This window comes from Pedobacter jeongneungensis (assembly GCF_000633455.1).
Classification (GTDB): Bacteria; Bacteroidota; Bacteroidia; order Sphingobacteriales; family Sphingobacteriaceae; genus Pedobacter; species Pedobacter jeongneungensis_A.
Window position 1 is genome coordinate 1 of the sequence record NZ_AYMG01000004.1, and the last position, 57,671, is coordinate 57,671.

Here is a 57,671-nt window from a genome sequence, read left to right on the forward strand (position 1 = left end):
TACTATTGCCGAAATCCCCACTTCTTGTTACGATTGGCTAATTAAATATGCAGAACAGAAAAGCGAAAATAAGAAGTTTAAAATTGCAATCGATTTAATCTTCAAATAATTGAAGAAGGCCTCTTAAAAGTGCTTAAAAGCCTTGTAATCGCATTCTAAATAGCAATTATAGGATTTTTTTTTTGAAATTGCCTTAAGTGATCTATAAGTGATTTTAGAAGACAATGATTTCAAACGATTAGACAGGGTAAAGAGGTAATGTTAAAAATGTTTGACTATAGTTTATCCCTAAGGAGCAATACCGTTACTTTGCTGGTTAAATTAAATCGATCAATTTTAAATATAAATAAGTGAAGTCTTAAAAAAGTCGTGCATAAACAATAACTAATGTAGTCTGTTTAAACTAATAAAAGTTAAAGCACAACAATATGAAATACCTGAGGATTATACTTTATTGTTTTCTGATTTCCACTATACTGTGTCTATTTGGGGTATTCGTTTTACAAAAAACGAAGGTAATCGGTGCAGCTGATTCTGATTTTATTAACTTGCCTTATGGTATTGCAGTCGGTATTAATATCTGCCTTGCTATTAGCACTTTGCCAGTATTATTTAACCTTAATAATGCTATGAGATCCTGCCCACTAAGGAGTACCTCAAGCTTTTTTCTACTACCAACTATATTAATATTACTCTCACTACTGTTGATGTGGGACGAGCCATGGCCAGGAGTACTCTTTGCTCTTCCTTATTTATTGGTATTGATAATTTTCTTTATACGCTTTAGACGCGAACAGCATTAAAAGCAATATAATGATTAGGAATTATTTTGATTTTGATTAAATATGTTATGAATAAACAACTTTCTTTTTAGGTTTACGATGTAGATCCCAATGTCAAGTTACCAAATGATAATTGTTGTATATGACAGCACCAAAGTTTCCCCTTTCAACTGCACCTATTGCTATCCGATCCGCATACTTTATCTGTCCGTTCTTGTAAAGATGTTCTAAAATCTCGATCAGTTTACTTTCATCAAAGTACGCATCTGCGGAAATCTTCTGTAGCAACAGCTCCAGCAGTTGGCCTGCCATCTCGTAATTGTTGGTGCGAATTTTTGTCTCAACGATTTTTAAAAGTCGATAGGTATTTACATCTGCCTTCTCAAGCGAAATTGTCCTATTGAACAGGTCAAAGTCCGCTATTGTTAAATTTGCTAATAGTTTTGCAAAGTATACCATTTCAAATGCTTTTTCTTTGAGATGTCTATCATCCGAGACTTCCGCAATAGAGAGTATTTTTCCCCAGACATCTCTGATTTTTTCGTCCTTATCTAGAACATCCTCGATCTTCATCCTATCTATTAAAAATTCTAACTTCTGGATATCGGCTGATTTTATAATTGTGTTTAACAATGAGTCAGATTTTTCCAAATCAATCGCAAATGCAACCCAGATGTGTTCGACAACCTACGGACAATTGTAGCGTTCTCTATTTTTTCACCAATTTGCGCGTGATATGTGTGTAGAATAAATTATAGAGATTTGTATACAGCTGACCTGATAAAATCCAAATAGCTAATTTGAGGTACTTTAAAGTCTAAAGACCAATAAACTCTACGCTACCCGACTTTTCGGTGAGCCTTTGAGTGAATACATTTTTTTACCTTTTCATCCCAAAAAGGTTCGCCACCCTTGACTTTTACCTCTCTGATTGAGCAGGCTGCCATCGCATCATAAATATGTCCGCGACAAGAATTCATGATATCATTTACAAGATCACTATTGATCCAATCAAAAGATTCGTTATACCTAGCTTCCATAACAACCAGTGACTGGATTGCATTTTTGATTTGGCCATCGGCTTTTGTAACCTCATGCCGCACGCCCTCATAGATAAAAAACTTTGGTGGATGATCCGGAATAATTGCCATCACCTCTATGGAAACGGGCATTCTGAGCAGCTCTGTAGGGCATGGCTTATCCAGCCGCCAAGGGCTCTGCGGTTTTTCGGTTACCGAAACCGCTGTTAGCACCGATCTTTGAGGCCAGTATTTTGTGGCCGGCAGATATCGGTGTATAGCCTGTTAGCCTACTTTCAGGCAACACGGTCAATCAGACGGATGCTATTATGAAAATATATTTTGCTTTCATTTATCTATTTCATCGGCTTTATATGCCTGAAAAGTTAAAAGTTATTATTCCATACACCGATAAAAACAAGAATAGCAAATAAATATATCTCGTGAAAGAGATATATTATTTGTTGGTTTTATCATATATAGGACCAGCAAGAATTAAGTTTTTTAAAGCTTTTCCTAAATGGTATGGCCTGAATTAATTAGGGCTTCATTTTTTAATTAACTGGATGTACTTAGCATCACACTCTCCAATTTGCACATAATAATTCATAGAATTACCTGCATTTTGGATTGTAATTTGATTTTTTTGTAATAGGCCTTGAACTTCTGTTGGTAGAGTTATATCTGGATCAATTGGCTCACCTTCATCATTTAATGCGCCTTCGTTCTCACTCCACTCAATGTTTGTAAGTGTGAGATAGTAGCCGTCTTTAGCCTCGTTAAGCTCTATTTTAGCCTTATCTGTTAAGGTTCTTGTATTAGTAGTCAATTTGTAAACTAGTTGGTCTCTCTTGTAAAAAAGCACTAAGCTTATTTCACACGACGAATCGTCTTTTTGAATCACATACTTCCCTTCAATCGGAAATATGTTTTTCTTTATGGATGACGTTGTTTTAACTAAAGTATCAGTTTTTGCTAGTTTAGGCTTAGCATTAACTATCATGTCACTTTTCTTCCTGTCTGCAAGGTGTACTTTTTTCTCTTCATTGCAAGAGATAAGAATCAAAAAGCAAAAAAGAACCGGTGTTATTTTCATATGTCTAGGAAATTTAGGGTGTAAGGGTTTTGCGCTTACTGGGAGATTGAGGGGGCATAGTGAACCAGTTCCACGATAATTTTTAAATAATTTAGTTTTCCATTCTTCAAGTTACCATCTTAATGAACACGATAAATAAAAATAGTGTTCTAACTGTCACAGTCGTTCTAAATCAATGAGAGAGCAATTAACATTCCAAAAATGGTTTGCGAAAATTATTGTGGTTAGCTCAGTTAGGATGCCGCGAAGAAAAAAGATATAAGTATTAAGATTGGGTTAATTGTTTTTTTAGCGATTATGATTTAATATTTTGCCAGCCCCTGGCTAGAAAAAAACTGAAAAGGCGTGGTCTGATTGAAATGAAAGAAAGGTTTTCATATACCTATTTGAAGGCTGAAACTTGCCCACTGTTCAATTTTCCGCTCAATTTTTTTCAAAATCTGGCTTGCATATAAATAGATGCATTTCATCCGTTCTGTATTTCTCAATTTCAATGATGTATTTTTTTTTATCGGTGATTATATTATGTGGAGTCTGTCCAAAATCTATTTTCATTTTACTAACTAATTGCACTATTCTATCGTTTATTTTCCAGGTATAATGGTGGGTCTGAAAAAAGGAAAACTTTTTTTGTTTCTATTTCAGGGTTTCTAAATTCAACTGTAAGCTTTGCGAATTTTAGAAAAGGGCTGTAGAAATAACTTTCACTAACTCTCTGAAAGGTAATCATTATCTGGTTCCACTACCCTCAACACGACTTAAAGTAATCATTTAGTGACATTTACGTATTCCCTATAAGAGTAAAAAATCTTATTTTAGCACTAATCAACCTTTACTTTATGAAAAAGACCTATAATTGTGCCATTGTGGACGATGATTGGTCAGCTATACGTCTGCTCACCGATCACATTGGGGAATTCCCGAACCTAAACGTCACCAAAACATTTACAAAGCCTATCGAGGCACTCGCTGAACTCAGCATCGATCAAAATATTGACCTTATCTTTCTTGATATCGATATGCCGGGCCTCTCGGGTATACAGGTGGCCGAAAATCTTCGCGATATCTCCCCCAATATTATCTTCACTACCGCACACGACAGATACGCGCTTCAGGCATTTGATGTGAGGGCAAAAGACTTTCTGCTTAAACCAATAGAGCTTGAAACTTTTACAAAAGTAGTCAACAGGGTACTTAAAGAATGCTTTGTAAAAAAGCTGAGCAGATTCAGTTATGATGACCTTGCCTTTTTTCGTCCGGGAAGACGGGGAGTTGTCGACAGGATAGACTTATCGGCCATCACCCATTTCAAGGGCGCAGGAAACTATGTGGATATATTCACCAAAGATGAGCGTTTCACCATATACATGACCATACAGGAGATTTCAGATATCCTCACCGCGGATGATAAATTTTTCAGGGTCCATAAATCCTACCTGATAAACGGCTCCTACGTAACGCGTATAGTAGGGAACATCGTTTATCTGGGAAAGCACCCCATACCGATGACCAGTCCTTATAAGGCCAGGTTCTGCGACTTCGTCGGTGAGAAGATATGGGTGTCAAAGCGGGTTTGATCTTTTATTCGAAGGTAGCTTGCCATCTTGCACAGCGCCCGTCCCAACGGTAATAATGGTCAGACTCGTTTCTGTAGGATCAGTACTGGTTCCCTTTTTTTCTTCTCCGGAGCGGAAAACAAACACCGTTCTCTTGCTCAGTTTAGTGTGGCTATAATGTTTCATAAAAGAAACTTAGCCCTATAAAAAACCAAATTCGAACTTATTACGCAAGGCTTATGTCGACTTACGCAAAACCGATACTTAACTTAAAAAATAAACTAGGCAATTGGCTATTTCACCTTGGGGCATGGTGTGCTTACATGCTATACGAGTCTTTTTCCGTAGCCCTGGCGACGGGCACTTTCAGCAAACTCAGCTTTTACCTTCTACATTACGCCGTCAATATCCTGCTGTTCTATTTCCACGCTTTCGTAGTTCTTCCTGTTGCCGCATCAGCTAGAAGAAATATCATATGGAAGCTAACACTACTGACGATATTTGAAATAGCCCTTTTTCTTGCCTTTAAGTTTGGAACAGACCACTTTATAGCGCTGTTATATCCTCAGATGAGCAGAAATCAAATTATCCTGGATCAAAAATTCATTGCCGGGGGCATCTGGCGCAGCGTATATTTTATCCTCCTGGCATCAGGTTATTATTACCTGCGGTATTACATCAAGGAACGCGACAACATTGAACTTTTGAAAAAAAGGGCCTATGAGGAAGCATTAAAGGCTAAGGAAAGCCTTATTGAGCTCAACAATGCAAGAAATGCCTTTCTCAGGGCGCAGATCAATCCCCATTTCCTGTTCAATACACTAAACTTTATTTACAGCAGCATTCACAAAACAAACCCGTCTGCAGCAAAGACACTATCATTACTCGCAAAAATCATGCGATATGCCCTGGAGAGTGGTAACGGCCCCGGGCTAACCGTTCTGGAAGATGAACTCGGACCTGCTAAACTGCTGCTGGACCTGTGGAAAATCAGACAGGAAGATGAAAATACAGAAATTATACTTGACATCGATGATGAATCCAAAAGAGCGAAATTTGTTCCCCTGGTGATACTCACGCTCCTGGAAAACATGTTAAAACATGGAAACCTCAGCGATGCTCAACATCCCGGAATGCTGAAAATCAGGGTCAAGGCTTCTCAGATAATGGTGATGAGCAAAAACCTCATCAATACCGGGCTGAACGATTCAGGATACCACACTGGTCTACAAAACGTAAGGCAGCGGCTTTTTCTTACCTATGGCAAAGAAGCTGTCATGAGGCAATATGTAAAGGAGAATTATTTTATCGTTCAGATCACTTCGCCACTAAGATAAAACTAGAAGCGAGGCGCAGCGCAACAAAAAAGCCGCCGAAAAAATCTGGCGGCCAATTTCCCAAAACAGTAGTAACGAATTATTTATCGCTATTTTTTTTCTCCGTAACCTCAGCTCTGATTTCCTGAGCCAAAACTTTGAGGTCCTGCATTGCCTTGCGAACACGGGTTCCCGCAGCTGAATTACCGCCATCATAGAATTTTGTTACGTCTGCCTCTACCGAAGAGATTACTTCCTGTACTTTTTTGAATTTATCCATAATTTATTACTTATTTGGCTCGCGGGCCATATTAAAGTTGTTTCACGCTTACCATAAGCGCAGGTCAAAAATAATAATTTTTGCAGAAAGCAAGACTTTTACAAACAACATTTGCTTATTTCAAATTTTACCTAAATTGCTTACTATTATCAAATTCGTCCAGGAGCGTTTTCGAATCAAAAGAGTGCAGAGTGACCAGGGCCAAGCAGGAAGTAGAATATTTTTCAATCCGGTAATAGGCCTTACCTAATGCATCGAGAATACAATCCGAATGTACATCTATTCAAAAACGCCCCTCTACATAAACCAAAGACCAATGGCTAGAATAATTACAGGAACGCATTACGGAGCCTTAGTTAAGGGCGTCAAAATTTCGGATAAGAGTTGGATTAAAAACTTTTTTGGATTTTTGATAAAACCAAGCTTTAATGCCGGATCTTGATATTTTGTTGCTATCAGTTTTTTTTGTACATCTTTTCATTAGCCTGCTCTGCAGACAATTCTTTATCCCAGACAACCTTAGATTTATAACTGCTCTCCAAGGTCATGATATAATCTACCATCGGGGGAAGCCCCACAGAGCTGCGACGGGCTTCAAGACCACTAGCATCTTCCACAGGCCAGATGTTAACTATGCTGCCAATCCTAAAAGTCTGTGTGCCATATAGCTGCTTTTTTCCGCTACGAAGCTGTATACGGTCCTGCAAAGTTGCCAAATCACTTTTCGCTACATTTCCAAGTTGAGCCTGTTCGACCAGCAAGGGCAGGTATTTTCGCATGAATGCGGTATCAGCATGATCAATCACTAGAAACAAGGTATGGTTTTCCATACTGTTCAGATTATTGGGCCACCCGCACCTGTCGAGTAAAGATGCTACAAAAAGTTGATTCTGCTTATCTGACAATTGCATTTCAAGTGCCATTTCCTTTAACTTTGCCGCATTCTGAGAGGGCATCTCCTGACGGATCTTTGCCCTTATCTGCTGATCGTTATCCATGATACTTTTTAGCTGGGCCTTTAAAGCTACGCTGTCTGTACAAGGTATTTCCTGTGCATAGATGGCATGTAGTCCTATGATCACAAAACATAGGCAAATGGAAAATGTTTTTCTCATGGTAAAGTTTAAGTTCTGTATTTTAAATTGAGTGCTGATATATTGTCGTGAAATTAAAGTAGGTGAGTTAGTTAAATTTAAGTCCGGCTACTGAGCGCTGCGAGCTTTCTTGCCAAGTTACCTGAGAGCCACTGCTGCGATCTCTGCGGTAACATAGCATAGGATTACATATCCCGAATTGTTATATTCAAACTTTTCCCCTGGAGCAAAATCTACCGGCTCTTCTTTGAAAAAATCTACCATCATTTTAGGTGTCATTTCCTTCTGGGCAATCTCTGATAGGGTTTTAATTTTGGTGAAATCCTTTATTCCTGAGGTATGGGTAAGCAGGTGGTGTATGGTGATTGCCTTCCCTGCGGGATGATCTGCAATATATTTGGAAAGCTGGTGGTGACCAGTAATTTCCCCTGCTGCTCGAGCATGATAATCGCCACCGCAGTAAACTGCTTAGTCATCGAACCCAGCTCGAAGACGTTTTCAGCCTTGAGACCATTACCTACCTCCAGGTTTGCTTTACCAAAAGTTTTCTCATAGATTGTTTTCCCGCCATGGGCAACCATAAAAACTGTACCCGGACCATTCTGGTTAGAGAATTCTTTTAAGATGAGGCTGTCAATGCCGTGCTTAAGGTTTTGTGCCTTAAGCATCCCAAAGGAGAATAAAACAATAAACAACCCGCATAGCAAGCTTCGGTGGTATTTAAACATTATCATGTGATTTTTATATATCTCTTGGACGCAACTTTAAAAAGAATGGCTACAGCTAAAATGCTCTTCCGGAACACCACAATAACATTTATATTTAAAAACCAATAGTTTATTTTTTCAGCCCTGATTATTTATTAGCTTGTTTTTCAAATACTTTCCGCCACATTATCTGCCATATCTGTTGCAGCGGCCATTTTTAATGCAGCTTTACCTTTAATATTTCTCCATTCTCCTTTATCTCTACAAACTCCTCGATCCGGTCCTGGATATTTTTGCTATACTCTTTTTTCTGGTAATAATCAGTCTGCCCACCATAGTTGTTGTATCCGGTACCTGTATAGGCATTATATGAACCCTTCAGGGTATAATCAAGCATTCCCTGCAAAAAGTACCTTCCAGGCTTCATGTCGGGAAAGGTAAATTCACCATCGCTATTGGTAATCGCCTCGAGCCTGTAGCGGTATGCATCTTTGGAGAGATACACAAAGCGTCGTTTTCTGGTACTCTCCTTTTCCTTACGAAGCCTGTACCAGTCTTCAAAATAAGACGTTACCGGTAAAAGTACTACCGTCATGTTGTTGGCGAGTATTCTGGGCGAAAGCGGAACGCTATATCCAAGCGGGTGTTTCTGCCTGGTAAAGGCTACGCCTTTGATGACGGCGGTGCCTTTTGCGAGCATTTTTTTTGCCTGTAGAGAATCAAAAGCCACTTGTGGATATATCGCTTGGATCTTATCTTTTTTCTCTGGTTCTTTATACTGCGCTGCAGCATGAAGGCCAGCGTAGATGGTAAAAAGGAATGCAATAAAATATTTTGTAGTTTTCATCTTATCATTTTTAAGGATTGACAATTGTTTCATAAGGAAGGTTGAACGACCCCTCGCTCACTGTTACCGGCTCTCCCGCCATATTTCTTAAGGTTCCTGCAAAAGTACCTTTCATTCCCGTTTTACTGATTGATTCTATTTTCAGCGTAAAGAGATCGTTAGCAAAGGAAGTATTGTAGAGCAGCGTTCCATCAGATTTTTGCACAGCATACCGCGCAATCATTTTTGGTTCGGCAGGGGTAGCGTAGCTGCCTGTTGTAATATTGCCGCCAAGCCTCCAGATTTCAAAGTCCAGCGACGGTGGTACCGGTCCACCGGAGGTTGGAAAAGATGTTTCATAACCGCCGACAACGATATGTTCGAAGCGTCCGTCGGCACCGCTGCCTTGAAAATTCACTGTGTGGAAAACGACTTTGCGTCCATCGAGTTTGGCACTGAAATAATAATCTCCACCAGCCTGGCTACCATTTTTATCCTTTTTGCAGGCAGATAAGCTTAGGGTGATCATAAATAGACAAAGTAACTTGCTGAAAAGGGACGGCCGGTCCCGGGGAAAAGCATCTTTAAAACTTGTTTTTCTCATCGCGTATGTTGTTTTAAGGTATGGAGGCAAAAATATTGCAAGTGCCAGCCAAAAGAAATACCACTTTTTGCCGTTTTTTTTCTACTGGTTTTTAGGTATTTTCTGCTATCGGAAGAAAAACGCCTGAGGGTTGCAGATTATATTTTGATATTTACAGAGAAATCCTGGGAGATACCGTTTTACGGCCCCCGAGGTGATAGCTGATCAGGCATGAAAAAAAAAATTCTTTTACTATTGATATTCCAGCTTTTCTGGTACGGCGTATTCAGCCAGCAACAGGTTCCACTTGATGAAAAGCATCACTTAGACAGCCTCCAACAGGTGTTAATACAAAAAAGCCCAGACAGTGCAAAGGCCAGCGCCAATTTCGAACTGGTGGAGTATTGGAAATTTAAGGATACCGTCAAAAGCGAGTCTTACTTGCACGCGGCCAGGAAGCTGGCAGGCAAAGACCCTTACCTCAACGCGCTTTCAGATTTCTACCTGGGACAGTATTATTTTGCATGGAACAAGAAAAAAGCGTCGGCGGCCTTCAAACAGGCAACCCAGACACTTTCGGCCTTTCATACGTCAAAGGCATACGCCAAGCTGGCCGCAGCCTGGTATAACTATGGCCTGATGAACGTAGATCAGATGGGCTATGGTTTTTTAACAGGCATTACTCTGGAAAAAGCCATACCTATCGCCAAGAAAGCCGGAAAACCCGCGCTTGTGGCCTATTTTTATAACCAGTTATCCACCATTCTGATGAACAACTATCAGTTCGCCAAAGCCGCTGCCTACAATCAACAGGCAATCGGGATACTTGAAAGCAGTCCGCAGCACCCGACCGATCTGCTCTTCGCGTATCTTTCCGGGGTAAGCATTTATTGTTACGACAAACAGCCGCCAAAAGCATGGAAACTGCTCCAGCAGGCCCAAAAACTGCTTGAACCGCACCCCGAATCACTAAACTACACCCTTTATTATTACAATGAAGCACTTTACTACACGACTATTGAAAACTATGATCAAGCATTGATCAGTGTAGATAAAGGAATACGTTCAGCCAAAAAATTTAACCAGGGGCAGCTTTACAGCCAGTTCTTCTTCCGCAGATATGATATCTACAGCCAGCAAAAAAAATACAGCAGGGCGAGGCAGGTTCTTTTGGGTATCGTAAACGAAGGAACTTTAATGGCCAAAATCAACGACAGGGCAGAAATTTATTCAGAACTGGCAAAAGTAAGCGAGAAGCTGGGGGATTACAAAGGAGCACTGCAGTGGTTGAGCAAGGCCAGGGATGCCAGCGACAGCATCAATGCCAATCAGACCAAAGTTAAGATCAATGAGCTCGAAACCAGATACCGCAGCGCAGAGAACCGGCAGAAAATCACAGCCCTTCAGTCGCAGAATGAAGCGGCACTACTCGCCTCCCGCAATGACAGGCTGTACAAACTATTGCTTGGAACGGGGTGCTTTTTTCTTTTGATGCTCCTGATTGGAGTTTTGTTTAGCTCCCGAACCAGGCGCAAGCTCGCCGCAGAGCGGGAGATTAATTATTGCCGTCAGATGAGCGAGCTGGAACAAAAGCAGCAGCTAAAGGTGACAAAAGCGATGCTGGATGGTGAAGAACTGGAGCGTGAGCGGGTTGCAAGAGACCTTCATGATGGCCTCGGTGGCATGCTGGCAGGGGTAAAAATAGGGCTATCCGGCTGGAGCGATACCAGGGTTGGGCTCTCAGAAGACCGCGACCTGAACCGGATTATCGGCCAGCTTGACAGTTCAGTGAGCGAACTGCGCCGCATTGCCCGCAATATGGTTCCTGATACGCTGCTCAAGTTCGGGCTGGAGGTGGCCATTAAGGATCTATGCGAATTTTACATGCGAGACGGCCTTAAGATCACCGCTGAAACCTTTGGCCTCGGCGGGGATATTGCAATGAATATACAGCTGAATATCTATCGGATACTCCAGGAACTACTCTCAAATGCCCTTAAGCATTCAGGGGCAAGTAACATTCTTTTGCAGTGCAGTCAAAATGAAGACACCGTTTTTATTACCTTTGAGGACAACGGAGTAGGTTTCGATACTGCATCTCTGAAGGGCAAAAAAGGGATGGGCCTTGAAAACCTGAAAAACCGGGTAGCATTTCTGAAGGGAAAATTTGAACTGCACTCCGCTTTAGGCGAAGGAACAGAAATTGATATAGAACTAAAAACCAGAGCCGATGGATAGACTGCTTACTTTAATAGTAGATGATCACCCGATCGTTGTTGAAGGGCTCAAAACGCTGCTGAAAAACGAGCAAAACCTAAAAATCGTGGCCAGCTTCCATAACGGGACGGATCTGCTCGCGTATATTGAGACCAACCGGGTCGACCTGGTGCTACTGGATGTAACCCTGCCTGATATCAACGGTATGGATCTCTGCCAGATAATCAAGAAAACATCGCTGAGTACCATCATTCTCATCCTCAGCAACCACACAGAAAGGAGCATCATTATGCAGACCATCCAGAACGGAGCAAGCGGATACCTGTTAAAAAACAGCTCACTGGATGAGCTCCGGAAATGTATTTCCGAATCGGTACAGGGAAATATCTGCTACAGCCGTGAAGTGATGGAGATCATCAGCCGTCCAGGCCGAAACGAACTTCGGAGTACACCACAGCTCACCCGGAGGGAAAAGCAAATCCTGAGCCTCCTCGCACAGGGTAAAACAAGCCAGGTGATCGCAGATGAACTCTTCCTCAGCCCGTTGACCGTTGATACCCACCGCCGGAACCTGCTACAAAAGTTCGAAGTTAAAAATGTTGCTGAACTCATTACCACCGCCCATCAGCAGAAAATTCTATAAGCTCACTCTTCACATCCTTATTAGAGCCATAATGCGATTATACATCCGGGTAGTTTTTTAGAGGCTACAATCAAAAAAGTTGGCAAAGTTGCCAATAGGTAGGTATGAATGCAGCGCAGGGATTGTTCTTAGTTATACAATATGCTGACTTGAGCATACAACTAAAATTCTTACCTATTATACAGGATGTTGAGAAAGATGGTGAGGTCTTATCCAGTAACCTTGCTATTTTGGAAGACCGAATTAATATGCGACAGGGGAAAATACAATTTTATGGTAGTCAGTTATTTATCAATAGACTATCTGGAAAGCCATATCCATACCCTATAGCTAACGTAGATAATCTAGATACACGCCGCAAATCTAAGGGGATGCCTCCAATGCAAACTTATCTTAATAATTGGAATACGGAGAATTATGAAAAGGATCTCCCTATGATTGAACAATTAGTCACAGCGCAGGTATAGCTTTGGGGTGAAAGCTGCATCCCCTTAAAAACAATACTTGACCCCAAAAAAGGGATGTGTACCAGCAGGGCATTCGGCAAGCTTACAGGCGATTATCATGAACTAAAGGAAGCCACATCCAATTATGCTGCAAGGCTCGCCGGCAAGCTTCGCAGGGAAAAATTATGCACCACCGTTTTATCGGTTAAACTGTTAACCAATAAGTTTATTGACCAGGAATTGCAGGCTTACCCTTCGATCACCATCCCCCTTGAACACCCGGTAAATAACACCCCCGACCTGATCAACACAGCACACTGGGGGCTGAATAAAATTTACCTCATGGGTTACCAGTATCAAAAGGTCGAAGTAAACGCTACTGGGCTGATACCGGAATCAGAAGTCCAGCTCAACATCTTTAGTGAATTCAAGGGCAAAAAGTATGATCAGGTTTCCAGGGTGCTGGATCAACTCAACTCACATTACGGGGCAGGACACTGCGAATGGCCGGCGAGGGCAAAAACCAAAAATGGACGATGAAGCGAGAGTTCCTGCGTCCGCACTACACCACAAACTGGAAAGACATCATTAAAGTAAAATGAAAGAACTACTGGCACTTATTAAAAGATATTTACTTAAGGAAGCTTCTGCTTTAAATCAAATTAACGATCAGCCAAAACCCAAGCGGAGGAAGAAGTAAAACCAACTGGCATCCAGGCATGTTATAGCTTTTAAAAGCCCAATATACGTGCGCCAGATATACCTTAACTGCCGAAGAAAAAGAAATACTTAAAACCCATCCACACCAGATCCAGGGAGAGTGTGCGCCTAATTATAACCTTGCCATCACACAAAAGGGATTAGTCATCACTGCAGATGAACCAGACATCATTCAGCAAATGTTGTTTGGGATCGTACCCTACTTTGCCGAAGGTTTAAAACTCACAGGTGATACCTGGAACATTAAAAGCGAAACGGCAATGGAAAGCAAATTGTGGCGTCCACTGCTTATCCATCATAAAACGTGTTTAGTGATGGCCGACGGGTTTTATGAATGGAAAAAAGATTCCAAAAGCGAACAACAACCCTACCGCTTCACTGTTAAAGACAGGAAGCTGTTTTGCTTTGCAGGCTTATGGTCCCAATGGGTTGATCCCGAACAAGAAGAAAAGTTCCGTACTTATGGCATATTGACAACCGAGGCAAATCCATTGGTGGCAGAAATACACGATAAAAAGCGTATGCCAGTGATCCTGACTAAAGCTGAAGAAGAGATCTGGTTGAGCAAAACGCTACCGCTTGACACCAAAATGACGGTGCTAAATACCTTTCTCCAGGAGCTGATGAACCGCGTTAAAGTGGGCAAACGTGTAAATACTGTTTCAACTCTGAAAAAAGCCGAACAACGATCAGATTTATTGCTTCCATTAAACACTGATGACGATGTCTGATCCTGTTTCATCACCCTATTAAATCATTAAGTATGCTTTTTAAAGGTGTCATAAGTATTAGTGATAATGGCATTAAACCTTCTTTTACTCATGCAATCGCCAATTGACATAAAGGAGCCTGGTCAGGTCCGCTCCTTCTAGGCAAACAAAACTCATCTCCCTTTTTAAACCCGTGAAACATTGTCTGACTGACTTGGAATGTCTGCCCAGTACTATCTGACTGTTTCGTTGACAGATAGTAAAAAGGCCTGGCCCGAACGATATGATACTGTATCAATTATTAAATGATATGTTACGGCATCCGGAGCAAGCCAGATCTCAAGAAAAATGGATAAACCAGCCACCACCACTGGATATGAACTTTGAACTGTTAAGTATAAAAACAACTAACATGCACAGCAAATAGCCATTAGCTCAAAATGACCGAACTGTAATAACGAATGCCATTCCACTATTAAATACTTCCGAATACGATAAGTGTATGCAGAATAAAACCTTTAGTGCTAAGAGTTGTTGTTAACAAGTCAATCATTTTCCCAAATCTATATATGCCTTACAAATTAATTTTATACCGAAAAATCGGCGCCTGGGTATTTCAGCACGAAACTGAACTGTGCTGGACGGTAATTGTGCTTGCATTGGTCGGAACTTACTTTGCCACAGATATTTTCGACCAGCTGTTTTTTATTTGAGGATACTCCCAAACCCCTAGCCTTATGCATTGATACTATTTCTGCGCAAAGATACAGTCCAATTCCAAAGCCTGATACCGTAGGATGATGTGCGGATCTATAGAATTTATCAAATACCCACTGAAGATCGCCTTCAGGTATGCCAGGCCCTTCGTCATAGACCTCCGTTATAATTTGGCCATCTTCCTTTCTGCATCCTATGGAAACCGTGGTATCAAAAGGTGAATATTTGCTGGCGTTATTGAGCAGGTTTGAAAACACACTGTATAGCTTCTCCCTGTCCGCATGGATCGTATTGGAGCCGTCGGTATTCCGCAAGAAGGCATCATTGGCAAATTGGATGGCATAGTCATGCCCGACATGAACAGCAATTGGAAGGCTACTGTTGTTATAAGCTGCCATAAACTGTTTAACGCTAAAAAAATTATTGTTTTTTTCCATTCGCACTATGTATTGAGGAATTGGTAACTGTTTTATCAAGATAGGGGATACTGCACCTTTTCAATGTAATATAAATTCCAGAATTTGAGAGTTGGGTGAATAAATTACTTCATCAGTCCGTGGAGAACCTGTTTTATCAAAACCAGCAGGTAAAAAACAAAAGCCGGTTAACCATCTATACACTAGCTATTTTCTTTAGGGCAGATTGAACAGGTGAATTTTCTTTCACTACTTCCACCTCAATGATCATTACCGCGAAATAGTTTGAATGCCCCGCAACTTCAGTCTATATCATAAAACAGGGCACAGTCAGGCTAAGTTAGTTCATTATGAAATAGCGTAAACAATCCAAGCCAATAATTCCAGTTCATACGAGTCATTTCAGGATAATTTCTAATATTTCAGATATCCATAACTGCTGTTTCCTTATTTTTTGTTTGCCTAACTTTTAAAGTGCTTGACCTCAATCTTTTTTTCCCTAACTTTTAAGGTTATGTTTGGTACCGTTGTGGCAGTTGCCGATTTTACGGTAATCTGCACCGGTTCACCATCAAAGTAAATATGCTCTGGCAGACGCATTACGTCTGGGTAGGCCTGATAAGTGCCTTCTGGGAGATAGACAGAATAATCTCCATCCTCGCCAGTTTTAACTGCTCTGATCATTCCATCTTTACCCTTTATTAAAAGGCTGATCCCTGCCAGCGAAGGGTTGAATTGCAGACTTTTGTTTTCGTTGAAATTGATAATGATTCGGCCTGTTACATTCCCGCTTTTCTGCATTGGAACGTTAATTTTCATGGTCTTCTGGTCGATAATGATATGCGTCGGCATGATCTGATACCCGTTTTGTAGGGGCATATTTAAACTATAATCACCATAAGGTACTTTATTGTATTGGATAGTTCCATTAGCTGGGACAATGAAAATAATTTTGTTGACCAATATGGTACCTGAGTTTGCAGGTTCGTCGCCTGCATCGAAAATACCGTTCAGGTTGTTGTCTTTGTAAATTAAGATGGCAATATTTCCTTTTTTTCCTGAAATGTGCTGCCTGGGATCCGGTAATTTTTGAGTTATACCGGCCTGTACACTTCTGAATGACGAATTCGCAAAGCTAGTTCTATACTGATATACGTAAGAACTAATATAGAAAGTTGCTTTAGGGGTGATTTTATAATCTGCTTTAACGGTATAAGTAGTATTGTTGCCAAACAATGCTTCGCGATAAAAGATTAAACCTGCTTCTGTACGTATTTTTTTGTTCCAGAAATACTGATGAAAAGAAGGACTGATGCTAAATCGGTAGATTCTTTGCTTATTTAGCCCACTGTAATAAGATTCGGCAAGTAAAAAACTTCCTTTTTGCAAATAGGTATTAAGGTTCATCCAGCTGTTAGACCATGTGGCATTTAAGCGGAGCTGAAGTTCGGTTTTTCCATTCATATTCTGTCCAAAACCATTATCCATGGAGAAAAAAATATTCTGTTTAAAATCAGTGCTGTGCCAGTTGATGGATTCATTTAAGCGGTATGCTGTTAACCTTTCGCTTTCTGTCTGCAAAAAGTTGTATTCTGCTTTTTCCTGATCGCGTGAAGCGGTAAGCGTTAAATTTAAATTTATCTTAATTGGAATTGCCCAACCGGCCTCCGTACGCTGTAACGAGTAGTTTCGTTGGAAAAAAAACACATTTTTTTGGTAAGCAGGATCAAAACTGTAGAGGCTCAAACCTAACCAAGTATTGTGTTTTCCAAAATAATGGCTAATCCGCTCATTTAGCTGGAGTACACCCCGGCGTATGCCTGGGTAATAAGCTGTAGAAAAGAAATTGCTGCTGCTAAAGTTTAACTTTTGCCAGTTGCCGCTAAAATTGGTGCCCAATGCCAAAGAGGGTTTGATGTTATCCGGATTCATAAGATCCTGAGAAAAGCCGCCGCCAATGTTAATGCTCATCAAGAGGCTGCGTTTATTGAGCAGGGAAACTGTATTGGCAGATAAAATGCTTCTGCTTTGTTCTAATGGGGCATAGTCAAAAATAAGCGAACTGTTGAGCTCGCGCCCAATGGTATCTTTTAGGTTTGTTTTTACATAAGCAGAATAACCGTAGCTTAAATTATCGCCCAATAGGTTATAAGACTTTTGTACAAAGGCTGCTTCCAGACCATGAAAGTCTTCATCAGCCCTAGTATAAATTTTTGCACCTCTTCCGTTAATAAAACTTTCCAGGTTTTCGGAAATATTGCCTATTTTGATCCCTTTTTTATCTCCTTCGTAATTAATCCAGGTATTGCTGATGAGCGGGCGGTTAGCAAGGCTGTTCCATTGATAGGCATCTACGCTAAAGCCGAGTATTCCGTGCCCCAATTGAGTGGCTCCGGTGCCGTTAAGCTGCCAAGATTGCGAATCGCTGAAGAGGTTTTGGCCACTGAGTGAAATCTGGTTGGTTAAGTTTCTTCTTAGTATATCCTGAGGTATTTCGGCATTTACAAATTGTCTGTTTGCTGACGCATTTTGTACATATGTGATACCATTACCAAAAAGGTCACCATTTTTGTAAATACCTGCAATGTTGATATAAAAATTATTAAGCTGATACAGTTCGCGGTTAATTATCTTTCTGAAACTTATTTGCTGCTCCGTTCCCGGAGACAACCTGATGTCTTTTTGTAACACATTTTTCCCCTGCCCGTTATCTGATGGGAAAGAGGCGATCAGTTTTAGTTCTTCAACCTGATTACCAGAGTTACGGATTAGCAGATTAACAGTTAGCGAATCGCCAATCTGTTTTAAAAGGATGCTGGGCGTAAGCACAGTAAGTTCTGTAGCGCGCAAAGGCAGCATAGAAATACTTGTTTTAAACTGTGTGCGTAAAGTATTGTTTAAATCGTGGAGCTGAAACACCATTAGGCTCGTTTCTGCATCCGCGTTATTGAGTACAATAAATTTAAATGGATAAAAGATATGTGTTTTTTTTAAAACCTTTACTTTAATGGGCTGGTCTGCAACCAAGCCAAAGCCTTTAGGTAAAACCGGTGTAATATGGCCTTCAAAATCCTGGTCGCTGTTGTTATCGATCCTGATGCTTAGGGAAATTAATTTTTCACGGCCGATATTGATTAAGCTATCCGTGCTGATTTTACATTCAGTACTGTTTTGTGCAAATGAGGGCATGCTAGAGCATAACATTAAGATGCTTAACCATAAAAATATCCTTGGATCGAAAGAAGCCATTTGACTATTTTATTGCGGAATAATCTCATATATTAATATGCCGCTATAATTATTGGGTACAGCGTTCATCAGCCTGCTATCGTTGGCTTTGGTAAAATAGCGAAGGTTATATTTATACGCCTGGGCATTAGTGGTGCTGCTTCCGCCACTACCAACGCTCTGACTGGTTTCTGATAAGGCTACAGTAGCTCCGGCAGAGCTACCTGCACTCAACTGTAAATTTACGACTGATACCGGCAGGATATTGTTGCCAGCACTAAAATTTGCGCTGCTGGTTCTCACCAATATAGCATAAGGGGTGGCTGCAGTAACGGTTAGTGCATTTGCATAACTAACCGAAGCACCATTGGTGTAATCGGCCATTGTTTTTAATTCTAATAATCCAGATCTGGCATTGTCCTGAATCTGAATCCCATAGCTTGCCGGTGTAGTGTAATTCCCATCCGGACGGATCTGCATACCATTTACCGCACTAGAGCGGCCAAGCTCTGTCCCGTTTTTATCCAACAGAACAAAAGCCAGATTTATCGAATAAGCCTGCCAGGTTTTTAGCGCATCTAGATAGCCTCCCCCTTCAAGGATTACATCAACAGTGATTACAATGCTTTTATAAAATTCCTCATTGCCATTTGTTAATGGGTAATTAGAAGAACTGATCAGGAATGCTTGCATGCCGGTTGCATTTAATGGAACAGGGGTGGTGCCACTTCCGATCTGCTGGAAGGTTGCTCCGTTAATGGCACTCAGCTTTAATTTAATTTTGTTGTATGGAAGGGTTTTACCCTCGCTATTGGTAATCTGCTGGTTTAAAACTGTAGCAAGGCTCCAGTTTGGATAGCTTTTGTTGTTTCCCTCGAGCGAAAGCTGAACCTGATAAGCGTTGCTAAAAGTTTGTGTCTGCGAAGAAGTTACCTGCATGTAATTTTGGTTACTGGCGCCAATGCGTGGCTGTGCCAGGGCTTGTTGTAAAAGGCCGGCTATCATAAAAATAGTGAAGGTAAGTGAAATATTGATTCTATTCATGTTTAAACTCCAGCTCAGCTAACTTTACGGTGGCATCATCGCCATAATTTAATACTGCAGATGCGATATATTCTCCTTTTTCGAGTGTTTGCGGAAGGGCAAAATAAATATCACGTTTATTACCTGGCAGCGAATAAAAAATTACGTCTTTTAATATCGCCTTTTTTCCTGTTTGTCTATTTAGTAATTCGCAACTCGCTGTTCCATCAGCCCAAACATTGCCGATATTGGCAAATTTTAGCAGCAGTTCTTCTTTAACCTTCGTAAAATTTTGTATATCCAGATTAGCATTTCTACTTATAGGGAGCCTTTGGTATAATTTAATCCCCGTGCGTACAGCTACTTTAATATTGGTGCCTTTCTGGCTCACATCATCAACCGGATTAAGCTGACTTACGTAAAGCATTGCTGTATGTACCACAATACTATCTTTTAAATCTGCTGGTGGTGCAAGTTGAATTTCAATGTCGCGGTGTTCGCCAGCCGCAAGTGAAAAAAAGGAAGAGGGAAGAATAGCCACCCACTTTGCACATGATGCCGGTGTACTGCCTGCATCGTGTATCTGGTTGTTCCCTTTTTCATCATAAGACCAGTCATTTAATGAAATACTTAAATCCAGGGTCGAAGTTTTACTCGCATTACTTACCGTAATCTTCTGACGCAGGGATTCTCCGGGTGCTACCGTGAAGTATACCCTTGGTGGAGTTACCGATAAGCCCGTTTGTGCACGTCCTGCAATAGAAAACATTAACATCAAAAGCGGCATAAAGTAAAATAATTTTCTCATAACAACGGCGGATGGTTTTTAAAAAGGCAAATATACAACAAAGGCAACTTTGAGTATCACTCAAAATTGCCTTTATGTGGATTAATTCATAACTAGTTTGCCTCAATAGTATAGGTTACAGTTGTCGTATAAACTGTTGGATTTTCAGTTTTAAAGTATTTATCTACATATTTCTGAGCACCTGCAGCTTTGTAGGTAATGTTAAAGTTCTTGTTAACACTTCCGGTATTGCTTGAAATGATCGTCTGATCGGTATTGCTTAGGTTGCGGGCAGTATAACTGGCATTAGCCAATTGATTGCTTGTACCCGCTAACGGACTGATACTTACATCACTGGCATCGATGTTAGCTTTTGCGCCTGTTAAGCTAGCGGAAGCTGATTTTACTTTCACGATAAAGGCCCCTGTACTGTAAACTGTTAAGTGATCAGCCTGCGCTAAACTTACTCCGTCTGTATAATCAGCAGTAGTTTTGTAATCGAGGTGTACCGTTTTTTGGGTCGGGTTAACTGTAATAGTCTGGATAGGATAAAGACGGATATTAAGCGTTGCGTTATCAGTTTGTGCAATGGCTACTTTTCCAACTAATGTTAATGCAATTACTGAGATACTTGAAATGAATGATTTCATGATTTTTGTTTAATTATTTTGCTTTTTAAAATTTTATATTATTTTTGTCAATACCAACCAAAAAGATAGACTTACGCTAGTCTGTAAATTTTATGTTACTTTCTTGTTTGAATGGAGTGCAAAGTTATCGCTATTCCGAATTGAGAAAATATGAAAAATAACTAAAATCATATTAAAAAAGAATACACTACTATATTTACATGTTATTTTAGATAAATGACTGATCGACAGACACATATGTAGCTTCTTTTTTATTGACAATTGTCAAGACTTGTTTTTCTATCTAAATAAATCATCTAAAACAATTTTTTTTTTCGATTTTGAGGCGATTGACAATAAAGGCTATCTGGAACCGGTTTATCGGCATTTCGCTTTGCCACCCCAGATTAAATCATTATCCAATGTTGATGCCCTGCTGCCCACCTGTCAGTCCCGGATCAATCGAAATGCTATCCTAGAATCTTATTTCGACATAAAGCACAAAATATTCTGTCTCTTTAGGTCACTAAAGCTTTCCATCTCTGAGCAATCTCATACATACCTCACCGCTCCTGTTTTTAAATTTCGGTGGCCAGTCCAGGATGGGGTGCATAGCGCCCCTTAAAAATAGTCTCAGCACATCGCGTTGTTTTCCTTCACAAACTTTAAAAACCCTTACGCCGTGCCTATTATAAAACATCGCGCCAGGCCAGGACTAAGTGCTATAAGAAAAAGAATAAAAAGCTGGAAAATATTTTTAATGATGAATCAAAGTCACGAATACTTCGTGGCACTAAGGACAGGCTATCCCGAAGAAATGTGCTAATCAAGGAATTCACCCATGTGATAGGCAGCTAGGAGATTTATTTGCATTGAATTCAAAGCAGCCCTTACCACTGCTGCGTTTATGTATAATTTTTAAAATCAGCCCATTTGTTACGCCTAATCAGATAAGGACTTCGCGGATCATTCGAGACCTCTTACACCATGCGATTTATCGTCTTTTTACTTTCTTTCACCAGCATGGCCATCTAGTTGCTGTAAAATTCCTTTCCGTTAGGTTTTCCTTTGAGGCTACGTGGTTCTGGTCTTTGTGACAAAAAACCATAGGTAATCGAATATTATTGCTCAAGGCAATCTCATTTAGTCAGTATTTCCCTGCGATAATCGATCGCTGTTGATTCACCGATGCTTTTGACGCTTCGCTCCCTTTCTGTATCACGAACAGTTTGGCAGCCTCTATCTACAGATACCAGACGCAATAGGTCTAATAGAAGTTATCGGCATGTAAAGAAATAGCCTTGATCGCCGTGCCTGAGGAATATTTTTAGCAAATTGCGGAATTTTCACACTGCTCACCTTGGCATGTTGTTTTGTTCACCGAGTATCATGGCACGCAACGGAAACATATCCGACGGTAAGAAGCGCGAATATAAATGTTGATTAATTTCATTTCCCCCAGGCCTAGGGGTAAGTATCTAATAATTTATAATGATCTAAAACCGGATGCCTTCGTTATTAAAAAAAGAACCCTTAGGAATAAACTGTGATATCATCAGCGCTAATTCAGAGCAGGACATTTCAAACGCAGGTATAATCAATAATGCCTTTCTCAGGATCGATTTTTTTTGCATAAGTTGTTTAGCATCTGTAACAATGTGGATTCGGTTATTCAACAATTGAACCTACCCTTTACGCTTTTTGTGCCCATTTAGCATTAGCCTTGAAACTCATAACAGTTTTTGCCTCCTTACAGTAACGCTCACCTACTGTATCCTTTTAAGGCGCGTCCTAGACCTCCATAAGAAGCCATGCCCACAGTCGGTGTCATAGTACTTGGCCAAAAGAACTTAAGAAATGCCCAGAATCAAAACTATTTTAGGATTGATCTAATAAGGATAAGTACAAACTGGTTAAAAAGGGTATTTAATAAAGCTCCCCAAAGCCTGCCCCCTCTCAACACTCATCATAAATAATATTATTCTTTTAGCAATGCGAACCATCAGGGGCAAGAAAAGGGGCAGTAAAGGCCTGCACCACACAGAGCACCATAAACCAGTAGTCTTCTCACAACCATAAAATAATTTTACCTGAAAAGTCTGAAACTTTATAAAAGATCAGCCATCAATGATCTTTTGCTGTTTCTTTTTTTGGCAGATAAGGACAAACATTAACCTTTTTAATAAGGCATTGCTTGTATCCCACGATTATTCTTATTACACTAAACTTTATCGCATTGTTGAGCTAGCTACTTTTTTCCAATGGCAAGAGTTACCATCAGCTAATGGAGGTGGGCTATTAGCCTAGTATAACACATTCGAACCGATCAACAGGACTTATGCAATCGTAGCTTAAATACGACAGCCTATATTCACCGATTCCAGGTTCCAGATGCCTCAAGCTACAATTCCTGCATATATTTGTTCATAATCCCACTAACTTCCAGAAAAGCACTAAATATTTTTACTAAAAGTATCCCATTGTGAATGTTTTGATAACATAATTTGCAAATTCAATACTGAAAAGATTTATATTAGCAAATTGCAGTTTATTTGGACGCTAAATAGGTTACCTATCATGAACATAACGGATAGAAAAGATTTTATAACCAAAAACCATATCTATGTTGGACACTCTTCTGGTCTTCAAACGATTCTGGGAAATATCAGTACTCCAAGGCGATGGCCCTATTTTTTCATATTATTCAGCACAGACACTCAATTATTGCATTGCATAGAAAATGAACGCTTCCCCGTGGCCGCAGGCCATTTTGTTTTTGTAGGTCCAGACAGATACCATTCCTTCATTCTAGATCAACAAGGAGAATTTTGGATAATAGCTTTCGATTATGGATTTTATGCGAGAACTCCAAATGATGCATATTTCATTCAGAACAGTAATCTTTTTTTTGATCTGAACAGAATCTATATCAGCAGACCGTCAGTCGACATTGCCGAATATGTTACACTACAGATGGAATTTCTCGAAAAACTCGCAAACCGCCAACAGGCTCCCTTACATACCGATATTATTCACAATGCTGTCCAGGCGATTTTACTCCGATCTACCTTTCTATCCCAGGGACTGCAGAATCCTGATGTCCAGTTTAGCAATAATCAAGACAGAGAAATTGCAAATAAATTTAGAGAACATCTTCATATTTTTTACCAACAGGAAAAAAAAATCGATTATTACGCCCAAGCATTGAAAATTACCCCAAGGCGTCTTAATCAGGCTACGAATAACATATACGGCCGTTCTGCCAAACAGATGGTGACTGAAAAGCTCTTCGAGGAATCGAAGAGCCTCCTCACACATAGTACATTAACGATCAAGGAAATAAGCTACCGTATGGGCTTTACCGAAGAAAATAATTTCAGTGCGTTTTTTACCAAACATGCTGGCTATAGCCCAAAAAAATACAAGAATCTTCAGTCGAGCATCCATACAGATTAATTCCATGGTATTTAAAAGATGATAATTTCTGGACCATTTATTTCAAGCTTCAATACCATATTTTAAATGAATTTTAATCCTTCAATAAGGAACACTTTTTTATTACTGTTAGCAATACACGAGAATTTAGGTATCAAATTTAAGACATCCCTTATTTGCGATAACGCGATTGATTGGGACTGCAATGGCCTAAGCTGATGCTATGTGGGATGCCTTGAGTCCGTAGCTTTATCATGGTAGCATTCAAATGACAATAACCTGCTGGAAAATGGGAAAAGGATGGTAAACCTGGGGCAGGAAAACTATCTCTTTGCCGAAAACCACGAAGCAGCACAAAGATCAACAATGAAATCTTTTTACTTGCAATCAGCAGAAAGCATCAGGTTAATCCCTACAATTGACTTAAATAGATTCTTTCATTCTTTTATCAATTATAGGCATCTGTATACCCTCTTCGTGATCAAAGCGACTCAATACCAGCATTGTCGGATATGTGAAAACTACTGTCCGACTTCAATTTTTGGTGTAAGTATCCTGGGTATTGAATGAAGCATCAAAGCAGGCTATGATATTTGAATGTAGTTGTCATTCTAATATCAGTCATTACCTTCCTACCTTAGGCAACTGAGTCTTTCTGTCCTCATTCTAAAAAAGGAGGCTGATTATCTCAATGGCATGCGGAACAAAACTGTTAATGGTTTTCAATAGTTGACTTTTTTTTCACTGGGAGGAAATTCACAAGATTACATTGCATGCTTCCGATTCTTTACACTGATGGTGAAGAAGCTCTAATCATAAAGCGCTGAGATCTCAACAGATAGTCTATGGAGCGTATTAAATGAAAGGGGATATGGATTATACCCCTTTCCTCAAAAGCTTGGGATGTAATTATAGGCCGCCTCCAAAAGAAAATATCTGCACTAACTCTGGATTCGACTCAACAAAGACTGTACAACATTTATATTGTGAAGATGCAGATGTCATATTGGTCTTTCCCTGATGTCGAGCGACTGGAAATCAGGGGGAGTAGACCAAAAATTTAGTGTTCAGCAAGGATTATCCGTTGTGCGATAGCTCAGCTAATCCTTTTAGACTGTAGAGAGTTGTTTTTTTAAAAAAAACAGATCAATAAGCATTGGAAATCCAATTGCACTTTCAATTCTAGGTCGGATCATAATAAAAGATTAGGTGGTATTTTCCTTGCAACAACCATAATTTTAAAACAAGCAGATAAGAAAAGTGGATTAGTGAGTATTCAAAACACAGGTCAATTTTAAAACTACTTTGGTTTTCTCCATAAAAGGTCATTGAAAGTTGAATTTAGATTAGAAAATCATCCATCAGTTGAAGGGTTGGCTTTAATGGAACCCAGCGTTGGATGGATGATTTAAATATCTTTATCAATAGATTTAACAGCCTTCCCAGCCGTGTAACAAAAGTGGAAAACAGTTTCTCTAAGATCTATTTTTTTACATCAACCCCTCAGTTTATTACACGAAATGAAGTTTTCTGTGAAAGCTTTAGATCTTCTAGTGTAACAAACTCATCTTTGGATTACTCAAGGGTCTAGCGAACTATCTGTAGATCCAATGTAACAGTTGCTGTTCAAGAACTGAATTGATTAATAGTGAAGTAGATTTATACCTTCTTCTTAATAAGTCTCAAATCCCAAAAACTTGTTGGAAATATAAATTGTACTGACCCGGAAATCTTTTATCTGAGTTCAGGAAATTACCTGTTGAAGTCGGAGGCTAAGGCGAAAGCACCAAAACAAAATTGATCCTGGCGTAGAAAGCTGCTATTGTATTGGGCTGCCGATTTTCCTCCCGGGCAGATTCCAAAATGGATAGGCCCGATAAATGGAAGATGTTACCCAACGGTACTCTCATATACTGATTAATAAAAATAAAGGAATCCAATTTTCTGATAGACAATTTTAGTACCAAATTTCAAACACTCTGGATGCTTAGTTCGTTGATAATGTACCCAGTACCTCGAAGTCAAAAAATATTTCAAATCGTTGTATAACGACGGTATTCGAAAATTACAAGCACTTTAGCCGCCTGTAATATTGTGGGAAATAACATTTTATCATAATTTTTCAGAATTATTCTTAAATGCGGAACTAACCTGCTAACTTATATGGCAGGTATTTATCTCGCCAACATGGTCAACCACATAAAATGTGTTTTATTTATTAACTCTAACCAACTGTCCCAGCATCCCCAGATAGATCATCAAGAATCTCTTCTGGGTATGTCTCAAATGCATAAAAGCTTCTAACTTTGTTTTGAAATCCTAATAAGGAGGGTAATGTAAGCAGGCTGCTAACCAGAACATAATCTGCTATTCCATGAACCTTAGGTGAGATTGGTCTTGTCTTCATATTTCTTCGTTTAGTTGATTAATTATACTTTAACAATGTTATCAAGAAAAAGTTGCAGGTGTGGAGAACAGTCCAATTTATAGGGAAGGTTACATATGCCGGCGACTTCGGGAGGATCTCCATATACTGGTTCGAACTTACGTCCGCTCAGGGATTACTATATTGGTTTTGCACTTCCTATCTCTTAAATAATTATATTTAAGCATTTAAATTCTCAAATATACGTTATCTCAAATATCTGATACGGCCCGAGCATAGGGTGATGTCAGATTATGTTCAGCAAGCTGATGGTAAAAAAGTCTGTACCTACCAGGCGGTCTCTTCCATCTATACTCACAACTATTGCGGTCAATCCGGTGCCAACGTCAGTCTTTTCTTAAGTAAATCGAAGCTTGCCCTCCCATACATTTGGCGTTTAATAGTCTTAAGTTTGTTAACATTGCCTTCGCCTAGACGATTGTTCCAATGTAGGTTGATAGCATTTCTATGGATTGAAGATCAGATGATAATCTTGTGGTGAAAATTTTAAACTATGCAATAACCGAATGTTTAGCTTCAATAAATGGCATTAAAAAGTAAATAACAATCGCATTAACACGAAGAATTTGATTTGGATATTGTAAAAAGTAAAATGATCAGATTATTTTTGAGTACTTTTTCCCAACGTCACGATCTTGCCTATTTAATAATGGAATCTAAAATTATCAAGCCCAGGAATGAATTTCTAAAAAAATATGTTCAATATTTTTTATTCTTTAAAAAGTCAGATCCTGGATTTTTAAGCTATTCCACATTTCCAAATAACAACCTCTGCCTTGCCATTTACAAGGAAAATACAATCGATTATACCTGCAATTCAAAATCCAATAACTGCATCATTACACTGGGTGCTTCCGGTTTCAAAAGCAGATTGTTCGGTTTTCATAGAATGCCATTTCAGGTTGATATCAATTCGGCTTTGGATCAAATCTGCATTCTTTTCGAGCCTGCTGCCTTAATTGCTTTTACCCGTGAGTCCTATCAAGACTTACTGGCCACAGATCATGTATTTGATATATTCATCCGTAAGTGTGATTTTTTTCTCGAACGGCTGTTCGATGAGGATAGTCTTCCAAGAAGAGCTGAGAAATTGGAAAACCTGCTATTGGAAAACTTAAATATCAGACACTCGGATAAGATGATAGAAGCATTACATCTAATAAAAACAGGCCGTGAGCAAAATTTAACTATTGAAAGACTCGCTAAAAAACTTGGAATGAGCGCTCCCACATTGTTTCGCCTGTTTAAAAACAATGTAGGCATGAACCCTAAATCCTATATGAATACCCATCGCTTTAGAAATATCCTTAATGAAATCCTCCGTGGTCAACACCATTTAACAAGTATTGCCTATGCTAATCTTTACTATGACCAAGCCCATTTTATAAAAGATTTCAAGGCATTCTCCGGGTTTTCGCCGGGGCAGCTTTTAAATAAAATTTCCATTGAGCAAAATGACCTGGCGTGGATCTACAATAATAAACACCATCAATGAACGATTTTTACAATTTTTACAAATTGATCTTGATTTTCTTTGTAAAAAATCAACTCATGAAATATTTCGCTTTTATCGTTATTTATTTGCTTTTTGCTGATTCCCTGATTGCAAAGGCCCAGCTTGATAGTAAAGACAAACTACCAAAAATATCTTATACGGAGATGCTCGAAGAGCATGATTCGCTTGTATTTTATATCAAACAGATAAGCCCTGTAATCTATTATAATCAGGAAGTGCGGGGTATAGACTTTGACAAGCAGTCCAGGCAGCTGAAAAGGCAAATCAAGCCCAAAACATCCATGGGTGAATATCTGCAGATTATCAAAAAAACGCTAAACGCTGCTCAAGATGGTCATACCAGCCAGGTAAATTCAACTTTACTCGATATTGTAAAAAAATATTGGATGCCGGCCAAGTTGGTATCATTTGACAGCGCCAGTACAGCCAACATGTATGAATATATTAAATATTTAAAAGAAGCGTACTATGCTAAGCCGGAACTCAACCTCATCTATACTTCAGGGGAATATTACAATTTGCTAGGCTTTAGTTACAAGGGAAAAAATTATCCCTCTGGAATGAGACTCCTGAGTTGCAACGGTAAAAACATTCATAATTTTGTGAAAAGACTCACAGCACTTGTTTCGCCCTTACGTTGGGATAGGGCAAAAAATAGGGTATATGATGAGAATTTTTACTGGCCGGCAGAAATCTATAAAAATGGAGTGCTTAAACTTGATTTTATCGATAAAAATAAAAACAGGTATCAATTAACTATTGGTAAACAGGATACGGTTACCTTTCTCACCAGGAAAAACAACGAGTATGGTTATTTCAGTCAGACCGATACCGTAGTCACCCATTATTTTGATAAAACGGGCGTATTTTATGCTAAAATTCCCGCCATGAGGGAAGAACTCGGAGATACCATTAAACTCCGTCTGATTGCTGCTTTCCAACATAAAAAAATCAAAGCTATTGTGATTGATATCAGGGGAAATGGTGGGGGAAGCGATAATACTTATAGTAAATTCCTGAGCAAGCTGGTTCAGGATACTTTAAAGAAAAAGGTAGTGGTGGCCAGAAATTTCAGCCCTTATATTCAGGCACATTATCATATCAACAGGGATTCTATATTGCAGAATCCCACCTACACATTTGATCCGGGCATCCCCAAATTGAAATCGCAGGATATGTACTACATCAAACAGAATTTTAATTTTGTTGTGCCCGACAGTGTAACCTTGCCTTTTGATGGGAAAATATATGTGCTCCAGGATAAATTCATCTATTCCTCGGCCAGCAACCTCTCCAGCCTGGCGAAAAACAGTGAACAGCTCATTAGCATTGGTGAGACACCCGATTTGTTGAGTGGGCTTCAGGCAAGTACATTGATGGTGATGTTGCCTTTTAGCAAATTCATCTTCAGGGTTGAACCCCAGATTGATCTAACAGATATTAAAAAAGTGGATGATATTTTTCAGAATCATGTGGAATACCCCGTTCAATATACCTTTGAGGCCCTATATTTGCGGGCAACGACAAAAGAGAATGTTTTTGGGAAAGATTTTCTCCAAAAGCATGACCCCATGTTTGCAAAAGTACTGGAGCTGGAACAACAAAAATAATGCGAAGAGTCGCATTAAAACGCTATCAGCGTAAAAGATACTGTGGTTATAGAAGTTTATGGTGAAATCTTTAAATCTCAGAACCAGATTTCTGACTTGCCAACTTAGCGTTAGTAGCCTCTATATAGAAAAACCAATTTGCTCGACCCCATCGTACACCACTTTTTAATTATTTTAAGATGCATTGACAAATAGAACCTTATATTAGAATTGTTTTCGACAAGGAAGGGTCAACTGACAATGATTTATTAACTTATAAGCACTAAAACGAGTTTATACTTCAGAAGGGATTGAACCCACCCTGCCAAAAATAAATAAGTAACAACCTTTTGGTTTACAGTTCATCCACTGAATCACTCTTCTTCAGGCGTCAAAGCTTTTGTTTCTACAGCCTCCTTGAAAACTTCATACACGAGGCTAAGATTTGCATACATTTTCTTTAAACGTGCATTTTCTTCTGCCAGCGTTTTTAATTTCGAGAGTTCTTTGACTTCCATTCCGCCATACCTTTGACACCATTTATAAAAGGCTACAGTGCTAACTCCTAATTCTGTGCAGAGATCATGCACGTTTTTGCCGCTATCATGTTCCTTGATTGCTTTTACAATCTGGGATTCCGTAAATTTGATTCTTTTTTCATATTACCAAATAAAATTTATGGTTTTTCCCATAGCTGCGCTCGGTCTAGAATTTCTACTTTTAGCTGGTCTGAATTTTGGGAAGTGCACATGGTCAGGAGAGACATTATTTCCAAAATTCTGGCGCTCATTGCGATTTTTACATACCTACATTTAAGCCTTCAAAGCAATTCAAGAAAGACGCTACTCACATATTATTAAGTCGACGTCGAAATAAATAAGTTCAATTTAAAAATGACACGGAAGTCCCCACTTCCGTGTCGCAAACTACCACTCCTATCCCGTGTTAGACAGTTGGCGAAACAAGATATGATAATTTATATCATAAATCCAAATATAGTTTTGACATATTGCAAAGGTGGAATTATAAAAGAGAAACCATTTACCTTATGGCAAAAACAACTAAAAAAACGAAAAAAGCAACAGAAAATCCTTACTGTGCCAATAACTCATGGGTCCTTACTTGAATACTTCTCTTAAACTTTAACTACAATTTTTCCAGCTGTACGGCGGGATTCAATTTGAATATGAGCTTCTACCATTTCATCAAAGGGATAAATTTTAGCGATGTGTGTTTTCAGTAAACCTTTTTTTACCAAATCTGCAATGGCTCTTAAATCGACTCCTTTGGGTTGCATCCCCCATAAAGAAAGGGTAACGTTTTTGCCTTTTGCTTTATCTTCAAACTATCGTCCACAAGAGCCAAAATAGATCGGATAGTACCGCCAGGCTTTATCACATCAATAGAATGTGCCAAAGTTTCTTCTCCTACGGTATAAAAAAAATCAACATTCTCAATTACTTCCCTAAACTTTTAAGTATGGTAATCGATATGTTTATCAGCACCAAGTAACATCACAAAGTCACGGTTTTTGCCGGAAGAGGTAGCAATGACTTCAGCACCTAGGTTTTTGGCTATTTGCACCGTAAAGTGTCCCACGCCTGATGCCGCGTGAATCAAAATCTTATCGCCCTTTCTGACATTCATTTCGTGAACCAGCGGTTGCCAAGCAGTCAATCCAGCCATCGGAATGGCGGCATTTTCAAAGCTTAGGTTCGCTGTATTTTTTCTTAAAAAACTGTATTTACCGTAATATATTCTGCATATCCATGGGCATTGGGTGAAAGTGTGAAAACAGCATCACCTATTCAAATCCATTATTATTTTTGCGTTTTTCTACAATTTCGCCTGAAATATCCCAACAACAATAACAGAGTTAATATAGGCAACTTAAGTCTCATAAGGCTAATCAATACATAAATTTATAAGGCAATTTTATAAATCATTTATAAGTAAAAGATCATACCAAGAACTACAATTACAGTTCATCAAGCGCTTACATCGCCGCCACAGAACTCTCAAGCTCTTTGTACCACTCTTCTCCATACTTCCTGATAAGTGGTCCTTTTAGAAAACTATATACAGGCACTTTAAGCTCACGACCGAAAGTACAGGCATCATGACAGATGTGCCAGCGATCGTAATTCAACACATCAAATTCAGGGTATTTGGTAATGCGGATAGGGTATAAGTGACAAGAGATAGGCTTCTGCCAATCTACAATACCTTGCTCGTAAGCTTTTTCGATAGCACATTTGGTAATGCCTCCTTCAAAAAGCACATAAGCACATTCTTTATTTTTATCAACACAGGGTGTGGTTAAATCGCCATCTTCATCTACAACGTAGACGCCTTGCGCTTCAATTGCCTTAATGCCTTTTTCATTCAACAGGTGTTTAATTTTCGGATAAATTTCTTCGAGAATGCCTTTCTCGTCATTATCCAAGGGTGCGCCCGAATCACCTTCCACACAACAGATCCCTTTGCATTTGCTTAAGTTACAAACAAAGTTTTCTTTCAACACATCTTCGTGCACCAGCACCTGTTCAACTTCTATCATCATTATTCTTTTGCTAAAGCGTATTTAAGGCCATCGGCCGATTTTAATTCCATAGTTACCGCACCTACCAATATTTCTACCTGAGCTTTTACAGGTACGCGGTTTCCGTCGTCGGTTACCCAAAGGTACAACCTGCTGTCTTTTTTAAAAATTCTACCCGGCTTTATCGACGGGCTAAATTTTAAACAGCGGATATTGCCTAATTTACATTTAACGGTTTCTTTACCAACGTATTCAACTTCAAGTGCCGAAATTTCATCCCCTAAGAAATAGTTCAGTTTAAATTTATCGCCAACTTTTATCTTACTGATATCGAGGCTCCGGGCAAAATAATAGGCCGAAACGAGGTCAAAAGTCTGATTTGTTGGCGTGGTAAATGTCCCCCTGTTCGAAACTACCTTTTTTCCATCCTGGTTAAAACGCGCTTTATCCTGACGCTTATAACTTGCTTCACGGATATTCTCCTGATAGAAATATGGCAAGAGATCAGTTTTATCAATGTACGAATCGTAATGATCCCTTATTTTATAAAAAATATCGAACGTACCCGAAGTCTGCGCATCAACCGTAAGTTTATAGGTAGGCTTGTTATCAAACTTCAAATCAGAATTGCTTACTTTAATCGTAGCCTCTGCCGCTGTAATAAACCCGTACCTCAGTTTATATTGTAAAACTTCACCTTCCTGAAAAACAGCTTCTTTCTTCAGGGGAAGTTCCTGAGCCACTGCAAAAAGGCTAAATAAGCCAGCCGTTATGGTTATCAATATCTTTTTCATTGCTTTTGTATTCATTTGTGTGTGGTTGAGAAAGAATCAGGCCTCTTTAAAATCCGGCCAAATTCCTTTTCACTATGAAGATATACAAAAAGCAAACCAAAATTTAATCTTTTCGCTTATATACAGGTACGGTAGAACATGGCTCACCAAACATGATGCTTTTTACCACCGGGGTAAGCAAGTTGGTAATTTCTACATAAGCAGAAACAGGTACATCAATATCACCACATCCTTTTATCACCACACGCTCATTGGCATAATCCTGTGGATTAACTTTAGAAAGAGCTTTAGTAAACAATACTGCCTCTAAAGTATCCAATCCACCAAATACCACTTCATTGGCATAAGGCTGAAGTTTATTGGCCAATAACATGTAAGCCCAGGTAGGAACAATGGCATCTGCAGAGCAGGTAATGGCTACATTTTTATCCTGATATTGTGCCCAATCATGATCTTTGATAAAAGCCCTAAAATCTTTTTCCCTTAACATCAAGCCATGAAAAAGATTATCTACAATATCATACAGTACTCTTTCTCCTTTGTGATAAAAGTCTTCGAGGTTTAAGGTGATTAAACCACTACTGGCAACTTTATTAACGATGTTCTCTTGAATTTCCATGGCCTTAAATAAAAAAACCGTTCCGATGATCTATCGGAACGGTTACAAAATTACGTATTTTCTGGTTAATAGAATTTCACACGATTGTCTTTTATCTTGGCATTTTCCTGTAAAGCCTGGAAAGCTGATCCTAATGAACGCTGACCTAAACTTAACAACATGCTTTCTTTTTGTTTAAACATGTTGGCAATTGGAGCAGGGCTTGTAAATCCATCAACAGTAAATACATATACACCACGCTCGCCCTGAACAGGAGCAGATACTTTACCAGGCTGTGAACCAAATACGCTACCCACTAAAGCATTTTCTTGCGCAACACCTGGAATTACAGGGTTAGCAAATACAACATTTTGAACTGGGTTAACCGGACGGGCAACTTTAGCAGCAACCTGATCTAAGTTTCCTTTACCTGCGCCAGCCAATTTTTCTTTTAGTTGTTTTGCTTTAACCGCATTGATTACCATTGGTTCGATTTCTTTTTTCACATCAGCCAATGATAAGATGCCTTTAGGGCTAATGTTGGTTAAGTGAGCTACCACATAAGCATTGCTCATGGTGTAAATTTCTGGTAATACATCCCCTTTATCTGCTGCATAAGCATCCTGGATTAGTTTACGCGGGTTATCTAAACCGGCTGCAAATCCTTGTGTTGGTGCAACTTTATCAGCCACACCTACTTTTAATCCTTTTTGGGTTGCAAACTTGCTAAAATCGTTACCTTTTACGTCAGCTAAGAAACTGCTCGCTGCTTTATAAGCTGCCGCCTGGGTTTTGCTACTTGCTGTTAACGCTTTTTCTACATAAGCCAATTTAGCTACTTTAGAAGAACCGATCTGCTTTTCGATTTTAATTACATGGTATCCAAATTGTGATTTTACCACTTTAATATCTCCGGTTTTACCATCAAAAGCTGCGTTTTCAAATTCAGGAACCATTGCACCACGTGCGAAAGTACCTAGTTCGCCACCTTTATCTTTCGAACCATCCACGCTATAGTTTTTAGCAAGTTCAGCAAAGTTGCCACCTTTTAAAATTAATGATTTTAATGAATCCGCTAATTTAACTGCTTTATCTTCGCCACCTACTTTAGCAGGGTCGATTAAGATGTGGCTTGCTTTTACCGAATCAGGAGAGATACGGGTAGCAACCACTTTTATAATTTTGTATGAGTTACCAGTTAATTTCGGACCGTAGAAACTACCTGCAGGTAAAGCGAACACTGCCGAATCAACTGCCGGATCTAATTTACCTTTGGTTAAATAAGTAAATGGAACTTTAACTTCTGAATTGATTGCTGCGAAAAGTGAATCGTTTTTAGCTACCTGGAAATCAGCAGCAATTTTATCAACCTGAGTTTTGATGGCCAATGAATCTGCCTTATTTGGGCTGATGCTGAAAGTAACATATTCGAAAGCACGTGTTTCCTGAGGATTGTTGAAACGCGCTTTGTTCTGATCGTAATATTCCGAATAATCAGCATCAGTTAATTTAACCGATTTATCAGGAATAGAAGCATAATCTAAACTTACATATTTAAAGTTGGCCAGTTTGTTACGGTTGTTATATTCATCTGTAGCTTCTAACGAAGTTACATAAACCGAGTTACGGATTAAGTTAGAATATTTGGTTTGTAATGCCTGATTTTTAATCTCCTCCTGTAACATGGTAGATTGCTGTAACGCCTGAGGCTCTTTCGATTTTAGAAAGTTCATCAAGGTTGCACGGTCTAACTGCCCGGTTTGTGGATTAGAAAAATATTGTTTGATCAATGGGCTAGGATTTTGTCCTTGTAATAAATCCAACAACTCATCTTCTGATACGCTTAAACCTAAACGATCGTATTCTTTGGTTAACAAAACTTTAGCAAGCTCTGCATTCCATGCCTGATCAACAGCCATAGCGGTCATCTGTGCGTTTGCACTACCGCCATATTGTTGTTTCATTTGGTTTACACCCTGATCAACTTTTGGTCCGAACTCGTCGATATTGATATCATTGCCATCAATAGACCCTACAACTTTTTGATTTGCCGACCAAAAAGGTTTACCCACGTTAATTGCATCACCTACTAAAAATGCAACAATTGCAAAACCGATAGCAAAGACTAGGATGTAGCCCGCACGGTTACGCAAAAATGTCATTAATCCCATATTGTAATTATAAATTTATTTAGTTCTTTTTTAAGAGGGCGCAAGATACAAAATTGCATTAAAAAAGAAAATACAAAATTTTATTTATCAAGCGCTTAATTATTAAGGGAATGGAAAAGGTAAAATGGTTAATGGAAGATGGAACATTTCCCTTAAAAATTAGTTTTAAACTATAGATATTTCGATGGTTTGCGAATACATTATCCACCTCACCTCATCCATCTTACATGTATGCTAAGGTGCTACGCCTTCTTTCATATTCAGCTCTCCATTGCCGCTGTCCATTTCGTAGGTACTAAAATCCTGGGGAGCCTTAAAGTTGATTCCTTCGCCTATACTGCCATCGGCACCTTTTACATACACGCGTTGGTTGGAATAGAAATATTTTTTTGATTCGTCCCAGATCAGTTCCTGAGAGGAGAAAGTATCTCCCTTGCTGTTCTTCACTACAACATTTTTCCTGAACTCTGTTTTAAGTTCCGCATCTTTCCTGATGGCATAATCGCAAACCAGGTTTCCGTCAATGGTTCCGTTGGGATTATAAAAATCAATGTTTACGCCTTTAATCATCTCCTGATAAGAACTTCCGTTAGCAGGCGTAACCTTATCCATTATTGGAGCATACCCCTTTGCTTTTACCCTTGCAGAGTCGCTGTAAGTAATATCAACCCCGATTGTTCTATCACGCGATAAGATTGTCTTATTTATAGAAACTGAACTTGCATTTTTTAGATCGTCGTCTCCACATGATGCCAAAAACAAAGGCAACATCAGAAACAAACCATATAAAAATGTATTAAGTTTCATTAATCAACCCTGTACTTACGGAACCAGGTATCGTTCAAAGTAAAGCCTAAGTGGAAGTTAATGTACTGCTCTTTTACCAGATTATTGTTTAAAGTTCCCCTTTGTCCAACTTCTGTTGTAAAATTAATTTTATAAAATGCAGTACCACCTGTTGCAGTAGGTAATGGAAAACCAAAACCTAACGATGCTCCCATTTGTTTAATATCCTGATTGTTGATCTGGATATAGGTTTTATCGTAGTTTAAGCCCAAACGATAATCAATACGTTTTAAATAACTGTTGTAAGAATAGGCATCAGGCGTCAACTGACCACCTAACGATGCTCCCCAACTGTCCTGCAAACCTTGGTTTACACCATTGATACTGGTTTTAGACCATTTGCTCATTCTAAAATCGGCACCAATTAACCACTTATCATTCTCCTGGATAGCGATACCGAAATTATGTGTTAATGGTAAAGTAAGGCTTGATTTTCCATTGTTGATTGAACTTAAAGTATCAATTGCTGTATTTTCATTACCATCCTGATCTCTGGTATACTGTGTAGCAAAGAATGATTGTGTAGAGTTAATTTTGCCAGAAGTACTACCTGAATAACCTAAAGTAACCAATGTTTTTTTGCCTACATTAAAATCATATTGAATTCCGTAAGAGTAATTTAAACCTGCAACACTGTTTTTATTCTGAAGTTTTGCGTTTAAAGCACCTACCGACTGGAATTCGGTTGCACGTGTAGTTTGCAGGTTACCAAAAATATATTCTAAGTTACCACCAATTCTTAAGTGATCGCCAAAACGGTAACCATATCCCAAATAAGCTTTAGATAAGCCGCCTTCACCTTCGTAAAGCTGATTTACGGTTGTAGTATCAACTTTTGTGGTGCTTTTATAAGAATAACCTAAATCAGAATAAGGCAAAATACCAAAACTCAGGGCCGATCTTCTGGTAACTGGTGCAGCAAATGCCAGGTGACTGAAAGTAGAGTTAAAGCTTGATTCGCTTAAATTACCCCTGGTTAAATTGGTTGTACCCGCACTCATACCAATATCAATTGTTGTTAAGTTGATACTTGCATACGATGCAGGATTTTGCATATTGATGTTATTGAAACCGGTAACTTTGCCAACAGCAGTAGAAATTCCACCCATTGCCCTAAACTGAGGCAATAAAGATCCTTTTATATTTCCAAGCCCATATCTTGAATATGGTGATGATGTGGTAACCTGTGCCTGAGCACCAAAACCACAAACTAGAACGAGTATGGCTGCAATATAATTTATTCTTCTGTACATTTTAATCTGCAATAGCTTCATTTAATCCTTTTAATACCAGGTAGGGATCTTTTATAATTTGAGGCGCAAAGATGCTGTTTTGTAATTGCTTATACAAAAAATTAGCGTCCCCCCCCGTTATAATTACCTTTAAGGCACTTTCTTTTTTATTATTTAGGGCAATAAAGCCTTCAATTTCATTTATTATTCCCTGTAAAACACCGTTTTTGATTGCCGATAGGGTATCTGTTCCTTCCGTTATCCCTTCTTTTTCATCCCATTCTACCAAAGGCAAACGGCCGGTAAATTCGTGCACCGCTTTAAAACGCATTTTTATGCCCGGACTTATGCTTCCGCCAAAATATTCTTTTGATCGGCTTAAGGCATCATAGGTAATACAGGTTCCGGCATCTACCACCAAACTTGCACTTGCAGGGTACAATCCGTTTGCACCCAAAACTGCTGCCCACCTATCCAATCCTAAAGTAACAGGTGTTTTATATCTGTTTTGCACGCCGTTAGTCAATAGGGTTGAAAAACGGATATACTCGGTATGTTTTTTTAAAAACACTTCCAGTGGGCCAATTTCCTGGTTTACACTGCTGATGATGGATTTTGCCGGCGAAAATTTTTCGATCAACTGCGCTAAATCAATTATACCCAGTTTATTGAAACGCTGATGGTGAACAATTTCCTTATTTGCAAAAACTGCAACCTTGGCAGAAGAATTTCCAATATCAATGCTTAACCTGCGCATTTAAAATCTCCCTCTGCAAATAATATGTTCTTTAGAAATTCCAATGACTCCATTTTTTATCCATCTGATTAAAACCTAAAAGGCTTCAATTCTAAAATCATGCACAAAGCTATTAATCTTTGTCAAGTTTCGTTCTAGTTATTTGTTAAAAAAGGTTAAACAAACAGAAAATACTGGATAGAAAGCACAAATAAAAGGAACAAAGTTTCATAAAACCAGCGTTTTTTGGCATTGCTGAAATAGTAGGCCAGCAGCACCGCACCGGGCGGCACACAGAGTAAAAAATGCCATGTCCTGAAATCGGGTTTAAGGTAAAAACTGGCTGCAGAAACAATAAACATAAAAAACAGCAGCTGGAAACTTTTCCTTGTACTGATAAAACTTCTGAAGAAATTTTCGCGTAGCTGTAACGATGCCAGGATAATAATTACCGCCACCGGAATCAGCACCAGGTAATCGTTATAATTGATCTTAAACACTGATGGGAACTTATTGCCCAATGGTTCCCAGATCTGATAAAACGAGCTTAAATTATCATTCCAGTAATAAAATACGGCAAGGAAAAAGAATACGGTAATAAATCCGATCAATCCCGCAACCCATTCGCGCCAGTTGAAAGACCTGAAGAGCAACAAAGCCAAGAAGATCATGAGCAACATCACCATAAAAGGGAAATACACCAGTGTACCTATGGCAATAATCATCCCGATATCGAAAACAGTGTTGATTGAGTTAGCACTTTTACCCAGTTTTAAAAATTTATCGATAATCCAGATCAACAGAAAGTTGCAGATCAGTGCCGGAGACAGAATCATGAAGGGCATAAACAAACTGGTTCCGGTAATAAACATCAAACCCTGAAGAAAACTGGGCTTGCCCAATAAGTTATGGTTATTTACGATCCGGTTAAAAATTAAGGCCTGGATGTAAACCAAAATCCCGGCAATAAAAATATTGGTAGATGGTGCAAAGGCGTTATCTAAATCGATATTGATCAGCAACCTGGCAAACGGCTCCAAAAAATCAAAATTCAGCGTATCATGTGTTTCATTAAAAATGGCAATACGCAAAAAGAACGTGTATGCCAGCAAGAATACGAGGTTAATTGGACTTAGCTTTCTAAACTGATTAATCATGCCTTTTTAAAGAGTAGGCAAAGTAAAGAAAATAATTTAAGAGTAGGAGAAGAAAGATAAAAGCAGAAAGCTTAAAACGGAAAGGCGAAAGCTTAAAGTGGAAAGACTAAAGCGAGGATTTAAAGTCAGATATTTATAGAATTGTCAGTCTGAGCGGAGTCGAAGACCATTTGATAGTTATAAAGTGGAAAGACTAAAGAAAGGAGTTTTATTATTTTTTTGAAAAGCAGGTTCCAGTTCTTTTCGGTTACGGTAGTCCTGCCATCCGCTTTATCCCGATGAAAAAATCGGGATGCCCGCTCCTGTCAGGTTTAGATAACAATGTTACGGTGCAAGAAAATGCTTGAGCTTATATTTACTAATATGCCTTACATGGTTCAAAAATGTATCGATTAAGATTCTTCACTGCGTTCAGAATGACAACCAATTGTCGACTCAAGACTAAACGCTGAGATCCTTCGACTACGCTAACATTCATAGATTCCAATAGAATGGTCGTCATTCCCGCGCAGCCTACAATTTTGCCATAAAGATCTGTCTTTTATATGGACTTTTATAAAATAAACTATCCCTCAGGATGACAAAACTAGTGTGATCGACTTTGCACTGCCGACTTAAGACTCCAGACCAACCCTCGCATATTTCTTCACCATATCATCTATAATCTGCGCGGTTTCATCCGGGAAATTAAATTCGTGCTTTTGAGGATTTTCTACCCAGTTTTTAACAATCGGCAGCCAGTTACGGGTACTGCCCCAAATTACAGGCAAACCAAACTGTTTTAAAGCATAGGCATTACACTGCTGCTCAAACTGGAAGCGCATTGGCGCAACCAATAATTTTTTCTTTAAATAAAGTGCTTCAGCTGGCCCTTCGAAGCCACCTCCGGTAAATAAACCTTCGCAGGTAGCCAGGCTTTTATTAAACTTTTCGTTGTTCACCGGTTCTACAAAAACATTACCTTCCTGATAAGCAACTTTGCTGTGTTTAGAAAAAACCTGCCAGGTAATATTCGGTAATTGCGTAAAAAGCTTTACCAAACGTTTATCGTCAATTGCAGGGAGATATACTGTATAATGGCCTAAATTTTCACTTTTGAGGTTTCTGATCTCCGCCCTGATGACCGGTGTATGAATAAAAGTATCATAACGGTCGAAGTGGAAACCAATGTGGTATTTGGTAGGCGCATAACGACTTAAAATGAGCTTTCCCCAATCTAAAGTTCTCGGACGGGGTACTTTTTTCGATTTAAATGCTGCCTGATGACTTAACGATACACATTCAATTCCCTGTAGTTTACAGGCCCAGGCACTTACCGGTTCAAAATCATTAACAATTAAATCGTAATCTTTAAGTGGCAGCTTTTTCATGTCTTTCCGAAAACGGAAAAGATTCATGTTCAGCCAGGTTTTATAATGATCTACACCACCTTTTTTCCCGAAAATGAAACTGAAACCATGTAACTGGTATTTTACGGGTTGACTTAATTTTACATCAGCCTGTGTACCACTTACCAGAATATCCAATTCGCCATATTTTTGAAGCAAAGGAATAATTTCCCTCGCCCTGCTGATATGACCGTTACCTGTTCCCTGTATTGCGTAAAGTATCTTCATTTATGCCCGAATATCTAAAATTATTGGGCAATTTCATATTTTATATTCTGTAAAAGAATATTTATGTCCAGTTTGCTTTTCAAATCTTCGGCATCAGAGAGGAGTCCTTCGTCCAGTTCGTCCTTTGTAAAATGCTGATGCTCATATTTAAACACCGTCCAGTTTTTATCCTGGTACTCTAAAGCCGTTAAACTTTCTACCCAGTCGCCACTGTTCAGGTAAGTTACTTTTCCGTCTTCGGTTGCAATTTCGCGTTGCTCGGCCTGGTGGATGTGACCACAAACCACATACTGATAACCTTTTTCTATGGCCAGTTCAGCTGCTGTCTGCTCAAAACTGTTGATGAATTTAACTGCATCTTTAAACTTTGCCTTAATTTTTTTCGAAAAGCTCATCTTTTCCCTTCCAAATGCTGTAAGTACCCAGTTTACAAAACTGTTAATGAGGATCAGCGTATCGTAACCAACTGCACCCAATTTGGCCAGCCATTTAGAATGCTGCATGGTTACATCAAAAACATCACCGTGGAAAAACCATGCTTTTTTGCCGTCGAGCTCTAAAATCAGTTTATTTTGAAGGTGAAAAGTACCCATTTCCATGCCGTCGAATTTGCGGAGCATCTCATCATGGTTACCCGTGAGGTAATGCACCAGAACGCCTTCTGAAACGAATTTCATCAGTTTACGGATTACCTTCATGTGCGATTCGGGCCAGTAACTTTTACTAAACTGCCAGATATCGATGATATCGCCGTTTAGAATTAATGTTTTGGGTTTAATGCTTTTCAGATACTTTAAAAGTTCTTTTGCATGGCAGCCATAGGTGCCTAAATGTACATCGGAGATTACGACTACATCGACATTTCTTTTATCCATAAAAGGGAGATTTTAGGGGGAAGGGTACTGTTACCGCACGTTTTGAGCAGTTTAGAGATAAATTAAATGTGTTACCACTCTTCTTCCTCATCGAGTTTTACCTCAAAAGGGCTAAAGAAATAAAGTACAACAATTAATAAGCATACGGCAAAGAATGACTCTAACATATCACCTGATTTTTCATTACAAAGATAAGACGCTGTATATCAAACAAATGTTACGACATTGTTAAATTTTAGTTTGGCGGTTAATTAGTTCATTTGCCATTGTTTATTGGTAAAGCAAACTGCCAATTGAAAACCGGGTATTGGTTAAGCAGTTAATTGAAGCCAAAGTCGTCTTCTCGACCGAAGCGCAGCGAAGTGGAGAGATCTATTTAGACAGATGCGAAGAAAAGTTGTCATTGCGAGGAGGTACGACCAAGCAATCTTTCCTGCCAGCGATTCTTGCCAGAAAGATTGCTTCCCCGAAAGGTCGGGGCAGGCTGTCGGCTGAAAAAGCCTTTCTCGCAATGACGATGATTCCTCCCCGGCCAATAAACTGAATTAAAACCTGCTGTCATTTATATTGATTTTTATACAATAAATTATCTCTTAATAATGACAAATCGCACAAAATATTCCGTGTTTCTGCGTTTCCCTGGCAAATAATCGTCGCAAAAAACATAGGCAACAAAAAAACCCGCAAGAAATAATCCTACGGGCTGTATAATTCTCTAAAGAAAAAATTAAGCTTTAACTGCTTTCTTTTTCTTCTTTTCTTCTGAATAAAAACCGAAACCTAAACCGGCCAATAACAGGATCGATCCTGCTAAAGAGATTTTCTCACCAGCGTAATAAGACGTTGGGTGGAAAATAAATTCGAGTTTATGGTTACCTGCTTCCAGCTGCGCCGCACGTAAAACGTAATCGGCCCTGAAATATGGTTTTTCTACACCATCGATATACATTTTCCAGCCTTTGTTGTAATAGATTTCTGAGAATACTGCAATTGCATCTTTAGCTGTAGAATATTCGTAGGTTAAATGATCAGGATTATAATTGGTTAATTTAATAAAGCCTTCCTGCCCGGTACCTAAACGTTTGGTATCAATCGAATTTTTAAAGCTTTCATCAACAATGGCTTCCTTTTTAGCATCAAAACTGCTGATGGCTTTCATTTCCTCATCGGCATTTTTAGCAAATTGTACACTTTGTACAAACCATGCATTACCTGCAGCAGTAGCATTACGCTGCATTTTGTACGACCCGTTTTGAGGATCCTGCGTAATGATGTATTTGGTGTTTAACATATCCAATACATCCTGGTTGATACTTTTTGTTAATTGGTTATCAACCAATTCCTGAAAACGTTTTAACCTTGCCGAGTGGAAACCTCCAACGGTTTTATGGAAATAAGAAGTTTCTGCACTTTTAAACGGATCGCCCAACGACAGATCGAAAACCCTGAAGTTTGGATCTTTATCAGCCGAAATAAAATTATCTACATCTCTTGGCTGGTAGTGATTCTCCAGTTCAGATTTGCTAACAAAATTCTGGTTGTTTAAATAGCGGCGGTCTACCTGCCATAAATCGATCAGCACAAACAAAGCCAATAAACCGAAGGCCAGTTGCATATTCATCTTTTTGGTGATGAGAGCCCAGGTAATACCAAAGCCTATAGCAATGAACAACAATGTACGTAAAGCATCAGTACGGGCTAAACTGATCCTGTCTGCTTTAACGGCATCTAAAATTTGAGCGGTTAGTGAAGCATTATTTTGTAAGATCTGATTTAACCAACCTGTTAACTGGGTTTGCGTAGCATTGGTAAAGCTAAAAAACGCTGTTGGCGCAATAGCAACTAAAAGTGCAAAACCTCCGGTAATTCCCGCTGACCAGGTAAGGCGTTGAACCAGGTACTTTTGATCGTATTTACCATCTTGCGCTTCTTTAACAGCTAGAATTGCCAATAAAGGAACCAGTAAACCTACCACGGCAAGGATTGATTCTACCGCTCTGAACTTATTGTACATTGGCAAGTAATCAAAGAAAATATCTGAGATTAACGGGAAATTTTGTCCGAATGAAAGAAATAACAATAAAATACTACTTCCTAATATCCACCATTTCCAACGGTGTTTAACAATAAATAAACCAAAAACGAATAAGAAACAGATTATAGCTCCAAAATAGTATGGGCCGGAGGTACCCGGTTTATCTCCCCAATAATTTGATCCAACATTTTGAGCAATTGCATTTAAAGCTTTATCTGTATCCTGACCATAAAGTGGCGCAATTACGTTTGAAACGGTACCATCCTGCAAAATTTTAATAAACTTGCCATTAGGATCTAATTGTCCGCCACTTGCCCCACCATATAAATTAGGAATAAGAAAAGTAAAACTCTCTCCAACACCCTGGCTCCATTGGTAAGCATATGCTTTATCCAAACCATTTGCAGGTTCAGCTTTATCGGTAGTTAAGTTAGATTTACCACGGATGGTTTCTTTGCCATACTCATAAGTAGTCCATAATGTACCTGCATTTACCAGTACCGATAAGAAAATACCCGCAGCCATATAAGCGATTGATTTACCAAAAGTTGCCAGCTGTTTTGCCTTGAAAGCGTGGTAAAGTTCTATACAGCCCAAAATAAACAAGGCGATAAATAGGTAATAGGTCATTTGGATATGGTTCGAACGGATTTCCAATGCCATAAACAAGGCCAATAAACTACCACCAACTAAATACCTTCCCCTTAAAGTGAGGATGATGGCCGCTAAAATAGGAGCGAAGAAACCGATGGCCAGGGCCTTATTACTATGCCCTGCCGCTATAATGATGAAATTATATGAGGTAAATGCAAAAGCAATTGCCCCCGCAGCAGCAAGCCACGGATTTATTTTTAATACACAAAATAATAAATAAGCACCTAAAAGGTAAAGCAATACGGTTCCTACGGGATCAGGAAAAACGCCTTTAATTACATCGATACCATAAGTGGTAATGTTAAGCGGATACTGTACCCAAATTTGATAAGCTGGCATACCACCAAACATCTGGTTGGTCCAAAGTGGTCCTTTACCATCTTTAGCCTTAATATCCATAATTTCTTTCTGCATGGCTTTAGCCTGCAAAACGTCGCCCTGTTGTGGCGCTTTACCCTGTAAAACAGGACTGAAGTAGGCAAAAGTGATGACTACAAAAAATGCAATAATGGCCAGGTGTATGCCATTTTTATTAAACCAGTTATTCATTAAGGTTTGTTTAAGTTTAAACGAACGTCAAAAATAAAAAATTGGGCGGTATAAAAAAGGAATAAATTAAATGCGTGCTGAATAAAAAATTAGATTTGTAGCAGAGAATAAAAATTCAACCCATTTATTATGAGAAAGTTTGTAGTTACAATTGCGCTCGCCTCCCTTTCTTTTGCTTCGTTCGGGCAGATTGTAAGTTTAAGCACTGCTGAAACCGCAAAGCTGAAAAGCGGGATCAAAAACAATGAAGAAACCAAAAAACTATATCAGGGCTTCGAAAAATCGACATTAAAATACCTCAATGATCAACCGGGCCCAATTGATACCATCAGAACCGAAGGTTTACTGAAAGGAAATCCGAAGAAATTGAAAACCCAGCTGGCCCTGGCCGATATGAATAAAACTTTCGCACTGGCTTTACAATACCGGATTACCAGTGATCAAAAATATTTAAACAAATGTGTAGAATTTCTTTCGGCATGGGCAAAAACCAATAAACCCAATGGTGATCCTATTGACGATACCAATCTCGATCCGATGGTTGAGTCTTACGACCTGATCAAACAAGACATCCCAACCGCGGATAAAAAACAGATTGAGCAGTGGTTGAGCGAAACGGCCTGGGCTGAAATCAACAGCAAACGAATGAAACCAGGAAGGGGCACGGCCATTAACAACTGGAATGCGCACCGTTTAAAAGTAGTTGGCGAAATTGGTTACGCACTCAATAATCAGGAATTGATCAACTGGACAATCGATAACCTGAAAAGCCACATTAACATCAATCTGTATCCTGATGGTACCAGTTTGGATTTTAAAGAGCGTGATGCCATGCACTATCATATTTACGATCTGGAACCGATGTTAAAACTGGCCATAATGATCGACCGGGCAAAAGGCACCAACTTTTATACCTACGAATCGCCTAAGGGTTCGTCGATCAAAAAATCTGTAGAATGGCTGATCCCGTATATCAAAGGCGAAAAACAGCATGAAGAATATGTAAATACCACGGTTAAATTCGATCGTGATAGGGCCAAAAATAACGAACCAGGCTTTGCACCAGGAAGCATGTTTAAACCTAGTCTGGCTTTGCCCGTTTTACGGTTCGCTGTTTATTTCGACCCTACGCAAACCGACCTGTTAAAAAAGGTAAATGGCAACCCCAGCAACTGGCAAAAAGTATTGGATGAATTAAAACGCAAACAATAATAGCCTTCAAATTAAATAAAGTTTCAATAATTTTTGAAAGTTTAAAAATAACTTTATATTTGTATATGGAATTAGCAGCAGCAAAATTAAAATTTATAGAAGCCTGGGGCAAATTAGGCTCAGAATGGGGAATTAACCGCACCATGGCCCAGGTACATGCGCTGCTGTTAATTTCGCCTGAAGCATTAACTACCGAAGAAATTATGGAGCAGCTCAGTATTTCGAGGGGCAATGCAAACATGACCCTCCGCGACCTGATTGGCTGGGGATTAATTGAAAAGCAACATAAGGCCGGTGAGCGAAAAGAATACTTTTTTGCAGATAAGGATGTTTGGAATATTGCCCGTCAGGTAGCCAAAGAGCGCAAAAAAAGAGAACTGGAACCCGTTTTAAAAATTTTGAACGAACTTTCTACGGTTAATGGCGATGAGAAAGATCCGGAGTTTATTACTTTCAAAAAATCGATCAAAGACATTAACAAACTGGCCGGAAACGTAGATAAAACTTTAGAAACGATGCTTAAGGCAGAAGAAAGCTGGTTCTGGGGTTCGGTGTTGAAGGTTTTTAAATAGATTTGAGAGGGGAGATTGGAGATACTAGACATTAGATTTGAGACAGGAGTATTAAGTAGCAAGACAAATTCACCTTAACCTTATACCCTAAACCTTACACTTCAAACCTTAAAAAAAGCCTTACCTACAGTTCGGCTTTATTTTTTAAACTTATCTTTCATATTTTACTGAAAGTATTAAAATTTAAATAAAATGAGAGCGCTTAAAAACCATGTGATTTTATTTGACAATGAATGCCCGATGTGTTATGCCTATACCAAAGCTTTTGTAAAAACAGGTATGCTGGCACAAGATGGTAGAGAGGCTTACCAGGAAATACCGCAAAACATTTGTCCACTGGTAAACAAACAGAGAGCTGCCAATGAAATTGCGCTCATTAATACCGAAACCGGCGAAGTTACTTATGGCATCCAGAGTTTATTCAAAATTATTGCACACGCCATGCCCTTCTTTAAGCCCCTGTTTTTGTTCAGTCCCTTTGTTTATCTGATGCGTAAACTTTATGCTTTCATCTCTTACAACCGCAAAGTGATTATTCCGGCTGCAGTTAAAGAAAATACGATACAGCCAACTTTTAAACTCCATTACCGCATCGCTTATCTGCTTTTCACCTGGCTGATTACTGCCTACTTATTAACGGCTTATGCACATCTGCTTACCGATTTTGTACCATTGGGCAATAAATACCGTGAATACTTCATCTGTGGTGGACAGCTATTTTTCCAGGGTGCTATCATTAGCTTTTACCAGAAAGAAAAACTTTGGGATTATCTGGGGAATATGATGACCATTTCTTTCGCTGGTTCATTGTTGCTTCTGCCTATTATAATGCTGGCAAAATACTTCAGCTTTTCATCTTTATTTTTTCTATTGTACTTTTTAATGGTTGCGGGACTGATGTTTTTAGAACATATCCGCAGGAGTAAATTATTAAAATTAGGCTGGCTAATGAGTATTAGCTGGGCATTGTACCGCTTAATTGTCTTGGGATTAATCTTAAGTTTATAACATCATGAAATACGGAAAAATTATACTGGCAGGCGGTAATGGTTATTTAGGCAGCGTATTGGCGAAACATTTTAGCAGTCTGGCTGATGAAGTGATCATCCTGGCCAGAAAAGCACATGCCGAAACCAGCAATATTAAAACCATGCTATGGGACGGCAAAACAATGGGTGAGTGGACCCACAGCTTGCAAGGGGCAGATCTGTTGGTGAACCTTTGCGGCAAAAATGTAAACTGCAGATACACCGAAAAAAACAAAAAAGAGATTTTCGATTCAAGATTGATCCCAACCCGTTTACTGGGTAAAGCGATCAAAGAAATGGAAAATCCGCCAAAACTTTGGATCAACATTACTTCGGCCACCATTTACCGCCATGCGGAAGACCGTCCACAAGATGAGTTTACGGGTGAAATCGGTGAGGGATTCTCTATTGAAGTTTGCAAAGCCTGGGAAAATAGCTTTTTTGAAAACGAAACACCCAATACCCGAAAAATAGCACTCAGGATGAGCATTGTATTAGGTCTGAAAGACGGGGCATTTCCACGTTTGCTGAACCTTGTTAAACTGGGCATGGGTGGTAAACAGGGCAATGGCGAACAATATATGAGCTGGATCCATGAAGATGACGCCGCCAGAAGCATCGAATGGTTGGTTAATCATCCAGAAATTGAAGGAGTTATAAACTGCACGGCACCAGAAGCCGTTAAAAACCATGTTTTTATGCACAACATACGGAAAGCTTTTGGTATGAGCTTCGGTTTACCTGCTCCTGCCTGGTTATTGGCCATTGGTGCAAAAATTATCGGAACAGAAACGGAACTGATTTTAAAAAGCAGGTGGGTTAAACCGTCCGTGTTATTGGATGGCGGTTTTGAGTTTAAGTATGGGGAAGTAAGGGAGGCAGTGGGAGCGTTGAGCGCCCAGCGGTAAGCGGGTGGCGTTTGGCGGTAAGCGGATATCAACCGCCAATTCGACTTGTTAAATATCTTTGAAAGAGAAACTCCTCTGCATGATGCAATTCGGCATAGCAGATTTCCGTAGGAAAAAGCATGGAAATCTTTGCACTACCCCACGTACACCACAGCCCAAGGCAGGATTAAGCGGTAGCGATGGGATAAAGTAAAGGTAAGAGCCTGGATACTGCCGCAATAGAGATTTCCATAGCTTTTTACAAGGAAGGATGCAAGCCTTGATTGTTTGTTTCTTTATCATCAAGGATAAAGAAAGAGCCCCATCGGCGGCGGTGAGCCGAGGCAAGCCCAAGCGCGTGGGCAGAAAAAATTAAGATTACAATGATTACGAATTAATTATGCCTACAATCATTTTAAAAACATTGATCAATGCACCAGTTGAGCGTAGCTTTGATCTATCCAGAAGTATCGATCTTCATGTGCAATCAATGAAAGCTTCCGGAGAACAGGCCATAGCAGGAAAGGTAAGTGGATTAATCAACTTGGACGAATCGGTTACCTGGCGGGCCAAACATTTTGGCATCTATTTCGAAATGACCAATAAAATTACAGCTATGGAGTATCCGAATTATTTTATTGATAAAATGATTAAGGGTCCATTTAAAAAACTTCATCATCAACACTTGTTTAAAACAATAGACACACAAACCGAAATGACCGACATTTTTGAGTTTAAAGCACCATTAGGCATTTTAGGATGGCTGGTTGAAAAACTTTTCTTAACCCGTTATATGAAGCAGTTACTGGCAGAAAGAAATGAGGTAATAAAGCGCGAGGCGGAGGGCGATAAGCGGAGAGTATAAAGCTGAAACCGAAAGACTAAAAATTAACGCATTTTTCATCACCATGTTACACATTTAAGCACCATATAAGCTTACATATCCTTATATTAATATGGTAAAAGCCATTATCTGCAATTGGCTCATGCCATTTTACAGCTTAGCGGTTCTCAGGTGACTAAGGTGGTGAATTATACCGCGCAATCTTTATTTTTATAACCACCTGAGTCACCTGAGAGCACCTGAGTTTTACAGAATTAAAATGAAACCGAAAGACTAAAATCAACGCATTTTTCATCACCATGTAAGGCATTTAAGAACATATAAGCTTACATGCTCTATATTAATATATGGTAAAATCCATTATCTGCAATTGGCTCATGCCATTTTACAGCTTAGCTGTTCTCAGGTGACTAAGGTGGTGAATTATACCGCGCAATCTTTATTTTTATAACCACCTGAGTCACCTGAAAGCACCTGAGTTTACAGAATTAAAATGAAACCGAAAGACTAAAAATCAACGCATTTTTCATCACCATGTAAGGCATTTAAGAACATATAAGCTTACATGCTCTATATTAATATATGGTAAAATCCCTTATATGCAATTTGCTAATGCCATTTAACAGCTTAGCTGTTCTCAGGTTACTAAGGTGGTAAATTATAACGCGCAATCTTTATTTTTATAACCATCTGAGCCACCTGAAAGCACCTGAGTTTTACTGAATACAGCATTATAACTCAAATAAACCGGCACACCTAAAATATCATCTCAATTTTTTACTCCCCTAATCCTCACTTTACGGTTTTCCGTAAGGATTGCCGTTCTCATGCTTATACTTTTGATCAACTAAACAATACTAAAAGCATTAAAATGTATAAATTATGAAAACAGGCAATACCCTGAATTTTTTCAGGCTAATGGGATTACTGGGCTTATTTGCAATTTCAGCATGTAAAGGTTCCGGAGGATCCCAATCAGAAGATCCGTTTGCTGCTACAAATTTCAACCCTTATGGTCAGGATTTAGGAAAGCGTATCGAAGCATACAATAAGGCCGTAACTCCAGGCAATAATCAGAAAAGAGGTACCCCGGCACTTTACATTGATTTCTCATCTGGAATAAATAAGGCTTTTAGTGATCCTACGATTAAAAGCATGATGTCGGCCTGCTTCAACACCGTGCTCGCCCAGCAGTTTGAAGTTTACAAATTAGGTTCCAACAAAATATCATTACTCAACGTAACCAATACTACCGAATTGGGCCAACAGGTAAGCGACCCAAAACAATACGCTGATATTTGGGCACCATTGCAAGCAACAGTAGAAAAAATTGTTGACGGTAACAGCGATGCCCTCCTGATTACCGATTTTGAAGAGTGGCAAAAAAATATAGAAGTTACCAATACGGCTTTTCTTAAAATCCCATTCTCCAAATGGCTCGAAAAAGGTAATGCTGTCCATTTTTTTATTGCAGATTACAAAGAAGGCAAGGTGAATAAACACCTCTATTTTAGCATATTCAGTTGTGGCAATCCGGATGCAGGAAGTTTGATTTCAAAACTCGAATCAAAACTTGCCCCATCAACAACCAGGTTTGATTTATCCAACACGGCTTATCAACTATCAACCGGATATCCATCAGAAAAATCAGGTGGTATTTTTTATGACGAAAGTGCAAAATCAGACAAAGCCAAAAATGTACTCGATTTAAAAGAGGGTTACATCAACGGCCTCAAAAACGGGCACAACTTCGAGTTTTATCCGCTCGGATTAGACTGGGAAAACATCGATCAACTCCACAGCACTTATGCCGCGCAAAACCAGTTTAACGATTTCCTTCGGAAGCTGTTTATTGACCTGAGCAATGAGGATAGTTACACTTTTGGAAACTTCAGCGTAAAAGTTTCGGATGTAACTACTGATTTCGAAAATTTTGCCAAAGCAGAAGAAGCTAAAAAACATCAGCCCAAATTAAGCAAAGGGAATAATGGCGAGGCTAAGTTTTCTGATCAGGAAAAAGATGAAATTGCAAAGGCATGTTACAATCCCGACGGGAAATTAAAGGCACAATGGATTTATAAAACACAGGCATCAAGCCCGCTTAATGAGGTTTTTATCCTCAACCAAACCCTTTTTACCAATACAAGGGCATCTAACCCAAAACATGTAGAATTTGGTGTTGCCTTCGACCCTAAATTCAGTGTAGCCAACATCCATAATCCTGATGGATTAGTTAAGGTAGATATTTTATCAAACACGGCTACACCAAATCTACAGGGCGCCAAAATGGCCAAATTTGCGTGGCTAAACGCTAAAAATACACCTAATACCGCTTTAGCAGAATCGATCAAAAACACCTTGCAAGAGCTTAAACCTGTAGATAAAGTAGTGTATTCGTACTACATCAAAACTAAACAGTAATCTAAAATCATTAAAAATAAATTCTAAAATGGAATCAACTTCAGCTTACATCATCTCGATCATCACCGCATTAATCTTTCTCCTTTTATCGGCCATCATTGCAAACGCCATCAAGTTTGAAGGTGGGAGTAATCCCAAAGACCCACAGGCACGCAAAACCTGGTTTTGGGTATTGGCCATCTTAAATCCGGCAGTCTGTTTTCTATTGGGTTATTATGTATTCAAACCAGATGCAAATATTATGGTATTGAATAATTATGTAACGGCTTTGAGTATCGGTACAGCTATCGGTTTTATACTCTACATCATCATCGGTTTTGTAATGAGCAAAATATTTGCCACCGGAAAAATCGGACACTGGTTTTAATCCCTAATCAAAACATCAATGGATAAATTATTCGTAATCGCCATAGGCGGTACCGGGATGCGCTGTTTGGAAGCCTTTACGCACTTATGTGGAATCGGGATGTTCGACAATCAGGAAATCGAAGTCCTCACGCTTGATACCGATCAAAATAACGGAAATAAAGGACGGGTTGAAGAACTGATCGGTCTTTACAACCGGATTAAAACAACAGGTACCAGTGTAGGCGGAACACCAAATGCAAATACTTTCTTTTCAGCCAAACTGAATTTACACCGGTTTTTTACCAATTATGCCGGTCCGGGAAGAGAAACCTATAAAAATATCAGCAAAATTACCACAGGTTCACCCGAACAGCAGAAAGCCAATAAATTAATCTCCGACCTGTTTTTAGACAATAGTTCGGTACAGGAGTTTGCATTGGATCATGGCTACCGGGCACAAACCCACCTGGGTTCGATGCTGATGTACCATGGCATAGTAGAAGCCGCCCGCAATATCATTAAAGGTGCTGCAGTACAATCGCAGGAACGCGAACTGGACACTTTTATGGGCAAACTGGAGGGCGCAGGCGCAAATGCCAGGGTTTTTATTTTTGGCTCTATATTCGGTGGTACAGGTGCATCATCTATTCCGGTAATCCCAAAAGCATTACAGGATTTTGTAAAAATCCGTTCTAACGGAAATGCCAGTATCGATTTCGCCAAGGCCAAATTTGGTTCTACCTTATTAACAGAGTATTTCACTTTTAATAAACCCGATGATAAACAGAAAGCCAGCAAAGCCAATAGCGTAATTGCCGATTCGTCGTTTTTTCCACTAAACAGTCAGGCAGCGTTGCAGTTTTACCAAAGCGACCCTACCGTTCAGAAATGTTATAAACTGCTTTACCATATCGGCTGGCCAATAGAAAGCAAAAAAATTGATGGCAACAATGTTTCCAATCAAACCATCACCGGTGGCAGCGAACAGAAAAACCCCTGCCACATTACAGAATTGTTATGCGCCTGTGCCGCCTACGATTTCTTTACCCGGAATGATGGTTTTAACAGCGCAAAGGCTGATTACCTCTATAAAGCAGTAGAATTTAAAGATAATTCGTTCAACTTCTCCTTTGATGATTTTATAGGCAATGAAAATAAATCGGGTGAAATATTTGTAAATAAACTGGGTGCTTTTTTCTCGCTGGCACACATTTCTTTAACCAAAAATGGTGGTGCTTTTGATGATGCCGGTATAAAAGGTTTCATTAAACAATGCGAAAACCAAAAACTCAACCAGTACAGTACCATTACGGATACGGAGTGTAAAGACATCAACGAATATTTTAAACTCTTTGCCTATACTTTTAAAGATGCCAAATTTATACCCGGCTGGCTTTATCAGGTGAGAAACTCCGTTGCCCCGGGCAGGTTCCTTTTCGATAGCAAGGCATTCCCCGATAACCCCTCTGAACTAAAAAAACTGGATGTGGGTACCATTTTCCTGGATGAAAAACACCATTGGAGTAAAGGCGGCCTTTTCAGGGATCGTTATGATCTTTTTGTTGAAAAACTGATCAACACCAACCCAAAAGATGAGCAAAAAGTAAATACCACCAAAGAGAAATTCCTTGCGCACATTTTTAATGCACTTACCATTTCACAAAACTTCGATATAAACTAAAGCACTATGTCTGATAAAAGAATCAAAGCACTGGCGATAAAAGTTCATCCCAAAACAGAGCCGAACGGAGTAGAATTTGCCTGGGATAAAATCCCCCAGCTTGAAGTATTTACCAAAAACATCCTGATCCCCGAAATCGCTGTAGATCAGGACGGTAATTCTGCTGTTAATATCGGAACAATTGTATCCGGCATACCTTCTGTATTTGCCCGGGCCAATTTATTCAAAAATGCCATAGATAATATCCGCGATAAAGATGCTGAAGCATCAGGTTTGATGTTGTTCTATAAGTCCCTGATCAGTGAATGGAAGGGATTGATCAGTTGTATAGCTTTAAACTATAAAGATATAGAAGCAAATAGAATCCATCTATCTTATTCAGACGGCGGGCATTTAAATACAACTGCAAACCTATACGAGCCTACCGGGGCATTTGGCAATATGTTATTTGAGCGGAAACCTTTATGGTGCGATCAATCTTTAGCCAATAATGCAGATAGAATACCCTTTATTGATGTCATTTCATTTAAAGGCAATGTGATCGGTGGAACCTCTCCTGATAGTTTTGTTTTTACTTCCGTATCCTATCAGATCAGGGAGAAATTTCCCTTTATCAACGTACAGAATGGAAAATTTATCGATCCTTTACAATCGGAAATTAATCCGCAGGAACTTTTTACCCTGCATGGTTACGCCAAACACATTCTGGATAACATTGAAAGGTTCAGGTTAAATTATGCCGGTGTAGAAGAACTGATCAGGCCCGAGTATGGCAATATTTCTACCTGTATCCAAGCCTGGATGAATGATATGGTTATTTATCAGCAGGCTAAGGGCTACCCTAAACTCGATAAATCTACCGCTCCCGAAGTCGGCTCCCTGTTCAACTATCCTTTTAGCCTTCTTTTTAACTATTCTACAGCATTATTCGGTTCAGAAGGGATTATCTACAACGAATCGAAAGAAGGCAGTATCCTGTTCGATCCGAAAGATTTATTACTTCCAGATACTACCGAAATTGCACAGATCGATTTTGGCAGGGATGGTATGGAAACCCGTAATTTCCTGAAATCTAAACCCATATTGCTATTGGCTGCCGAAACCAAAGGACAGCTGAACAGCCATGCTTATTTTACCCTGCCATTAACACCATTGGCGCTAAATGTTTTTGGTGCTACACTTGATGCATTGGTGGGCATTTCGGAATCATCGAACGTAAAATCTCGGATTACCGCCATTTATGACCCCACTGATAAAGACGGCGAACGTTTAATTGTACAGTTAAAACTATATACCGAAACCGGAAATGAAATTATAAAAGAGGTCATTTATAAAGTAACCTCCGAATCGATCAGCGGCAAGGACATTTTAATGTGGCCGAATTTTATTTCCAAACAATGGAACCGCTATTTTCTGTATTCCGAAATACCGCATAACGATGCCAAGTTTCAGGCTACACCATTTATTGGAAATGTAGACGACGATTTTTTCAGGATTGTACTGGATGAAAAAGGTATTCCTCTATACCTGGCCAATAACGGAAGGGCAGCAGTAATCCCCGAAAAATATGGCAACATTAAAGCGCAGTTACATATCGCATCCAATAATGCGGTGGCCGACAATAAATATAAATACGAGATATACGAAAGCAATAAACCCTTTAAAGGCGTAAAGTTTGCACATGCAGGGGTTGATTGTGGTTTTGGAATTATCCGTTACGATGGATCAGGCAATACGCAGGCCTTACCGGTGAATATGTTAAACGCGCCAAGGACATTGTCGCCAGCCTTTTTAGGTGTCGATTTTGGCAGTACAAATTCTTCTATCGCTTACTTTTCCGATCAGCGGAACGAGGTTTGCGAAAACCTGAAACTCACCAATAAAAGGGTATCATTACTGGCCAGCGATAGCAAAAACAACGACGAAAGGCCTGCGGTGGAAGATGAGATTTTCTTTTTTCAGAACGACGAAATCCTCACCAATTCCATTAAATCTGTACTCACCATACACGATTCGAGAAGGGTGGTAAACGATGGCAACATTCAGGTTAACTCCTTAATGGCCCAGGCCGTAAAGGGTGGTTTCCCCTGTTTTGAAAAAAACCTGCCCATCGAAAATGCAGAAAACAACCGCTACATTTTAGGTTATAACCGCATTGGCAGGGCCGAGCTGGTGTACAACATGAAATGGTCTACCCAACAGATTGACAAGAGTTACAAAACCGCTTATTTAAGTACCTTACTGCTTCATGTATATGCACAATTGTTTATTGAAGGGCATGAGCCACATACCTTAAAATGGTCGTACCCTTCCTCAATGGGTAAAGAATTATTAAGCGAATACAGGGGGATATGGGATTCGCTTAAAGAAATATCACCGATTGAAAGCCAGGTTAAATTAAAAACCTTCCCTCCTTCCGATCTTTCTGATATCGGCGATACATCTGGTAACAGCAGCTGGGGCTCTCCCGGAGCTCAATCTGGTGGCTGGGGCAATCAGGCTTCAACACCAGTATCCACAACACCAGCATGGGGTTCAACAGAAACGGGCAATAGCGGCTGGGGCGAACAAGCCCAAGAAGCTGTTGCTACAGGATGGGGCAATGAAGCTAAAAGAACACTTACAGCGGTAGATATTAAAACGGAAACCGGCCCGGTAAGGTTCGATTTCAAAAAATTAAGTAACGAAGAATCCTTATCCGAAGCCTGTGCTGTAGCCAATTACCTGGTGCGCCCAAATGGGGGTTACTCCATTAATCCCGGAGAACTGGTACTTTGTTTCGACATTGGTGGCAGTACAACAGATATTACCGCATTGTGCCAAATGGAAGGCGGAAAGGCAATGATCAAACAGAACTCCATCCGTTTTGCAGCCGAACGTGTGGCACAGGCAACCAAATTTTCGCCCAACTTTAAAAATGTACTGCTCAGGATCTGCGAAAAGAAAAAAATATCAATCCAGGGTTTAAATTCCGGCACACCTAAATTTAACGAAAATACCGCACCCTATTATTTCGAACAGGTTGTCGACCGTTTAGAAGCTTCGGATTTTGAAACTTTTTACCTCTTAATCGCTGCCGAATGTAAGGAAAT

47 protein-coding genes and 2 pseudogenes (1 of these 49 running past the window's edge) are annotated in these 57,671 nt (G+C 39.4%); 20 read left to right on the top strand and 29 right to left on the bottom strand.

The features are described from left to right. Positions 1 to 896 precede the first annotated feature (896 nt). From U859_RS0104030 to U859_RS0104045, 3 genes are all read right to left on the bottom strand, one after another. On the bottom strand, positions 897 to 1,415 hold the full coding sequence (locus U859_RS0104030) for a hypothetical protein (RefSeq protein WP_025142145.1): 519 nt from the start codon (positions 1,413 to 1,415) through the stop codon (positions 897 to 899). 206 nt (positions 1,416 to 1,621) lie between these two features. Then, the gene (locus tag U859_RS0104035; protein ID WP_029985440.1) at positions 1,622 to 1,954 is read right to left on the bottom strand and encodes a hypothetical protein; all 333 of its coding nucleotides are present in this window, start codon (positions 1,952 to 1,954) and stop codon (positions 1,622 to 1,624) included. Between the two features lie 394 nt (positions 1,955 to 2,348). Continuing rightward, positions 2,349 to 2,897 (bottom strand): hypothetical protein, encoded by a 549-nt coding sequence (locus U859_RS0104045; protein WP_025142147.1) that lies wholly within the window; start codon positions 2,895 to 2,897, stop codon positions 2,349 to 2,351. 839 nt (positions 2,898 to 3,736) lie between these two features. Here U859_RS0104045 and U859_RS0104055 point away from each other — a divergent pair. Both U859_RS0104055 and U859_RS0104065 read left to right on the top strand, forming a co-directional pair. Continuing rightward, positions 3,737 to 4,474 (top strand): LytR/AlgR family response regulator transcription factor, encoded by a 738-nt coding sequence (locus tag U859_RS0104055; protein WP_025142148.1) that lies wholly within the window; start codon positions 3,737 to 3,739, stop codon positions 4,472 to 4,474. A 302-nt stretch (positions 4,475 to 4,776) separates the two neighbouring features. Continuing rightward, complete coding sequence (locus tag U859_RS0104065) at positions 4,777 to 5,790, top strand: sensor histidine kinase (protein WP_162799851.1); 1,014 nt, start codon at positions 4,777 to 4,779, stop codon at positions 5,788 to 5,790. A 79-nt stretch (positions 5,791 to 5,869) separates the two neighbouring features. Here U859_RS0104065 and U859_RS0104070 read toward each other — a convergent pair whose 3' ends face one another. From U859_RS0104070 to U859_RS0104090, 6 genes are all read right to left on the bottom strand, one after another. After that, complete coding sequence (locus U859_RS0104070) at positions 5,870 to 6,049, bottom strand: histone H1 (RefSeq protein ID WP_025142151.1); 180 nt, start codon at positions 6,047 to 6,049, stop codon at positions 5,870 to 5,872. 455 nt (positions 6,050 to 6,504) lie between these two features. After that, positions 6,505 to 7,164 (bottom strand): DUF6624 domain-containing protein, encoded by a 660-nt coding sequence (locus tag U859_RS0104075; protein WP_025142152.1) that lies wholly within the window; start codon positions 7,162 to 7,164, stop codon positions 6,505 to 6,507. Between the two features lie 117 nt (positions 7,165 to 7,281). After that, positions 7,282 to 7,566, bottom strand: a complete 285-nt coding sequence (locus tag U859_RS32620) for a serine hydrolase domain-containing protein (protein ID WP_205314367.1) — start codon at positions 7,564 to 7,566, stop codon at positions 7,282 to 7,284. Continuing rightward, positions 7,470 to 7,871 carry a serine hydrolase domain-containing protein gene (locus U859_RS32455; RefSeq protein ID WP_205314366.1) on the bottom strand — a complete coding sequence of 134 codons (402 nt, stop codon included), beginning with the start codon at positions 7,869 to 7,871 and terminating at the stop codon, positions 7,470 to 7,472. The genes U859_RS32620 and U859_RS32455 overlap by 97 nt, the downstream gene beginning before the upstream one ends. Before the next feature lie 196 nt (positions 7,872 to 8,067). Then, on the bottom strand, positions 8,068 to 8,697 hold the full coding sequence (locus U859_RS0104085) for a carboxypeptidase regulatory-like domain-containing protein (RefSeq protein WP_025142154.1): 630 nt from the start codon (positions 8,695 to 8,697) through the stop codon (positions 8,068 to 8,070). Positions 8,698 to 8,707: 10 nt separating this feature from the next. Next, entirely contained in the window at positions 8,708 to 9,280 is a 573-nt protein-coding gene (locus U859_RS0104090) for a hypothetical protein (protein WP_162799852.1), read from the bottom strand. Between the two features lie 210 nt (positions 9,281 to 9,490). Between U859_RS0104090 and U859_RS0104095 the strand changes: the two genes are divergently transcribed. The 6 genes and pseudogenes from U859_RS0104095 to U859_RS0104115 form a co-directional block, all read left to right on the top strand. Next, positions 9,491 to 11,497: an ATP-binding protein gene (locus tag U859_RS0104095; RefSeq protein WP_025142157.1), complete on the top strand. Its 2,007-nt coding sequence runs from the start codon at positions 9,491 to 9,493 to the stop codon at positions 11,495 to 11,497. Next, complete coding sequence (locus U859_RS0104100) at positions 11,490 to 12,119, top strand: response regulator (protein WP_025142158.1); 630 nt, start codon at positions 11,490 to 11,492, stop codon at positions 12,117 to 12,119. Before U859_RS0104095 ends, U859_RS0104100 begins: the two co-directional genes overlap by 8 nt. Positions 12,120 to 12,223: 104 nt before the next feature. Further along, positions 12,224 to 12,586, top strand: a complete 363-nt coding sequence (locus U859_RS0104105) for a DUF6624 domain-containing protein (protein ID WP_025142159.1) — start codon at positions 12,224 to 12,226, stop codon at positions 12,584 to 12,586. Between the two features lie 54 nt (positions 12,587 to 12,640). Continuing rightward, a complete protein-coding gene (locus U859_RS0104110) occupies positions 12,641 to 13,105 on the top strand; it encodes a hypothetical protein (RefSeq protein ID WP_025142160.1) in 465 nt (154 codons plus the stop codon). Further along, complete coding sequence (locus U859_RS32625) at positions 13,102 to 13,167, top strand: DUF4113 domain-containing protein (protein WP_410477220.1); 66 nt, start codon at positions 13,102 to 13,104, stop codon at positions 13,165 to 13,167. The genes U859_RS0104110 and U859_RS32625 overlap by 4 nt, the downstream gene beginning before the upstream one ends. Before the next feature lie 159 nt (positions 13,168 to 13,326). Further along, a pseudogene (locus tag U859_RS0104115) lies at positions 13,327 to 14,016 on the top strand (SOS response-associated peptidase); the annotation flags it as partial. Positions 14,017 to 14,582: 566 nt separating this feature from the next. Here U859_RS0104115 and U859_RS0104120 read toward each other — a convergent pair. The 5 genes from U859_RS0104120 to U859_RS0104140 all read right to left on the bottom strand — a co-directional run bounded on the left by U859_RS0104120 (position 14,583) and on the right by U859_RS0104140 (position 20,816). Continuing rightward, a complete protein-coding gene (locus U859_RS0104120) occupies positions 14,583 to 15,149 on the bottom strand; it encodes a sensor histidine kinase (RefSeq protein WP_025142162.1) in 567 nt (188 codons plus the stop codon). Between the two features lie 441 nt (positions 15,150 to 15,590). Next, a complete protein-coding gene (locus U859_RS0104125) occupies positions 15,591 to 18,317 on the bottom strand; it encodes a collagen binding domain-containing protein (RefSeq protein WP_025142163.1) in 2,727 nt (908 codons plus the stop codon). Between the two features lie 69 nt (positions 18,318 to 18,386). Further along, positions 18,387 to 19,400 carry a hypothetical protein gene (locus U859_RS0104130; RefSeq protein ID WP_025142164.1) on the bottom strand — a complete coding sequence of 338 codons (1,014 nt, stop codon included), beginning with the start codon at positions 19,398 to 19,400 and terminating at the stop codon, positions 18,387 to 18,389. Beyond that, complete coding sequence (locus U859_RS0104135; protein ID WP_025142165.1) at positions 19,393 to 20,187, bottom strand: molecular chaperone; 795 nt, start codon at positions 20,185 to 20,187, stop codon at positions 19,393 to 19,395. The genes U859_RS0104130 and U859_RS0104135 overlap by 8 nt, the downstream gene beginning before the upstream one ends. Positions 20,188 to 20,279: 92 nt before the next feature. Further along, positions 20,280 to 20,816: a hypothetical protein gene (locus tag U859_RS0104140; protein ID WP_025142166.1), complete on the bottom strand. Its 537-nt coding sequence runs from the start codon at positions 20,814 to 20,816 to the stop codon at positions 20,280 to 20,282. A gap of 2,556 nt (positions 20,817 to 23,372) precedes the next feature. Here U859_RS0104140 and U859_RS0104155 point away from each other — a divergent pair. Then, a complete protein-coding gene (locus U859_RS0104155) occupies positions 23,373 to 24,251 on the top strand; it encodes a helix-turn-helix domain-containing protein (RefSeq protein WP_025142167.1) in 879 nt (292 codons plus the stop codon). Between the two features lie 2,203 nt (positions 24,252 to 26,454). Here U859_RS0104155 and U859_RS0104165 read toward each other — a convergent pair. Next, the gene (locus tag U859_RS0104165) at positions 26,455 to 26,637 is read right to left on the bottom strand and encodes a hypothetical protein (RefSeq protein WP_025142168.1); all 183 of its coding nucleotides are present in this window, start codon (positions 26,635 to 26,637) and stop codon (positions 26,455 to 26,457) included. Positions 26,638 to 27,268: 631 nt separating this feature from the next. Between U859_RS0104165 and U859_RS0104170 the strand changes: the two genes are divergently transcribed. Then, on the top strand, positions 27,269 to 28,171 hold the full coding sequence (locus U859_RS0104170) for a helix-turn-helix transcriptional regulator (RefSeq protein WP_084153014.1): 903 nt from the start codon (positions 27,269 to 27,271) through the stop codon (positions 28,169 to 28,171). Between the two features lie 56 nt (positions 28,172 to 28,227). Beyond that, entirely contained in the window at positions 28,228 to 29,802 is a 1,575-nt protein-coding gene (locus tag U859_RS0104175) for a S41 family peptidase (RefSeq protein WP_162799853.1), read from the top strand. 353 nt (positions 29,803 to 30,155) lie between these two features. Here the strand turns inward: U859_RS0104175 and U859_RS0104180 are convergent, their stop codons facing one another. The 14 genes and pseudogenes from U859_RS0104180 to U859_RS0104255 form a co-directional block, all read right to left on the bottom strand. After that, positions 30,156 to 30,431 carry a transposase gene (locus U859_RS0104180; RefSeq protein ID WP_029985443.1) on the bottom strand — a complete coding sequence of 92 codons (276 nt, stop codon included), beginning with the start codon at positions 30,429 to 30,431 and terminating at the stop codon, positions 30,156 to 30,158. Between the two features lie 485 nt (positions 30,432 to 30,916). Next, positions 30,917 to 31,105: pseudogene (locus U859_RS31545) on the bottom strand (zinc-binding dehydrogenase); the annotation flags it as partial. A gap of 149 nt (positions 31,106 to 31,254) precedes the next feature. Next, complete coding sequence (locus U859_RS30895; RefSeq protein WP_025142173.1) at positions 31,255 to 31,467, bottom strand: zinc-binding dehydrogenase; 213 nt, start codon at positions 31,465 to 31,467, stop codon at positions 31,255 to 31,257. Positions 31,468 to 31,777: 310 nt separating this feature from the next. Continuing rightward, positions 31,778 to 32,341 (bottom strand): DUF3109 family protein, encoded by a 564-nt coding sequence (locus U859_RS0104200; RefSeq protein ID WP_025142174.1) that lies wholly within the window; start codon positions 32,339 to 32,341, stop codon positions 31,778 to 31,780. Between the two features lie 2 nt (positions 32,342 to 32,343). Further along, positions 32,344 to 33,117, bottom strand: a complete 774-nt coding sequence (locus U859_RS0104205; protein WP_025142175.1) for a DUF3108 domain-containing protein — start codon at positions 33,115 to 33,117, stop codon at positions 32,344 to 32,346. A 103-nt stretch (positions 33,118 to 33,220) separates the two neighbouring features. After that, positions 33,221 to 33,736, bottom strand: coding sequence for a DUF2480 family protein (locus tag U859_RS0104210; RefSeq protein WP_025142176.1), 516 nt, complete (start codon positions 33,734 to 33,736; stop codon positions 33,221 to 33,223). A 65-nt stretch (positions 33,737 to 33,801) separates the two neighbouring features. Further along, the gene (locus U859_RS0104215) at positions 33,802 to 35,886 is read right to left on the bottom strand and encodes a SurA N-terminal domain-containing protein (protein WP_025142177.1); all 2,085 of its coding nucleotides are present in this window, start codon (positions 35,884 to 35,886) and stop codon (positions 33,802 to 33,804) included. 234 nt (positions 35,887 to 36,120) lie between these two features. Beyond that, complete coding sequence (locus U859_RS0104220) at positions 36,121 to 36,693, bottom strand: hypothetical protein (RefSeq protein ID WP_025142178.1); 573 nt, start codon at positions 36,691 to 36,693, stop codon at positions 36,121 to 36,123. Further along, on the bottom strand, positions 36,693 to 38,006 hold the full coding sequence (locus U859_RS0104225; protein ID WP_084153016.1) for an OmpP1/FadL family transporter: 1,314 nt from the start codon (positions 38,004 to 38,006) through the stop codon (positions 36,693 to 36,695). Before U859_RS0104225 ends, U859_RS0104220 begins: the two co-directional genes overlap by 1 nt. Continuing rightward, on the bottom strand, positions 37,987 to 38,721 hold the full coding sequence (locus U859_RS0104230; RefSeq protein ID WP_025142180.1) for a type III pantothenate kinase: 735 nt from the start codon (positions 38,719 to 38,721) through the stop codon (positions 37,987 to 37,989). Before U859_RS0104230 ends, U859_RS0104225 begins: the two co-directional genes overlap by 20 nt. Before the next feature lie 155 nt (positions 38,722 to 38,876). Continuing rightward, positions 38,877 to 39,857, bottom strand: a complete 981-nt coding sequence (locus U859_RS0104235) for a DUF6427 family protein (RefSeq protein WP_025142181.1) — start codon at positions 39,855 to 39,857, stop codon at positions 38,877 to 38,879. 614 nt (positions 39,858 to 40,471) lie between these two features. Next, positions 40,472 to 41,473, bottom strand: a complete 1,002-nt coding sequence (locus U859_RS0104240) for a glycosyltransferase family protein (RefSeq protein WP_025142182.1) — start codon at positions 41,471 to 41,473, stop codon at positions 40,472 to 40,474. Between the two features lie 20 nt (positions 41,474 to 41,493). Continuing rightward, positions 41,494 to 42,348 (bottom strand): UDP-2,3-diacylglucosamine diphosphatase, encoded by an 855-nt coding sequence (locus U859_RS0104245; protein WP_025142183.1) that lies wholly within the window; start codon positions 42,346 to 42,348, stop codon positions 41,494 to 41,496. A gap of 727 nt (positions 42,349 to 43,075) precedes the next feature. Beyond that, the gene (locus U859_RS0104255; RefSeq protein WP_025142185.1) at positions 43,076 to 45,586 is read right to left on the bottom strand and encodes a YfhO family protein; all 2,511 of its coding nucleotides are present in this window, start codon (positions 45,584 to 45,586) and stop codon (positions 43,076 to 43,078) included. A gap of 129 nt (positions 45,587 to 45,715) precedes the next feature. Here U859_RS0104255 and U859_RS0104260 point away from each other — a divergent pair, with 129 nt between their 5' ends. From U859_RS0104260 to U859_RS0104300, 9 genes are all read left to right on the top strand, one after another. Further along, positions 45,716 to 46,798 (top strand): alginate lyase family protein, encoded by a 1,083-nt coding sequence (locus U859_RS0104260; protein ID WP_025142186.1) that lies wholly within the window; start codon positions 45,716 to 45,718, stop codon positions 46,796 to 46,798. A gap of 65 nt (positions 46,799 to 46,863) precedes the next feature. After that, entirely contained in the window at positions 46,864 to 47,370 is a 507-nt protein-coding gene (locus U859_RS0104265) for a GbsR/MarR family transcriptional regulator (RefSeq protein WP_025142187.1), read from the top strand. A gap of 192 nt (positions 47,371 to 47,562) precedes the next feature. Then, positions 47,563 to 48,378 carry a hypothetical protein gene (locus U859_RS0104270; RefSeq protein WP_025142188.1) on the top strand — a complete coding sequence of 272 codons (816 nt, stop codon included), beginning with the start codon at positions 47,563 to 47,565 and terminating at the stop codon, positions 48,376 to 48,378. Between the two features lie 4 nt (positions 48,379 to 48,382). Then, positions 48,383 to 49,306 carry a TIGR01777 family oxidoreductase gene (locus tag U859_RS0104275; protein ID WP_025142189.1) on the top strand — a complete coding sequence of 308 codons (924 nt, stop codon included), beginning with the start codon at positions 48,383 to 48,385 and terminating at the stop codon, positions 49,304 to 49,306. A gap of 379 nt (positions 49,307 to 49,685) precedes the next feature. Then, on the top strand, positions 49,686 to 50,150 hold the full coding sequence (locus U859_RS0104280) for an SRPBCC family protein (protein ID WP_025142190.1): 465 nt from the start codon (positions 49,686 to 49,688) through the stop codon (positions 50,148 to 50,150). A gap of 861 nt (positions 50,151 to 51,011) precedes the next feature. Then, a complete protein-coding gene (locus tag U859_RS0104285) occupies positions 51,012 to 52,550 on the top strand; it encodes a hypothetical protein (protein ID WP_025142191.1) in 1,539 nt (512 codons plus the stop codon). Between the two features lie 28 nt (positions 52,551 to 52,578). Continuing rightward, positions 52,579 to 52,917, top strand: a complete 339-nt coding sequence (locus tag U859_RS0104290) for a hypothetical protein (protein WP_025142192.1) — start codon at positions 52,579 to 52,581, stop codon at positions 52,915 to 52,917. Between the two features lie 18 nt (positions 52,918 to 52,935). Next, on the top strand, positions 52,936 to 54,579 hold the full coding sequence (locus tag U859_RS0104295) for a hypothetical protein (protein ID WP_025142193.1): 1,644 nt from the start codon (positions 52,936 to 52,938) through the stop codon (positions 54,577 to 54,579). 6 nt (positions 54,580 to 54,585) lie between these two features. Next, positions 54,586 to 57,671 carry the 5' portion of a hypothetical protein gene (locus U859_RS0104300; RefSeq protein WP_025142194.1) on the top strand. Its footprint extends 823 nt past the window's final position, so only the first 3,086 of its 3,909 coding nucleotides appear in the window; its start codon is at positions 54,586 to 54,588; the stop codon falls past the right edge of the window.

Excerpts from the sequence above, each read along its gene's own strand:
- U859_RS0104225 (WP_084153016.1), bottom strand. The coding sequence starts at position 38,006 with ATGAAGCTATTGCAGATTAAAATGTACAGAAGAATAAATTATATTGCA.
- U859_RS0104140 (WP_025142166.1), bottom strand. The coding sequence starts at position 20,816 with ATGAAATCATTCATTTCAAGTATCTCAGTAATTGCATTAACATTAGTT.
- U859_RS0104105 (WP_025142159.1), top strand. The coding sequence starts at position 12,224 with ATGAATGCAGCGCAGGGATTGTTCTTAGTTATACAATATGCTGACTTG.
- U859_RS0104215 (WP_025142177.1), bottom strand. The coding sequence starts at position 35,886 with ATGGGATTAATGACATTTTTGCGTAACCGTGCGGGCTACATCCTAGTC.
- U859_RS0104085 (WP_025142154.1), bottom strand. The coding sequence starts at position 8,697 with ATGAAAACTACAAAATATTTTATTGCATTCCTTTTTACCATCTACGCT.
- U859_RS0104155 (WP_025142167.1), top strand. The coding sequence starts at position 23,373 with ATGAACATAACGGATAGAAAAGATTTTATAACCAAAAACCATATCTAT.
- U859_RS0104090 (WP_162799852.1), bottom strand. The coding sequence starts at position 9,280 with ATGAGAAAAACAAGTTTTAAAGATGCTTTTCCCCGGGACCGGCCGTCC.
- U859_RS0104245 (WP_025142183.1), bottom strand. The coding sequence starts at position 42,348 with ATGGATAAAAGAAATGTCGATGTAGTCGTAATCTCCGATGTACATTTA.
- U859_RS0104120 (WP_025142162.1), bottom strand. The coding sequence starts at position 15,149 with ATGGAAAAAAACAATAATTTTTTTAGCGTTAAACAGTTTATGGCAGCT.
- U859_RS0104065 (WP_162799851.1), top strand. The coding sequence starts at position 4,777 with ATGCTATACGAGTCTTTTTCCGTAGCCCTGGCGACGGGCACTTTCAGC.
- U859_RS0104100 (WP_025142158.1), top strand. The coding sequence starts at position 11,490 with ATGGATAGACTGCTTACTTTAATAGTAGATGATCACCCGATCGTTGTT.
- U859_RS0104075 (WP_025142152.1), bottom strand. The coding sequence starts at position 7,164 with ATGAGAAAAACATTTTCCATTTGCCTATGTTTTGTGATCATAGGACTA.
- U859_RS0104125 (WP_025142163.1), bottom strand. The coding sequence starts at position 18,317 with ATGCCCTCATTTGCACAAAACAGTACTGAATGTAAAATCAGCACGGAT.
- U859_RS0104055 (WP_025142148.1), top strand. The coding sequence starts at position 3,737 with ATGAAAAAGACCTATAATTGTGCCATTGTGGACGATGATTGGTCAGCT.
- U859_RS0104255 (WP_025142185.1), bottom strand. The coding sequence starts at position 45,586 with ATGAATAACTGGTTTAATAAAAATGGCATACACCTGGCCATTATTGCA.
- U859_RS0104235 (WP_025142181.1), bottom strand. The coding sequence starts at position 39,857 with ATGATTAATCAGTTTAGAAAGCTAAGTCCAATTAACCTCGTATTCTTG.
- U859_RS0104210 (WP_025142176.1), bottom strand. The coding sequence starts at position 33,736 with ATGGAAATTCAAGAGAACATCGTTAATAAAGTTGCCAGTAGTGGTTTA.
- U859_RS0104270 (WP_025142188.1), top strand. The coding sequence starts at position 47,563 with ATGAGAGCGCTTAAAAACCATGTGATTTTATTTGACAATGAATGCCCG.
- U859_RS0104275 (WP_025142189.1), top strand. The coding sequence starts at position 48,383 with ATGAAATACGGAAAAATTATACTGGCAGGCGGTAATGGTTATTTAGGC.
- U859_RS0104165 (WP_025142168.1), bottom strand. The coding sequence starts at position 26,637 with ATGAAGACAAGACCAATCTCACCTAAGGTTCATGGAATAGCAGATTAT.
- U859_RS0104110 (WP_025142160.1), top strand. The coding sequence starts at position 12,641 with ATGTGTACCAGCAGGGCATTCGGCAAGCTTACAGGCGATTATCATGAA.
- U859_RS0104230 (WP_025142180.1), bottom strand. The coding sequence starts at position 38,721 with ATGCGCAGGTTAAGCATTGATATTGGAAATTCTTCTGCCAAGGTTGCA.
- U859_RS0104280 (WP_025142190.1), top strand. The coding sequence starts at position 49,686 with ATGCCTACAATCATTTTAAAAACATTGATCAATGCACCAGTTGAGCGT.
- U859_RS0104070 (WP_025142151.1), bottom strand. The coding sequence starts at position 6,049 with ATGGATAAATTCAAAAAAGTACAGGAAGTAATCTCTTCGGTAGAGGCA.
- U859_RS0104295 (WP_025142193.1), top strand. The coding sequence starts at position 52,936 with ATGGATAAATTATTCGTAATCGCCATAGGCGGTACCGGGATGCGCTGT.
- U859_RS0104170 (WP_084153014.1), top strand. The coding sequence starts at position 27,269 with ATGATCAGATTATTTTTGAGTACTTTTTCCCAACGTCACGATCTTGCC.
- U859_RS0104035 (WP_029985440.1), bottom strand. The coding sequence starts at position 1,954 with ATGCCCGTTTCCATAGAGGTGATGGCAATTATTCCGGATCATCCACCA.
- U859_RS0104260 (WP_025142186.1), top strand. The coding sequence starts at position 45,716 with ATGAGAAAGTTTGTAGTTACAATTGCGCTCGCCTCCCTTTCTTTTGCT.
- U859_RS32455 (WP_205314366.1), bottom strand. The coding sequence starts at position 7,871 with ATGTTTAAATACCACCGAAGCTTGCTATGCGGGTTGTTTATTGTTTTA.
- U859_RS0104265 (WP_025142187.1), top strand. The coding sequence starts at position 46,864 with ATGGAATTAGCAGCAGCAAAATTAAAATTTATAGAAGCCTGGGGCAAA.
- U859_RS0104045 (WP_025142147.1), bottom strand. The coding sequence starts at position 2,897 with ATGAAAATAACACCGGTTCTTTTTTGCTTTTTGATTCTTATCTCTTGC.
- U859_RS0104200 (WP_025142174.1), bottom strand. The coding sequence starts at position 32,341 with ATGATAGAAGTTGAACAGGTGCTGGTGCACGAAGATGTGTTGAAAGAA.
- U859_RS0104290 (WP_025142192.1), top strand. The coding sequence starts at position 52,579 with ATGGAATCAACTTCAGCTTACATCATCTCGATCATCACCGCATTAATC.
- U859_RS0104135 (WP_025142165.1), bottom strand. The coding sequence starts at position 20,187 with ATGAGAAAATTATTTTACTTTATGCCGCTTTTGATGTTAATGTTTTCT.
- U859_RS0104240 (WP_025142182.1), bottom strand. The coding sequence starts at position 41,473 with ATGAAGATACTTTACGCAATACAGGGAACAGGTAACGGTCATATCAGC.
- U859_RS0104130 (WP_025142164.1), bottom strand. The coding sequence starts at position 19,400 with ATGAATAGAATCAATATTTCACTTACCTTCACTATTTTTATGATAGCC.
- U859_RS0104220 (WP_025142178.1), bottom strand. The coding sequence starts at position 36,693 with ATGAAACTTAATACATTTTTATATGGTTTGTTTCTGATGTTGCCTTTG.
- U859_RS0104205 (WP_025142175.1), bottom strand. The coding sequence starts at position 33,117 with ATGAAAAAGATATTGATAACCATAACGGCTGGCTTATTTAGCCTTTTT.
- U859_RS0104285 (WP_025142191.1), top strand. The coding sequence starts at position 51,012 with ATGAAAACAGGCAATACCCTGAATTTTTTCAGGCTAATGGGATTACTG.
- U859_RS30895 (WP_025142173.1), bottom strand. The coding sequence starts at position 31,467 with ATGGCTGGATTGACTGCTTGGCAACCGCTGGTTCACGAAATGAATGTC.
- U859_RS0104175 (WP_162799853.1), top strand. The coding sequence starts at position 28,228 with ATGAAATATTTCGCTTTTATCGTTATTTATTTGCTTTTTGCTGATTCC.
- U859_RS0104095 (WP_025142157.1), top strand. The coding sequence starts at position 9,491 with ATGAAAAAAAAAATTCTTTTACTATTGATATTCCAGCTTTTCTGGTAC.